Genomic DNA, 57,671 nt, shown 5'->3' with positions numbered 1-57,671 from the left:
CCTGGCCTCCTCGTAGACGAAGCCGAATCCGAACGCCTCGGTGGCCCCGCGCCAGACGGCCGGATCCGCCGTGCCCCTGACGCGGTGCCACTCGGCCTCCGCCCGCGCCAGCCAGGCGCGGCCTTCCGGGCCGATCTCGGCCCGGGGGCCGGAAGGGCTGTTGGCGGCCGCCCAGCGGGCACGCTCGACCAGGTCGTCGGCCAAGGAGCGATCGGCGTCCGCACGCCGGTCGGCGAGGGCCCACAGGCCGGTCGCCGCGACCCGGATGAGCCCGGGGTCGAACGGCTCGATGACGTCCAGGATCGCGGTGACGTGCTCGAGCGCGGCCTCCGGGTCGCCCCGCCACAGCGCCTGTTCGGCCGCGAGGCAGCGGCTCATGTAGCTGACGAGCTCGTCGGACCAGAAGCCGGCGAGCCACCTCAGCCGCTCGGCGGCCGCCGACCGGCCCCTGGCGACCTCGACGAAAAGGGCGAAGGACGACAGGACCGCCTCCGCCCTCGTGCCCACCCGGATGCCGAAGTCGCCCGCCAGCCGTTCGGCCGCGTCCCAGTTCCCGTCGGCGAAGTGCACCAGGTACTGGAGGAACCGCAGATCGGTCCCGTAACTGCTCCAGATGAGGCCGTTCTCGCGGGCCAGCCGCACGCCGCGCGCCGCGGACTCGGCCGCCACGTCGAGCCGGCCCTGCTCGTACTGCACGCGCGCCTCGGTGAAGCGCGCGCGCAGGTCGATCGACAGGTCGCCGGACGTCTGCCGGGTGGCGTCGGCCAGCAGTTCGGCCGCGCGCGCCGCCGTCGCCGTCGTCTCCTCGATGACGGCCAGGGTGACCAGCGCGCTCGTCTCGGCGTCGCGGGCCGAGGTCCCCCGGGCGACCTCCAGCGCCCGGGTCGCGGTGGCGATCGCCTCGTCGACCCGGTAGGCCCGCCACAGGACACGGGCGTAGGTGGCGAGGGCACGGGCCAGCAGCGGGCTCTCCGGCGCCAGCTCCACCGCCTCGCTGGCCGTCTCCGCCAGCTCCGGCATCACGTCGTCGGAGTCGATGCGGTAGTAGGCGATCCGCTCGTCGGTCTCGGCGATGAGGAGCGGATCGTCGGCCAGCCGGCGCAACCGCTGGAGCTGGGAGATCGCCCTCCGGTACTCGCCGCTCGCGGCGGCGGCCGCGGCGCTGTCCAGCGCGAGCCTGGACCTCGTCTCACCGGCGAGGTCCTCCGCGCCGGCCACTTTGTCCCACAGTTCGAGGGCCCGCTCGAAATGCCGGTGCGCCTCGGCGGGAGCGCCCAGCTCGGCCGCCAGGCGGGCCGCCTCGACCGACGACCTGAGGGCGCCGGGAAGGTCGTGGCTCGCCAGGTGGTGGTGGGCCAGCTCGGCAGGCGAGTCCCCTCGCCTGGTCAGCAGCTCGGCGAACGTGGCGTGCAGCCGGGTCCGCTCACCGGGGAGCAGATCGTCGTACACGGCCTCCTGGAGCAGGGCGTGGCGGAACGCGTAGCCGTCCCTGCTGGCCGTCAGCAGCCCGCGGGAGACGATCTCGCGCAACGCCTCCTCGAGCGGCAGGTCGTCCAGGCCCGTGGCGTCGCGGAGCAGGTCGTGGCCGACCCCGCGGCCCGCTACGGCGGCGACCCTGAGCACCTGGCCCGCCGTGTCGGGCAGCGACTCCACGCGGGCCAGCAGGAGATCGGACAGCGTGCCGGGGAGGCTGGTGTGGTCGGCCGAGGCGGCCAGCAGCTCCTCGGCGAAGAAGGGGTTGCCGCCGGCCCGCTCCACCACGCCGCCGATCACGCCGACGTCGGTCTCGTCGAGGGCGAGCAGGTATTCGGCCATGGCGTCGTTCCCGAGCGGGCGCAGCTCGACGGACGTGACCAGCGGCAGGCGCTGGAGCTGGACGAGCACCGGGCGCAGCGGATGACGCCGGTGCAGGTCGTCGCTCCGGTAGGTCCCGACCAGGCAGACGCGTTCGCGCTGCAGCATGCGGGTGAGGAAGACCAGCAGGTCGCGGGTGGAGCGGTCGGCCCAGTGCAGGTCCTCGAACACGAACAGGACCGGCCGCTCGGCGGCGACCTCGCCCAGCAGGTCGAGCACCGAGCCGAACAGGCGTTGCTGGGCCAGGGCGCCCGTCGTCAGGTCGGCGGAGCCGGCGTCGCCGCCCGGCAGGAGGCGCTCGAGGACGGGCCTTGCCCTGATCGCCCGCGCGGCCGGGCCGTCCGGCTCGGCCGCGGCACCGCGGAGCGCGTCCGCCAGCGGCAGGTACGGCAACGCGTCGCCGAGCTCCGCGCACTGGCCGACGAGCGAGACGAAACCACGCTGGCGGGCGCGTTCACACAGCTCGGCGATGAGCCGTGTCTTGCCGATCCCCGCGTCGCCGCCCACGAGCGCGACCCCGGCGAGCCCGTCGGCGGCGGCGTCGAGCACACCCGTCAACTGGTCGAGTTCCGCGGAACGCCCGATCAGAGCCGTTCGCCCCGTTCTCGCCATCACGTCGCGAGTATGTCACGTGGCTCCGACGGAATCCGCCTGCCTGACGTCCTGCAGATCCGCTGCCGGGATAAGGGTGCCGCGATGGCAGACATCAAAAAGATCTTCGAAGTCCGAGTCGGGAACGTCGGAGTTTCTGTTTGAATTTATCAATTCTGTGTAATTGATGCCTTTTGTGCGTTTCTCCGCAAGCAGGCCCGTGGACTACGGCAAACGACAGTCCTGAATTCCGGCAGCGTACGCCAATCGAAGCGGCCATCGAGTCGTGGTCGGCGGTGCTTGGACAAGGATGATGCGGCGCAACGCTACGCCGTGAGCAGGGGGAAACGTGCCGGTATTGGTGACCGGTGGCGCGGGGTTCATCGTGTCGCCGGACGGGAGCACACGTCGTGGAGGCGTGCCTGATCGAGTCGATGCGGATGACCTTGGGCACGGTGGGGGCCTGCGGGCACCGGCCGGCCGAACTGTTCACCGGTGTCGAGCCGACACCGCTGAGCCTCGGGCTCGAGGTCGCCGGCGAGTGGATGCGAAAGATGGCGGCGACGGCGTGATGCCAGTGTGCCCGATCCGAGGAGTGCGGCAGTGACTGGCATCACTTTTCTGGGACACGCGGGAATGGCGCTCGAAGCGGAAGGTCTCAGGGTTCTCGTCGATCCCTGGTTCTCGCCGTCCGGAGCCTTTCTCGGGTCATGGTTCCCGTACCCGAGGAACGATCATCTCGACCTGACGCGGCTGGTCGACGTCGACTACCTGGTGATCTCCCATGAGCACGCGGACCACTTCGATCCGCACGTCATAGAGCGGCTGCCGCGCCGGACCCGCGTGCTGATCCCGAGGTATCCGGCGCCGATCTTCCGCGATCTGCTATCGGGCGTCTGCGCGAACCCCATCACGGAACTGGAGCCGTGGGAGAAGTATCCGCTGGGAGAGAGCGGCGCCTGGGTGATGGCGATTCCTGAGCCGTCACCGCGCTACCACGACGCCGCACTGCTGTTCTCCCTGGCCGGGCGGGCGGTGCTCAACTGCAACGACGCCATGCTCACCGCAGAACAGGCGAGGCGAGCCAAGCATCTTGTGGGCGGGCGCATCGATTTGATGCTGCTCCAGGCGGCGGCTGCGTCCTGGCACCCGATGTGCTACGCCTACCCTCCGGACGAGATCCGCCGGATAGCAATGGAGAAGCGCGTCGCCAAGCTCCGCGGAGTCCAGCGGCTCGTGCGCGCGACGGGCCCGGAGCTCGCGGTTCCGTTCGCCGGGCCGCCGTGTTTTCTCGATCCCGAGGTCTTCCAGCACAACTGGGTGCTTCGGCAAGAGGATGGAGCCTTCATCGACGCCGAGGCGGCGGTCGCATGGCTGAGCGAGCACCTTCCACGGCAGCGGTGGGCGGACTTCAGGCCGGGCGACGTCCTCGACCTGGACACCTGTGCCGTGACGCGCGATCCGATCTCGGCCAAGTTCGATTACTCGACGGGCCGCGAGGACTATCTGGCGCGGTACGCGGAGGAGCGCGCGGAACAGGTCCGCCACTTCAAGGACGAGCACCCGGAGCCGGAGGGCGATCTGTATGAGCGGTTCGCCGCCTATTTCGCCAAACTGGGCATGCTGAGCCCGTATTTCCTGACGCGCATTGACATGACCGTGCGGTTCGAGGTCACCGGCGACGCCGGAGGACTCTGGGACGTGCGCATCACCCCCGAGGGGATCGATGTGGTCCAGGCCGACCCGTCAGCCCGGGTGGAATACCAGATCAAGGTCGCGGGACGATGGGTGGATGCTGTACTGACCGAGCGCGCGGGCTGGGAGGACCTCTTCCTCTCGCTACGGGTTGAGCTCGATCGTGACCCCGACGTCCACAACAGCTATCTGATCACCTTCCTCAAGTTCGCCGACGCCGTGGCACTCGACGCCGTGGAGGCGTACGAAACCGGGCGGGACGCGTCCGAGCGCATCGTCGTGGAGGACGGCGGTCAGAGGTATGAGATCGCGCGCTACTGCCCGCATGCGGGAGCCGACCTGACCATCGGAGGCATCGTCGAGGACGGGAAGGTGCGCTGTCTGGGTCACAACCTCGAGTTCGACCTGGAGACCGGGGCCTGTCTCAACGCCCGCTGCGACCCGCTGCCCACGCGCCGGATGGACTGACCGCGTCCAGGAACTCAAGGGATAAGTGGGCTGTCCCTGGCGTTGTGCGGCCCATATCCCTTCCTGGGTTACGGCCCGGCGCGCATCGACCCGGGCAACCCAGCCGCCAGCTGGAGAACACGCCCGAGGTCGTCGGTACCGGGGTGTACGCCCCTACCCGTGACTACGTGCACTCGATGGAGGTCCGCAACGCGCGGCGGCTGCTGTTCGTCTCCGGGACGATGGGGCTGGACCCCACAGGCGCGGCGGGTGCCACTTGGCCGGTGGAGATCGAAGTGATCGCCGCCGGGTGAGGAGGCGAGTGGATTTGTCGGCGGGTGTGGCTAGTGTGCGGCGCGTGATCGAACGGTGGAGCCGGGACCAGGTGCTCTCTCTGGCCCCCGACGCGGCGTCGCAGAAGGCGGCGGCCGGCGTGAGCGCGCCGGGGAAGTGGTCGGGCAGCGGCGCCCTCCCCGACGTGGTCTGGGGCGAATGCAAGGGCAGCGGCGCCACGCCGTACCGGGCGTGTGTGGACCTGTCCGAACCGGCCTACAAGTGCAGTTGCCCGAGCAGGAAGTTCCCCTGCAAGCACGCGCTGGGGCTCCTGCTGCTGTGGGCGTCAGACGGGGTGCCCGACGGCGGAGAGCCCGCCGGGTGGGTGGCCGAATGGCTCGAGCAACGGCGCAGCCGGGCCGAGAAGCAGGAGAAGCGAGACAGGCAGGAGCCGAGCGAGCGCGCGAAGGCGGCCCGCTCCTCGGGCGGTTCCGCCCAGCGGGAGACCAGGGTGACGGCCGGTCTGTCCGAGCTGGAGCGCTGGCTGACCGACCAGATCGCGCAGGGGATCGCGGGCGCGCGGCAGACCGGCCTCGCCGACTGGGACGAGCTCGGCAGGCGCCTCGTGGACGCGCAGGCGCCAGGAGTCGCCGGTTCGGTGTCCCGGCTGTCCCGCGTGCTGCGTGAGGAGGACTGGCCCGGTCTCCTGCTGGGGGAGTACGCCTTGATCCATCTGCTCGCCGTCGCGCATCGGCGGACGGCCGAGCTTCCCGCGGGCCTCGCCGAGACCGTGCGCTCGCGGGTCGGATTCCCGATCACCAGGGAGGACGTCCTCGCCACGCCCTGGGTCAGGGACGAATGGGACGTGATCGGCGGCAGGGACGAGGAGCAGGACCGGCTGGTCGCGCGCCGGATCTGGCTGCAGGGCAGGGCGACGGGCCGCGTCGCGCTGGTGTTGTCGTTCGCGCCGATCGGCCAGGCACTCGACGCGTCGCTCGTCACCGGCACCGCCGTCGACGCCAGCCTGGCGTACTACCCCGGGGCGTCGCCGCTGCGCGCGGTCGTCGCGGAGCGGCACGGGCCGGCGGCCTCCGGCCGCCCGGCCGGAACGGAGCTCTCCCAGGTGCCCGGCCGGATCGCCGGCGTGCTTACCGGCGACCCCTGGGCCGACTCCTGGCCCGTCGTCCTCGAAGGCGTGATCCCCGCCACCGGGAGTCTCGCCGACGAGGAAGGGAACGGGCTCCCGCTGCATCCGGAGGGCGGAGTGCCCTGGCGGCTGCTTGCCGTGTCCGGCGGGCGCCCGGTGACGGTCGCCGCCGAGTGGACGCCACGCGGGTCGCGCCCGCTGACGGTATGGGACGAGGAGGGCCAGGTGGTCCGGCTGTGAGCACGTCATGGGAGGACCTGGTCTCCACCGCCCTGGTGGGCGCCGACCGCCGTTCCGCGTCGCCCGGCGAGGTGCTGGAGCAGGCGGCCGTGGAGGTGGTGCGCGCACGAGCAGGCCGGCGGACTCACACGAGTCGCCCGCCCGCTCCCGCCATGGAGGAGACGCGTCCACTCGCCTCCCGCGCGGCAGGCGACAGGCTCGCCCGCATGCTGGGAGGCGAGCAGGCGCGGCTGCTGCCCGAGTGGCTGGAAGCCGCCGCGGCGGTCGGCGTGCGGGTCCCCGCCCAGCTGATCCCGGGGCTGCTCGATCTCGGCGCGCGCGACAGGTCGATCCGATCGCACCTGGGCGCCCTCAGCGGGGCACGCGGCCGGTGGCTCGCCGAGCTCAACTCCTCGTGGCAATATCTCCTGGCCGAGGCGGCAGGCGTGCCCTCTGGCGACGTGTGGGAGTTCGGCACCAGCGGCGACCGGAGGGCGTACCTCACCGCGTCGCGCGCGGCAGACCCCGGCCAAGCTCGCGAGCTGCTCGAACAGGGCTGGGACAAGGAGACGCCAGAAGACCGGGCCGCGTTCGTGCTCGTTCTGTCGGACGGGCTGGGCATGGACGACGAGCCGTTCCTGGAGGCGGCACTCGACGACCGCAGGCGCGAGGTGCGCCAGGCCGCCGCCGACCTGCTGACCCGGCTGCCCGAGTCGCGGCTGGCCCGGCGCATGACCGAACGGTCCGCCAGGCTCCTCGTCGTGGACGGCGGCGGTCTGCGCGCGGAGCCGCCGAAGGCGTGCGACAGCACGATGGAGCGTGACGGCGTGCGGCCCCGGCCCCCCGCGGGCACGGCGCAGCGCGGCTGGTGGCTGCAGCAGGTGATCGCCCGCACGCCCCTGGCCTTCTGGACCGTTCATCTGGGGCGGAGCCCGGAAGACGTCGTCCGGTCGAAGATCGGCGACTGGGCCAGGGAGGTCGCGATGGGCTGGACCCGCGCGGCCATCCTCCAGCACGACCCGCGATGGGCCCGCGCCCTGTTCGAGGTCGAGCCGCTGACCGACTTGCTGGCCGTGCTCCCGCCTGAGGAGCAGTCGGCCAGGGCCGCCGAGCTCGTCGCACGGCACCCCGTCGACGGGCAGATGATCATGATGTTGGGCGGTGTGGCCAGGCCCTGGGGTCCACGCCTGGCCAAGGCCGTACTCAAGAAGATCGTGGAGATGTCCGGGACGCAGCCGTGGAACGCCGGCGAGCTGATCCGGCTGGCGGGCGAACGGCTCGACCCGGCCATGCACGGCCACGTCCAGGAGATCCCCGAGCTGGCCGCCACCCTGCGGTTCCGGCACGACATGTCGAAGGAGCTTTCGTGACCACCGTCCTGCGCCCCCACGCGGAAGACCTCTACGCCGAGGAACTGGCCATCCTCGCCAAGGGCGACGACCGGCCGCGGCCGCCAGGCTGGCGGCTCTCCCCGTGGGCGGTGACCACGTACATCCTCGGGGACGGCGACCAGATCACGCCCAAGTACATCGGCCCGCGCCGCATCGTCGAGGTCGCGGTGGCCACCCTGGCCACCGACCGGGCGCTGCTCCTGCTCGGCGTGCCCGGCACCGCGAAGACCTGGCTGTCCGAGCACCTGGCCGCCGCCGTCAGCGGTGACTCGACCCTGCTCGTGCAGGGGACGGCGGGCACGGCCGAGGAGGCCGTCCGCTACGGCTGGAACTACGCGCGCCTCCTGGCGGAGGGCCCCTCCCGCGACGCGTTGACGCCGAGCCCGGTGATGAGGGCGATGGCCGAGGGACGCCTGGCCCGGGTGGAGGAGCTCACCCGGATGCCCTCCGACGTCCAGGACGCGCTGATCACGGTCCTGTCCGAGAAGACGCTGCCGATCCCGGAGCTCAACGAGGAGGTCCAGGCGACCAAGGGGTTCAACGTCATCGCCACCGCCAACGACAGGGACCGGGGCGTCAACGACCTGTCGAGCGCGCTGCGCAGGCGCTTCAACACCGTCGTGCTGCCCGTGCCCGCGAGCGCCGAGGAGGAGGTGGAGATCGTGTCCCGGCGCGTGGCCCAGCTCGGCCGCTCGCTGGAACTGCCGGAGACCCCGGCCGGCATGGAGGAGATCCGCCGCGTGGTCACCGTCTTCCGTGAGCTGCGCTCCGGAGTGACCACGGACGGACGGACCAAGGTCAAGTCGCCGAGCGGCACGCTGAGCACCGCCGAGGCGATCTCGGTGGTGACCAGTGGGATCGCCCTCGCGGCCCACTTCGGCGACGGGGTGCTCCGCCCCGCCGACATCGCGGGCGGGATCGTCGGAGCGGTCATCCAGGACCCGGTGGCCGACCGGGTGGTCTGGCAGGAGTACCTCGAGGCCGTGGTCCGCGACCGCGACGACTGGCGCGACTTCTACCGGGCCTGCCGCGATGCGGGCTGAGGCCGCGCCGTCGATCCTGGGCGTGCGGCACCACGGCCCCGGCTCGGCGAAGGCCGTCCGCGCCGAACTCGAACGGCTGCGGCCCGACGTCGTCCTGATCGAGGGGCCGCCGGAGGCCGACCCCCTCGTGGCGCTGGCGGGGGACCCCGGCATGGAACCCCCCGTCGCGCTCCTGGCGCACGCGCAGGGACGCGCCGCGTTCTGGCCGTTCGCGGTGTTCTCACCCGAATGGCAGGCGATCGCCTACGCGCGGGAGGCGGGTGTCGAGGTGCGCTTCTGCGATCTGCCCGCCGCCCACAGCCTCGCCCTGCCCGAGGAGGAGCCGGCGGGGGAGGAGACCGCACGGCTGGACCCCATCGGGGAGCTCGCGCGGGCCGCGGGATATGACGATCCCGAGCGCTGGTGGGACGACGTCGTCGAGCATCGCGGAGAGGGCGGGACCCTCCGCGCGGTCGGCGAGGCGATGGCCGCCCTCCGCGAGGGGCACGAGCCGTCCGGAACCGAGGCGCTGCGCGAGGCGGCCATGCGCAGGGCGCTGCGCAACGCGCTCAAGGACGGATTCGGCTCCGTGGCCGTCGTCTGCGGCGCGTGGCACGTTCCCGCGCTGACCGGCCTGCCTCCCGCGGCGCGTGACGAGCGGCTGCTGCGCGGCATCCCCAAGGTCAAGGTCGACATGACGTGGGTGCCGTGGACGCACGGGCGGCTCGCCGCCCGCAGCGGATACGGCGCCGGCGTCGCCTCACCGGGCTGGTACGACCACCTGTTCTCGGCCCCCGACCGGCCAGTCGAGCGCTGGCTGGCCGGGGCAGCCGCGGTCCTGCGCGAGGAGGGCCTGCCGGTCTCCTCCGCCCACGTGATCGAGTCCGTACGGCTGGCGCAGAGCCTGGCCGGCCTGCGCGGCCGGCCCCTCCCCGGGCTGTCGGAGGTGATGGAGGCCGCCAGGGCCGTGCTGTGCGAAGGCGACGACCTGCCCGTCGAGCTGATCCAGCGCCGCATGGTCGTGGGTGAGCGGCTCGGCGGCGTGCCGGGCTCGACCCCGATGGTCCCGCTGCAACGGCACCTGCGGGAGGAGCAGCGGCGGCTGCGCCTCAAGCCCGAGGCGCTCGCCCGCGAGCACGACCTCGACCTGCGCAAGCCGCTCGATCTCGGCCGGAGCCGTCTTCTGCACCGGCTGGACATGATCGGCGTGCCGTGGGGCACGACGCGGCAGGCCCGCGGGAAGGGCACCTTCAGGGAGTCGTGGACGCTGGAGTGGCGGCCGGAGTTCGATGTGGCGCTCATCGAGGCGGCCCCCTGGGGGGTCACCGTCGACGACGCGGCGGCCGCCCGGGCGGGGGAGCTCGCGGCGCGGGAGGACGCGTCGCTGGCCGACCTCACCTCGATCGTCGAGCGGTGCCTGCTCGCCGACCTGACCGCCGCCCTGCCCGGCATCCTGCAGGCGATCAAGGACAAGGCCGCGCTCGACGGGCAGGTCTCCCACCTCATGGCGGCCCTTCCCGCCCTGGTCCGGGCACAGCGCTACGGAGACGTGCGCGGGAGCGGCGGTCTGGCGGCGATCACCGACTCGCTGCTCGCGCGGATCTGCGCCGGCCTGGCGCCCGCGCTGGTCGGCCTCGACGACGACTCGGCGCGGCAGATGACCGCCCTGATCGACGGTGTCCACAGCGCGGTAGGGCTGCTCGGGAGCGACCTGTGGCAGTCGACGCTCGCGAACCTGGCCCGGCGCACCGGGCTGCCGGGGATCATCGAGGGCCGGATCGTCCGCATCCTCTTCGACGCCGACGCGACCGTGGACGACGTGTCCGTCCGCATGGCCCGGGCGATGTCGTCCGGCAACCCGCCCGAGCGGGCCGCCGCGTGGATGGAGGGCTTCCTCTCCGGCGGCGGGCTGCTGCTGGTCCACGATCCGAGGCTGCTCGCGATCGTGGACGGTTGGCTCACGGGCCTGCCACCGGAGGCGTTCGTCGACGTGCTGCCGCTGCTCCGGCGCACCTTCGGGGCCTTCGCCCCGCCCGAGCGCCGCATGATCGGCGATCGCGTGCGGTCCGACGCCCCTGCTCCCGCCCGCGAGGCGTCCGACGCCGACGACGAACTGGCCGCGGGAGCCGTACTGACCGTTCTGCAAATCCTGGGGAGGACGTGATGGACGAGCGGGCACGCCGGTGGAGGCTGGTGCTCGGCGGCGCGTCGGAGGGCGCGCTCCAGGGCGCGCTGCAGGGCCCGGACGCCGGCATGGACGCCGCGCTGTCGGCGCTCTACGAGCGTGACGCCGGTCTCGGCGCCTCCGCTCCCCGCGTGGCGAGGTGGCTGGGGGACATCAGGGAGTACTTCCCCTCGACCGTCGTCCACATCATGCAGAAGGACGCGATCGAGCGGCTCAACCTGACCAGGCTGCTCCTGGAGCCGGAGATGCTGGAGGCCGTCGAGCCCGACGTGCATCTCGTCGGGACGCTGCTGTCGCTCAACCGGGTGATGCCGGACAAGGCGCGGGAGTCCGCCAGGGCGGTCGTCAGGAAGGTGGTGAGCGAGCTCGAGGCCAGGCTCGAGCGGAAGACCCGCGCCGCCGTCACCGGCGCGCTCGACCGCTCGGCCAGGACCCACCGGCCGAGACGGGTGGCCGACATCGACTGGAACCGCACCATCGCGGCCAACCTGAAGAACTACCTGCCCGAGCGGAACACGGTGGTGCCGTCCCGGCTCGTGGGCTTCGGCCGCAGGCAGCAGGCCGTCCAGCGGGAGGTCGTCGTGTGCGTCGACCAGAGCGGGTCGATGGCGGCCTCGGTGGTCTACGCGAGCGTCTTCGCCGCCGTGCTCGCCTCGATGCGGTCGCTGCGCACCTCGCTCGTCGTGTTCGACACCGCGGTCGTCGACCTCACCGACCAGCTCCACGATCCGGTCGAGGTGCTGTTCGGCACACAGCTCGGCGGCGGCACCGACATCAACCGCGCCATCGCCTACTGCCAGGGTCTGATCACCAGGCCGGCCGACACTGTCTTCCTGCTGATCAGCGACCTGTACGAAGGCGGTGTGCGTGAGGAGATGTTGCGGCGGGTGGCCGCGATGACCGCCGCGGGCGTCCAGGTCATCGTGCTGCTCGCGCTGTCCGACGAGGGGACGCCGCAGTACGACCACGACAACGCGGCGGCCCTCGCGCAGCTCGGGGTGCCGGCGTTCGCCTGCACGCCCGACGCGTTCCCCGAGCTCATGGCCGCGGCGATCGAGCGGAGGTCCTACGACCAACGTCTGATGGCACCCGCGGACGGGCGTCCGTAAGGTCCATGACATGACCGCGACGTCGACCGAGCCCGCCGTCTTCTCCCCGCGACTGCGCGCGCTGAGCGCCGGGATGGTCGCGCTGAGCACGCTGGTGGCCTTCGAGTACCTGGCGGTGGCGACGGCGATGCCCGTCGTCGGCCGCGAGCTCGACGGCTACCACCTGTACGGCCTGGCCTTCAGCGGCGGCCTGGCCGCGGGAGTGATCGCGACGGTCGCCGGCGGGCGCTGGAGCGACGTGAAGGGCCCCCGCGCGCCCCTGTGGACCGGGATCGCCGCGTTCATGGCCGGGCTCCTCGTCGCCGGGACGGCGCCCACCATGGAGATCTTCCTCGCGGGCCGGTTCGTCCAGGGGCTCGGCGGCGGCCTGTTCAACGTCGCCCTCTACGTGCTGGTCGCCCAGGTGTACCCGGCGCAGTCGCATCCCAGGGTGTTCTCGCTGCTGGCCGCCGCCTGGGTGCTGCCCTCGGTGGTCGGGCCCGCGATCACCGGGGTCGTCGCCGAGCATCTGAGCTGGCGCTGGGTGTTCCTGGGCGTGCCGGTGCTGGCGGCGCCGGCGGTGCTGGTCCTGTGGCGCGGTCTCCCGGCGCGGACCGCGCCGCCCGCGGAAACGCACGCGAACCGGGACTTCGCCCCGGCCCTCGCGTGGGGCGCGGTGGCCGCCGTGGGAGCCGCCCTGCTCCAGTACGGCAGCGGCGCCGCGTGGCCGGTCTCGTCGCTGGCGGTCGTCGGCCTGGCGCTCCTCGCGCTCGCGCTGCCCCGGCTGCTCCCCCCGGGGACCCTGCGGGCGGCACGCGGCCTGCCGACCGTCGTGGCGCTGCGCGGGCTGGCGGCCGGAGCCTTCTTCGCCACCGAGGTGTTCGTCCCGCTCAGCCTGACGACCGAGCGCGGGTTCAGCCCGGCACAGGCGGGCGTCGCGCTCACCGGGGGCGCGCTCGCGTGGTCCCTCGGCTCGTGGATCCAGGGCCGCGGGAGGTTCGGCAGGGCGGTCGTGCTCCGCGTGGGGACGGCGCTGATCGCGGCAGGCATCGCGTTCACCGCTCTGGCCGTCTTCGACGGCGTCCCCGTGGTCGCCGTGTTCATGGGGTGGGTCGTCGCCGGGTTGGGCGTCGGCCTCGTCTACCCGACGTTGTCCGTTCTCGTCCTGGCGCTGTCCGCGCCCGGCGAGGAGGGCCGCAACTCCGCGTCCCTGTCGATCGGCGAGTCCGCGTTCTCGATCGTCGCGGTCGCCTCCACTGGCGCGATCTTCGCGGGCTTCGGCGGCACCGTGGCCGTCTACCTGGTGTGCTTCGGGCTGCTCGCCGCGATGGCCGGAACGGGCGCCGCCATCGCCGGGCGTTTTGACCACACCCGCTGAGCGGGCACCATGGAGATCTGAAACAAGGGGGATTTCCATTGCCGCGCGTTCGGGAGCTCGAGATCTTCAGGATGACCCTGCCGTACGGCAGGCGCCCTGAGAGCGCTCTGGTCAAGTTCACCGACTACGGCGGCATGACCGGCTGGGGCGAGATCGTCCAGCCGTCGAACGACGACCCGCTCGAGAAGGCGCTGCCCGCCCTGATCGGCGTCGACTGGGAGCACCCGTCCGAACTGGGGGAGATCCCCGGAGGCGCGGCCGGCGACATGGCCTGCTGGGACCTGTGGGGGCGGATGAGCGGAGTCCCGCTCTCCCACGCCCTCGGCGGGAGCCGCACCTCCCTGATCGCCACCGTGCGGGTGCCCGCCGACCGTTCGCTGGAGAGCATGGTCGCCCGGGTGAACCGCCACGTCGGCGGGGGCTACGCCCACGTCACGATCGACGTGCACCCGGGCTGGGACGTCGAGCCGGTCCGCGCGGTCCGGGCCGCGTATCCGGGGCTGGCCATCGCGGTGGACGGCCGCGGCGCCTACACCGACATCGCCCAGCTCGAGGCGCTCGACTCCTACGACCTGGCGGCCATCCAGCGGCCGTTCGCCGATCTGCTGACCAGCGCGGAGCTGCAGGACCGGGTGAACGCGCCCGTGGCGGTCGAGGTGCACTCGGTGGCCGAACTGGACGAGGCGGTCGGCGTGCACGCGGGGCGCGCCCTGCTGCTGCGCCCGTCGCGGTTCGGTTCGCTCGGCGCCGTGCGCGCCGCGCACGACCGGGCGGTGGAGGCCGGATGGGACATCGTCTGCATGGGCGGCCTCGGCGCGGGGCTGGCCCGCGCCGCGACCGTGGCCGTGGCCAGCCTGCCGGGATGCACGCTCCCGAGCGCCGTGGCCGAGCCGCCGCAGAGCGCCCAGGTCGTCGTGCCCCCGGTCGGTGCCTCCGGCGGGGTCGTCGCGATCCCGCTCACCCAGCCGGGCCTCGGCCACACCGTCGACGAGGCGCGGGTGCGCCGGCTGGCCAGGGAGTCCTTCCGGGTCTGACGGCCGCGGCGGGCCTCAGACGGTGGCGCAGCCCTCGCCGATGGGCGAGAAGCTCGGCGCGGGCTCGGCGACGAGAGGCTGCGGGGGCGCCGCTTCGGGAGCGGCGGACTCGGCGAGGGCCTGGGCGGTGAGCGATCTGATCCGGGCCCAGTCGGGGGAGACCGTGCTGATGAGCGGCGGCATGAACTGCAGGCTCGTCACTCCGGCCTGCTTGACCTTCCAGGCCAGCGGTACCAGGTGCTCCAGCATGGGCCGGGGCACGTCGGTCCGGATGATCTCCTCGGTCGCCTCGGCCATCTGGGCGTAGTGCCTGAGCACGGCCGCCGGGTCCGCCTGCTGGAGCAGCGCGCCGAACACGCAGCGCTGCCGGCGCATGCGGTCGTAGTCGTCGCTGCCGGTGCGCGATCGGGCGTACCAGAGCGCGTCGGTGCCGTTCAGCCTGCGGGTGCCCGCGGCGACCGTCCCCTCGCCGTACGTGCCGAACGTGATGTCCCTGTCGACGCTGATCACCAGCCCGCCGAGCGCATCGACGATCTTGGCGAAGCCCCAGATGTTGACCATCGCGTACCAGTCGATCCTGAGGCCGAGGATGTGGCCGACCGTCTCCTTCAGCACCTGGGGGCCCATGCCCGTGCGCCCGCCGAACAGTTCCGGGTGGTCGTCGGCGTACTGCCACACCGAGTAGAGCAGGTCCTCGCGCCAGCCGGGCCTGGACTCCGGCAGGAGGAACCCGGACGGGAAGCGCGCCGCCATCGGACTGCCCGGCGCGAACCGCACGTGCTCGAGGTTGCGCGGCAACCCCAGCAGCACGGTCCTGCCCGTGCGGACGTCGACGCTGGCCACGTTGATGCTGTCGGTCCTGATCCCGACCCGGCTGATGTCCCCGTCCCCGCCGAGCAGGAGCACGTTCACGCGGTTCCTGCCGGCCCAGGGGTCCTCCGGCCTGACGGGCTCGCCGGGGACCCCCGGCTCGGTGAAGACCGTGTCGATCGTCCGTTCCGAGATCGCCGCGTACTCGGCGACGACGGTGAATGGCGCGGCGACCAGGACGGCGAGCGTGCCGGTGGCCAGGCCGACGACCACCTGCGCGCCCTGCGGCAGGGTGCCCGGGCGCAGCACGACGAAGGAGTGCACGACAAGGCAGAGCCAGGCGACGGCGCCGGCGAGGGCCGCCACGGTGATCTGCGTCAGCCAGGCCAGCGCCCGGCCCGCCAGGCCGGCGTCGGCGACCGCCGTCACCACGCACAGGCAGGCCACGAGGGTCGCATACCCGCCGAGCAGGGCGAACCCCGTACGCCGCCAGCCGGCCCGGAGGTGGGCGGCGCCCGGCACGAGGGCCGACAGGGCGACCCAGCCGATCAGCGCGGCGGCTTTTCTCGACGACACACCACAGGAACGCATTTTCACATTGAAGCCGTCTGTCCCCGGATGTACCGACGTGCGAATGACGCCTAGCGAGTCGCGACCCGCGGTTTGCCGGACCCCTGAGTGCTTGACCACCTCTTGTCCGTTAACCGACGCCGTTTACGATGTGCGCCGTGCACGACATCCTCGGCCCCGACTACGAGGCCATCACCCTTCCCATGGGCCGCGACGCCGAGGGCGAGGTCGTCGCGACGCTCGTGCGGCGGCCGGTGCCGGGATCCCGCCGGGCCGTCCTCTATCTCCACGGCTTCACCGACTACTTCTTCCAGACGCACCTCGCCGACCACTTCGTCTCCCAGGGGATCGGCTTCTACGCCCTCGACCTGCGCAAGTACGGGCGGTCGCTGCTGCCTCACCAGACCAGGGGCCTCGTCCGCAGCGTCACCGATTACTTCCCCGAGATCGACGAGGCCGTCCGCATCGTCAGGGAGGACTGCGACGAGCTGACGATCATGGCGCACTCGACCGGCGGGCTGATCGCCGTCCTGTGGGCCGACCGGGTGCGCGGCCGCGGGCTGGTCGACGCCCTCGTGCTCAACAGCCCGTTCCTCGACCTCAACGTGCCCGTCCTCCTGAGGGGCACAGCCGACGCGCTCGGCGGCGTCCTGGCCAAGTTGCCGCCGAAGACGGTGCTCCCGCTCGGCGTCGCCACCGCGTACGGCACGAGCCTCCACCGCGACCACCGGGGCGAGTGGGACTACGACCTCGCGTGGAAACCGCTCGAGGGCTTCTCCGTGCACGCCGTATGGCTGGCGGCGATCCGGCGGGCGCACCGGCGCCTCCACGCGGGGCTGCGGGTGGACGTGCCGGTGCTCGTCCTGGCGGCCGAGCAGAGCCTGAGGGTCCGCGACTTCGTCCCGGGGGCGCACGGCGCCGACGTCGTCCTCGACACCGAGCAGATCGCCCGCTGGTCGACCCGGATCGGCCCGCACGTCACCTGCGTCCGCGTGCCCGGCGGCATGCACGACCTCGTGCTGTCGGCGGAGCCGGTACGCACGCGGGTGTTCGCCGAGATCGACCGCTGGACGGCCTACGCCTACCAGGGGAAGGCGTACAACCCGAAGTAGGCGGCGGTCAGCAACAGCAGGCCCGTGCCGCCGAGGACGCCGATCAGGACGTTCTTCTGCCAGCGGCTCGGCTGCCAGCCGTCGCGCAGGCCGCTCAGCACCGCCGCGACCACGGCGACCTCCTGCAGGAGCATCACGACCGCGAGCAGCCGCACGACCAGCCATCCGGCCTGTACGGCCGGCCATGCCCCCGCCTGGTTGACCGAGAACAGCACGATCAGCGTGATGAAAGCGAGGACGGCCGCCAGCTCTCCGAGGCCGGTCCACGCCATCCGGCGCAGCCGGCGCCGGACGGCGGGCCAGATGTCGACCACCGGGGCCTGAAGGCGCGTGTCCCGCCCCCTGATGCGGACGACCATCTCGGTGACCGGCGCCGCGACGTAGCCGACGGCGGCCAGGCAGATGGTCAGCCACAGGATCGTGCCGCCGCCGTACCACGGGGCGGCGGGGACGTCGCTCGCCTCGAACCGCTGCACGGGGGTCGCGCCCGCGATCTGGACCGCCGGCTTGGCCGTGGCGGGAAGGTCCTTGATCCAGTTCGCCAGGGTGGGCAGGTAGTCGGGGACGAACGGGCCGCCGGAGATCCTCATGGCGTGGTCGGCGCCCGGGAGGAAACGGATCGTGTAGTCGGGGTTCCCGGCCTTCTGCAGCGCGCGGGTCAGCGTCTCGGTGCTCTCCACGAAGGGGATGGAGGGGTCGGTCGTGCCGTACAGGGCGAGGATCGGCTGCTTCATGCCCTCGAGCGCGGGCACGCCGTCGTGGCGCAGGAAGTCGAAGCCCACGCCGCCCATCGCGCGGGTCAGCAGGTCACGCACGCCGGTCGGGGCGTGCAGACGGACCAGCTGCTCGTTCAGCGCCCAGGCGACCTGCCGCAGGGGTGAGACGTTCGGCGACGACACCAGGACCACGTACGCCACGTCACTGGAGTCCGCGGCGATCGGGACCACCCAGCCGCCCTCGCTGACGCCCCACAGCCCGGTCCTCGAGGGGTCGACGTCGGGCCGTTGCAGGAGCGTGTGCACCATGCGCAGCGCGTCGTCGGCGAGCAGCGAGAAGTCGCGCTGCCGGAAGTCGTAGCCCACCGTGCGTTTGTCATAGGAGAGGGTCACGACGCCCGCCCGGGCGAGCCACTCCGACTGCGTGGTGAACTCCGACCCGCTGCCCGATCCGGAGCCCTGGACGAACACCATCGCCGGGTGCCTGCCCGGCGACATGGGCGACCTGATCGTGGCGGTCAGCGTCTCGTCCTTGGCGGCCACCTTGACGTGCTCGGTCCTGATCGGCGTCGAGGTGTCGACCGGCCTCGTCTCCGACGCCGGCTGGGCGGGCAGGCTGCTGAATTCCGGGGACGCGGCCAGGAGCGGGGGATCGAACGCGGGAGGGGACAGCACGTAGCCGATCGCCGCCAGCACGACCAACAGCACACCCGCGGCGACACCCAGCGTGCTCCGGCCGACGTTCATGAGGCCGCTCCCCGGTTGATCATCCTGTACCGAATCCAGGCTAAGTCATTACTCGTTCCATGGCCCGGATGGACTTGGGATCAGTGGGGCCGCATTTGTCGGAGGGAACTGTTAGCTTCCTGCGACATGCGTGTCCTCCACACTTCCGACTGGCATCTCGGCCGGTCGTTCCACCGGGAGAGCCTGCTCGGCGCCCAGGCCGCCTTCGTGGAGCATCTCGTCGAGACCGTCAGGGCCGAGCGGGTCGACGTCGTGGTGGTCTCCGGCGACGTCTACGACCGGGCCCTGCCGCCGGTCGACGCGGTCGCGCTGTGCGACGAGGCGCTCGGCCGGCTGAAGGCGGAGGGCGTGCACACGGTTCTGATCAGCGGAAACCACGACTCCTCTGTACGGCTCGGCTTCGGCGCCGGCCTCATGGAGCGCGTGCACCTGCGGACCGACCCGGCCCGGGCGTGGGAGCCGGTCGTCATCGGCGACGTGGCCTTCTACGGCATCCCCTACCTGGAGCCCGAGCTGGTCAGGGGTCCCTGGGAGCTGGCCGAGCGCAGCCACACGGCCGCGATCACCCATGCCATGGAGCGGATCCGCGCCGACCGCCCCGGGCGGCGGAAGGTGGTGCTCGCCCACGCGTTCGTCACCGGCGGACAGGCGAGCGACAGCGAGCGGGACATCAGCGTGGGCGGGGTGTCCCACGTGCCGCTGGCCGCCTTCGCGGGCGCCGACTACGTGGCGCTCGGCCATCTGCACGGGCGTCAGGTGATGAGCGAGACCGTGCGCTACTCGGGCTCGCCGATCGCCTACTCCTTCTCCGAGGCGGGCCAGCGCAAGGGCTCGTGGCTGGTGGATCTCGACGCCGCCCGGGCCGACTTCGTCCTCGCGCCCGTTCCCCGGCCCGTAGGCACGTTGACCGGCCGTCTCGACGACCTGCTGACCGACCCCCGGCACGCGGACCGCGAGGGCCACTGGCTCCAGGTGACCCTCACCGACCCGGTCCGTCCGCGTGAGGCCATGGACCGCCTGCGGCGCAGGTTCCCGCACACGCTGGCGCTCGCCTTCAGACCCGACGGCCCGGCGGCAGCGGCCGCCCGGCCGCTCGCCGCCGCGGGGCGGGCCGAGATCGACGTGGCCGCCGACTTCGTCCGCGAGGTCCGCGGCGAACCGGCCGACGACGAGGAGATCCGCCTGCTCGGGGAGGCCGTCGAGGCCTCCCGGATCAAGGAGAGCCTGTGAGACTGCACCGGTTGCGGCTGGAGGCGTTCGGGTCGTTCCCGGGCAGCGAGGAGGTCGACTTCGACGCGCTCGGCGAGGCGGGGCTGTTCCTGATCCACGGTGCGACGGGCGCAGGAAAGACGACCGTGCTCGACGCGGTCTGCTACGCGCTGTACGGCCGGGTGCCCGGCCGGCGGGACAGCGCCCGCAGTCTGCGCTGCGACCACGCCCCGCCCGGGAGGGGCCCTGCCGTCACGCTGGAGGCGACGATCCGGGGGCGGCGGCTGCGCGTCACCCGGTCGCCCGCCTGGATGCGGTCCAAGCAGAGGGGAGAGGGCCTGGTCGAGGAGAAGGCCAAGGTCGTCGTCGAGGAGTTCACCGGCACGTGGATCGGCCGTACCACCCGCGCCGACGAGGCCGGGCACCTCATCGGCGAGCTCCTCGGGATGAACGCCGAGCAGTTCTGGCAGGTCGCGATGTTGCCGCAGGGAGACTTCGCCAGTTTCCTCCAGGCGGACGGCGACGACCGCCGAAGGCTCCTCGAGAAGCTCTTCTCCGTCAAGATCTACACCGATATGGAGACGTGGCTGGCCGACCTCCGCACGCGCACCGGGCGTGAGCAGGAGGAGCTCCGCCGGCGGGCCGACTCCGTCGTCGACCGCATGCGGGGGGCGGCGGGCGCGGACCTCCCCGTGCCGGACGACGAGCCGGAGACGGTCGTCGGCCTCGCCGCCGCCGCCTTCGAGCGGGAGGCTGCGGCATGGACGGCGAGCGAGACCCGGCTGCGCACCGCAAGGGGCCGGCTCCAGGAGGGCCGGGAGCTGGCCGAGCGCCGGCGCAGGCACGCGGACGCGCTCGCGAGGCGTGAGGCCCTGGACGGCGCCGCCGAGGAACGGGCGGACATCCAGGCGCTCCTCGACGACGCGGCCAGGGCCGCACAGGTGCTGCCGCTGATCCGCCAGGCGGAGCAGCGGTCCGAGGCCGCGGCCAAGGCGCTGCGGCTGGCCGCCGACGCCACGGGCCGCGCGTTGCCGGGAGAGGAGCCCCCCGGCGAAGAGGTCCTGGCCGACATGGAGCGTGAGCGCCTCGACGAGATCGCCCGCGTGCGGCAACTGCTTCCCGAGGAGATCCGCCTGCGGCAGGTGCGCGCCGACCTCGACGCCGGCCGGCGCAGGCTCGCCGCTCTCGAGGAGCGCGGCTCGGCCCTCGCCGGACGGCTCGCGGCATTGCCCGAGGGCCTTCGTGAGGCCGAGCGGCTGCTCGACGAGGCGCGCCTGGCCGCGGCGGGCGTCCCCGGGCTGCTGGCCGCCAGGGACGGCGCGGCGCGGGCCGCCGAGGTGACGCGGCGGTCCGGCGTGCTGGAGGCGGAGCTCACGGCGCTCACGGAAGGCGAGCAGGCGATCCTCGCCGCTTCCCGGGCCCGGCCGGACGAGCTGAGGGCGGCCGCGGCCGGGATCGCCGTGCTGGCGGACGCCGCGCGGCTGGCCCAGGAGCTCGGGACGGCCGAGCGCGTCAGGCACGCCGCCGTCGACGAGGCGCAGGCGGCCCGCGATCGGCTGCAGGAGGTGCGCCGCGCCAGGATCGAGGGCATGGCCGCTGAGCTGGCGGCGTCCCTCGTCGAGGGCGAGCCGTGCGCGGTGTGCGGGTCGGCCGACCATCCCGCGCCGGCCACGCCCACCGGCCGGGCGTTGAGCGGCGACGACGAGCAGGCGGCCCAGGACCTTTTCGAGCGTACCCGCCTGGCCCGCGAGAAGGCGGAGGCGCGCTGCGCCGAGTGGTCGTCGCGGCTCGCCGGCGAGCTCCGCGACCAGGTCGCCCTGGCCGGTCGCCGCGTCGCCGAGACCACGACGGCGCTCGCCGCGTTGCGGGAGGAGGCGGGGCGCCTCGCCGGTGACCCCGCGGACCTCGAGGAGGCGGAGCGGAATCTCCGGCATGCCGAGCAGGCGGCGGCCCGGGTGCCCGATTTGGCCGGCCGGGCGGCCCGGCTGGCCGCCGAGCGTGACGAGCTGGCGGTGCTGGCGCAGGAGGCCGCGATCGATGCGGCGGACACCCGGGCGCGGGACGAGCAGCTGACCGCCGACGAGGGCAGGCTCGCCGCGCTGGTCGATGCCGCCAGAAGCGACGACGCGTCCCTCGCGGCCAGGCTCGACCGGCTCACCGACGAGGCCGCGCTCCTCAGGGAGGCGGGCGAGGCGACCCGCGCCGCCGTCACCGCGGAGGGCGAACGGCGGGCGGCGCTCACGCGGGCCGCCGAGGCCGCGACCGGAGCGGGCTTCGCCGGCATCGAGCACGCCGGGGCGGCGGTCCGCGCGCCGGCGGATCTGGAGGCGATGGCCGAGCGCCTGAGGTTCCTCGACGGTGAGGAGGTGGCGGTCGGGCGGCTGCTCGCCGACCCCGAACTCGTCGCGGCGGCGGCCGAACCCGCGCCGGACCTCGTGACTTTGGACCGCGAGCACGATCAGGCCGACCGGGAGCACGGCGCCCGCACCTCCGCCAGGGATCTCGCGAGGGAGACGGCCACCCGGCTCACGGCCCTGGCGGCGGAGTTGCGCGACGCCCTCGCCCGCCATCGCCCCGCCGCCGAGCGGCACCGGCTCGCCCGGCGGCTCGCCGAGCTCGCGGGCGGCACCTCCGCCGACAACCAGTGGCACATGCGGTTGTCGGCGTTCGTCCTCGGAGAGCGGCTCAGGCAGGTGGTCGAGGCCGCCAACGAGCGGCTCGGGCACATGTCGTCAGGGCGCTACCTGCTCCAGCACGACCTGCGCCGGGCCGCGGGAGACCGGGGCCGGTCGGGCGGCGGGCTGGGCCTGCGCGTCCTCGACGCGTGGACCGGAGTCGACCGGGACCCGGCCACGCTGTCCGGCGGGGAGAGCTTCATCACCTCGCTCGCCCTCGCGCTCGGGCTGGCCGACGTGGTGACGGCGGAGGCGGGAGGCGCCGAGATCGGCACCCTCTTCGTCGACGAGGGCTTCGGCACCCTCGACGAGGAGACGCTCGACGACGTGCTCGACATCCTCGACGGGCTGCGCGAGGGCGGCCGGGCGGTCGGCATCGTCAGCCACGTCGCCGAGTTGCGGGTGCGTGTGCCCGTTCAGCTGCGGATCGTCAAGGGCCGGGCGGGCTCGACCCTCGCGTGAGGGGGAGGCGTCAGGCGCCGGGTATCCACCGGACCGCGAGCAGGTAGGTGCCACTGACCAGGGAGACCGTGGAGACGAGCAGAAACAGCAGCACCCAGAAGGTCCCGGGCACGCGGGTGAGCCGGGCGAGCTGGTCGGCGTCGGAGTCGGGCGCCCGCCCCCTGCGCCGCTTGCTCTGCAACTCGAGGATCGGGCGCATGCCGCCCAGCAGCAGGAACCAGACCGCTCCGTACGCGGACACGGACTGGGCGGTCGGGGGCGCGAACCAGGACAGGCTGAAGACGGCCCCGCCGACGGCGAGCAGCGCCACCGCGCCGTACAGATTCCTGATCTTGAAGAGCATGCACGCGAGCAGAAGGATCACGGCCCACAGGAGCAGGGTGATGTAGCCGTCCGCGACGAGCCAGGCGGCGCCGAACCCGAGCAGCGAGGGCGCGACGTAGCCGGCGGCCGCGGTCGCCACCATCCCCAGACCCCTCGGGTTGCCTCGCGTGAGCGTCACGCCCGAGGTGTCCGAATGCAGCCGGATGCCCTGCAACTTGCGCCGGGTCAGCACGGCCACCAGCGCGTGGCCCCCCTCGTGCGCGATCGTGATCAGCCCGCGGGAGACATGCCACGACGGCCGGTAGGCGATGACCCCGAGCGCGACGCAGCCGGACACGACGATCAGCCAGAGCGGGGGCGCGACCTCGGTCGCGGTCAGTTCGTTCCAGAGGGCGTTCAGGTGGGCCACCTCCGCGGGGAATCGTACGGCCTCCGGGCGCATTGTGGCGCCGAGGCTCTACCGTCTATGTGTGGCTGAGCGTGGATTACGTGGATTGCGTGGCTTGATGCGGATGAAGGCGGAACACGCCCCCGAGCATTCGATGGATCCCCGGTCGGCCGACGACGCGCCGGCCCGGGAGAGCGTGGTCGACAACGCGATTTATCTCGGCGGCAGACGGGTGGACTCGCCGCCGTCGGTCGCCGCCGCGATCACGTCGTTGCGGTCGCGTCCGGGAGCCATGGCGTGGATCGGCCTCTACCGGCCGGAGGACACGGAGCTGGCGAAGGCGTCCGAGGAGTTCGGCCTGCACGAACTCGCGGTCGAGGACGCGATCGTCGCCCATCAGCGTCCGAAGGCCGACCGGTACGGGCAGACACTCTTCGTGGTCCTGCGGGCCGCGCGCTACCTCGACCAGGAGGAGAAGGTCGAGTTCGGCGAACTCCACGTCTTCATCGGGCCGGACTTCGTGCTGACCGTGCGGCACAGTGAGGCGCCGGACCTGTCACGCGTGCGCCGCCGGATGGAGTCGAACCCCGACCTCCTGCGCCAGGGCCCGCAGGCGGTGCTGTACGCGATCCTCGACGCGGTGGTCGACGGCTACGCGCCCGTAGTCGCCGGCCTGCAAAACGACATCGACGAGATCGAGGTCCAGGTCTTCGGGGGGGACCCGGCCGCGCCCCGGCGCATCTACGCGTTGTCGCGCGAGGTCATCGAGTTTCAGCGCGCGACCAGCCCCCTGGTGGGCATGCTCGACGGGTTCATCGCCGCCTCGCCGAAGTACGGCGTGGACGAGGAGCTGCAGAGTTACCTCCGTGACGTCTCCGACCATGCCATCACCGTGACCGAACGGGTGGCGGTGTTCCGGCAGATGCTCCAGGACATCCTGATCGTCAACTCGACCCTGGTCAGCCAGGCCCAGAACGAGGAGATGACCAAGCTCACCGCCGCCAGCATCGCCCAGGGCGACGAGGTCAAGAAGATCTCGGCGTGGGCGGCCATCCTGTTCGCGCCGACGCTGGTCGGCACCATCTACGGCATGAACTTCGACCACATGCCCGAGCTGCACTGGCTCGTCGGCTATCCCTTCGCCGTCGTGCTCATGGGCGTGGTCTGCCTCACGCTCTACCTCGTCTTCAAACGCCGCGACTGGCTCTGATCGCCCAAGGCACCGTAAAAAGTGCCTTGCTCTGTCAACTATCTAGATATATCGTCACGCTATCTCGATAGTTGAGGAGAAGGAGATGTACGAAGACGAGCACCCGCGCTGGATGGCCCCCATGCCGCCCCACCCCGGGCTTCCCCCGCTGCCGCCGATGCCTCCCGCGCCGCCCGTGCCGCCGCACTTCGCACCCCGCGTACGGCGCGGCGACGTAAGGATCGCCCTGCTCCGGCTGCTCACGGAGGAACCGCGCAACGGCTACCAGATGATCGAGGAGATCGCCCGGCGCAGCGGCGGCGTGTGGCGGCCCAGCCCCGGGTCCGTCTACCCCGCCCTGCAGCAGTTGGAGGACGAGGGCCTCGTCCGGGGCGAGGAGTCGGGCGGCAGCCGTACCTATCGGCTGACCGACAGGGGCCGCGAAAGCGCGGACGAGAACGCCGAGCCGTGGAACGACGTGGCCCGGAGCCTCCCCGAGGACCGGCACGAGCTGCGGCTGCTGTGGGGCGCGCTCGGCGAGGCGTTCATACACCTCACGCATGTGGCGGACGACCGCCAGGTCGCCGAGACGAAGAAGCTCCTCCGGAGCACCCGCCAGGCGATGTTCAGGATTCTCTCGGAGGGCGAGTGATGGATGCCGCGGTGGCCGTGAAAGGCCTGAAGAAGACGTACGGAAAGGTCGAGGCGGTCAAGGGGGTGGACTTCGAGGTGGCCCCGGGCGAGGTGTTCGGCTTCCTCGGGCCCAACGGCGCCGGCAAGACCACGACGATCAGCATGCTCTGCACGCTGATCAACCCCACGGGCGGCACCGCGACGGTGGGCGGGTACGACGTCGTGTCCCAGCGCGACCGGGTCCGCCAGAACATCGGCCTGGTCTTCCAGGACCCGACACTGGACGGATACCTCACCGCCGAGCAGAACCTGCGCTTCCACGCAGAGCTGTACGGCGTGCCGCGGTCGGTGGTCGGCGACAGGCTCAGGCAGGTCATGGAGATGGTCGCCCTCTGGGACCGCAAGGACAGCAAGGTCATGACCTTCTCCGGCGGCATGAAACGGCGGCTGGAGATCGCCCGCGGCCTGCTGCACTCGCCGCGCGTGCTGTTCCTCGACGAGCCCACCGTGGGACTCGACCCCCAGACCAGGTCCGCTATCTGGGGATATATCAACAAATTACGTCTGACTGAGGACATCACGATCTTCATGACGACGCACTACATGGAGGAAGCCGAGTTCTGCGACCGGATCGCGATCATCGACCACGGCGAGATCGTGGTGATCGACTCCCCGGAGGCGCTCAAGGCGAGCATCGGCAAGGACCGGGTGCAACTCCAGACCGGTGACGACGACAAGACGATCGCGCTGCTCAAGGACCGCTTCGACATCGAGGCCGCCGTCCACGACGGCCAGGTGACCTTCGCCGTCGTCGACGGCGAGTCGTTCGTGCCGCGGCTGTTCGCCGATCTCGGGCTGCCGATCCGGTCGGTCAGCGTGTCCCGTCCGTCGCTCGACGACGTCTTCATGTCCTACACCGGCTCCACGATCCGCGACGCCGAGTCCGGCGACGACAAGGCGTGGGTCCGGGCCATGGTCCGAGGAAGGTGAACCGATGGCAGCCGAAGTGGCCGGGGCCGGGGTCCGCATCCCCCCGAGAACGGGCTCGCACGACGCCCGGGCGATCAAGGTGGTGCTCCACCGGGAGCTGCTGCGGTTCGTGAACGACCGCACCCGCATGATCACGATGCTGATCCAGCCGATCCTCTGGTTGTTCGTCATGGGCACCGGGCTGGGCACGCTGGTGCGCGGCGTGATCCCGGGCATCGACTACCGCACGTTCATGTACCCCGGCATGATCTCGATGACGGTGATCATGACCGCGATGTTCTCCGCCGGCTCGATCGTCTGGGACCGCGAGTTCGGCTTCCTGCGCGAGATGCTCGTCGCCCCGGTGAGCCGGGGCGCGATCGTGGTCGGCAAGTGCCTGGGCGGCGCCGTCGTCGCCACCGCGCAGGGCGTGATCATCCTCGCGATGGCCGGGCTCGTCGGCGTGCCGTACTCGCCGGTCCTGCTCGTCACCCTGCTGGGCGAGATGTTCCTCGCGGCCTTCTCGATCACGGCCTTCGGCGTGCTGCTCGCCGCCCGGATGCGGAACATGCAGTCGTTCTTCGGGGTCATGCAGATGGCGATCATGCCGATGATGTTCCTGTCGGGAGCCATGTTCCCGCTGGCCAACCTGCCCTCGTGGCTGCATGTCCTGACCACGGTCAACCCCCTGACCTACGCCGTCGACCCGATGCGCCAGGCGGTCTTCGGCAGGCTCGACGTGCCCGCGCAGGTGAACGCGCTGCTCAACCCCGGAGTGACCTGGTTCGGCTGGCGGCTGCCCGTCATCCTGGAGATCGGCCTGGTCGCGGCGATCGGCGTCGTCCTGCTCGGGGTGGCCGTCACCCAGTTCCGGCGCGCTGAGTGAAGAGATCTGAACAGACTCATCACTGTGCGGGACGGAGCGTGCATCCTGCGACATAATCGGGCTTGTGGTGCGGGACGCTGTGGAGATTCATTTCGCCGAGGCCGTCGGTGCTCTGACGCCGGGACCCCCAAGGGATCCGAGCCTGCCGGTGCGATCGGGAACGACCCTCACGGGCACGCGGTGCCGAGAGTTGTTCGAGGTGCAACTGGCCAGCCGGCTCCTCGACGTCTCCGCCCGGCTCCTGCGGGAGCGGGGTGAGGGCTTCTACACGATCGGGTCGGCCGGGCACGAGGGCAACGCGGCCGTGGCCGCCGCGCTCCGCGTGTCCGATCCCGCGCTCCTGCACTACCGATCAGGCGCGTTCTACCTGACCCGGTCCGCCCAGGCCGGACGGCTGGCCGAGGAAGGGCTGCGCGACGTCCTCCTCGGCCTCGCCGCGGCGGCCGAGGAGCCGATAGCGGGCGGCAGGCACAAGGTGTTCGGCCACCACGACCTCGCGGTGATCCCGCAGACGTCCACGGTCGCCAGCCACCTCCCGCGGGCCGTCGGCGTCGGCTTCGCCATCGAGCGCGCCAAGACCCTCGGCGTCCCGTCGGGATGGCCGCAGGACGCCATCGCCGTCTGCAGCTTCGGCGACGCCTCCCTCAACCACGCCTCCGCGCTGAGCGGGTTCAACACCGCCGCCTACAGCCGGGTCCGCGGGCTCCAGCTCCCCATCCTGTTCGTCTGCGAGGACAACGGCCTCGGGATCAGCGTGAAGACGCCCCCTGGCTGGGTCGAGCAGGCCCGCCACCCGCTGCTCGAGTACTTCGACGCCGACGGTTGCGACCTGGCGGACGTCTACGACACGGCCATGCGGGCCGCCGAGCACGTGCGGTCGACCCGTTCGCCCGCGTTCCTGCGCATGCGGACGGTCCGCCTGATGGGGCACGCCGGCTCCGACGTGGAGATCGCCTACCGGACTCGCAAGGAGATCGCCCTCGACCTGGAGCGCGACCCCCTCGTGGCCACCGCGCGGCTGCTCGTCGAGGGCGGCCTCGCCGTACCGGACGAGTTGCTGGCCCGCTACGAGGCCGAGCGGGAGCACATCGTCAAGCTGGCGATGGAGTGCACCCGCCGGCCGCGCCTCACCACCGCGGAGGAGGTGATGGCGCCGCTCGCCCCGCGCGATCCCGAGGCCGTATCCGCCGAGGTCGCGAGGGCGGCGCTCGGCGAGGTGCGGGACCGGACGTTCGGCACGCTTCCCGAGATGGAGGGCAGGCTCACCCTCGCCCAGGCGGTCAACCGCACCCTCGCGGACATGATGGCGCTGGATCCGGGCGTCATGGTGTTCGGCGAGGACGTCGCCAGAAAGGGCGGCGTTTACGGCGTCACCCGCGGTCTGCTGCGCAAGTTCGGCTCCGAGCGGGTCTTCGACACGCTGCTGGACGAGCAGGCGATCCTCGGCCTCGCGCTCGGCGCCGGGGTGGCGGGACTGCTGCCCGTGCCCGAGGTCCAGTACCTGGCCTACCTGCACAACGCGCTCGACCAGATCCGGGGGGAGGCCGCCACGTTGCAGTTCTTCTCGCAGGGGGCGTACCGCAACCCGATGGTCCTCCGCGTGGCCGCGTACGCCTACCAGAAGGGCTTCGGCGGTCACTTCCACAACGACAACTCGATCGCCGCGCTCCGCGACATCCCCGGAGTCGTCATCGCGTCGCCGGCCCGGCCCGACGACGCGGCGGCCATGTTGCGGACCTGCCTCGCCGCCGCCCGCGCCGACGGAAGCGTCTGCGTCTTCCTGGAGCCGATCGCGCTCTACCACACCCGCGACCTGTTCGACGAGGGCGACGGCGGATGGCTCGCGTCGTACGCACCGCCCGCCAGGTGGGGGGAGACCCATGTGCCCGTCGGCCGCGCGCGCTCGTACGGCGACGGCCGCGACCTCACGATCGTGACGTTCGGCAACGGCGTCCGGATGAGCCTGCGCGCGGCCGTGAAGCTCACGGCGGAGGACAAGGGCTGCCGGGTGCTCGACCTGCGCTGGCTGTCGCCGCTGCCCGTCGAGGATCTGATGCAGTCGGCTGAGCTCACCGGCAAGGTCCTGATCGCCGACGAGACGCGGCGCAGCGGCGGGGTCTCAGAGAGCGTGATCGCCGCACTCATCGACAACGGGTTCACCGGGAAGATCGCCCGGGTGACCTCGCGGGACAGCTTCATCCCGCTCGGCGACGCCTCCGGCACCGTGCTGCTCTCGGAGGCCGACATCGAGGACGCGGCCAGGAAACTGCTCGCCTGACGCACGCCCCTTCGCGGCCGGCTTTCGAAGGTCGCGCGGGCCTCAGAGCGGCGCGGGCCTCAGGGCAGCGCGTCGAAGGCGGCGCGTGCCATCTCGTGCAGGAGGGCGGCCATCGCCTCAGGCGCCAGCTCGCCCGCGCTTCTGGGCGTCGAGTTGAGCAGGCCGAAGACGGCGTGGGTGGCTGCGCGCAGCCGCGCCGGTTCGCAGGAGGGGTGCAGCTCGCTGAGGACCGTCACCCACTCCTCGACGTAGAGGCGCTGGAGCCGCCGGATGGCGCGGCGGGCGGGCTCGGGCACGTTGTCGAGCTCCTGCTCGTGGACCCGGATGAGCGCGGGATCGCCGAGCGCGAACGCGATGTGGCCGCCCAGCAGCGCGTCGAGGGCGGCCTCGGCGGTCGGGGGCGCGGTCGCGAGCCGGGCGCCCTGTTCGTGCAGCCGCTCGCTGATGTCGAGCAGCATCTCGCGCAGCAGCGCCTCCTTGCCGCTGAAGTGGCGGTAGAGCGCCGGTCCCGAGATCCCCACGGCCGAGCCGATGTCCTCGATGGACACCCCGTGGTAGCCCCGCGCCGCGAACAGGACGGCCGCCGCGCCCAGGATCTCGGCGCGCCGATTGCGGGTAGGGGTTCGTGCGGTGGTCACGACACCCCATGGTAGACGAAGCCAGTTAATGATGACTAACATCCGAGCATGAGCATGAGTGCCTGGCCGGTGCTGGAGAGCACGTGCGACCCGGGCGCCGAGCCGTACAAGCGGAACGCGGAGGCGAACGAGGGCCTCGTCGCCGATCTGCGCGACCGGCTGGCGGCCGCCGCCCTGGGCGGTCCCGAGCGGTCCCGCGAGCGGCACGTCCAGCGGGGCAAGCTGCTGCCGCGAGATCGGGTCGACACGCTGCTCGACCCGGGGGCGCGGTTCCTGGAACTGTCCCCGCTCGCCGCCACCGGCCTCTACGACGACCAGGCGCCCGCCGCGGGCATCATCACCGGAATCGGGCGGATCTCCGGCCGCGAGTGCGTGATCGTCGTCAACGACGCCACCGTCAAGGGCGGGACGTACTACCCGGTCACCGTCAAGAAGCACCTCCGCGCCCAGGAGCTGGCCCTGCACAACAACCTGCCGTGCGTCTACCTGGTCGACTCGGGCGGTGCGTTCCTGCCCAGGCAGGACGAGGTCTTCCCGGACCGGGAGCACTTCGGGCGGATCTTCTACAACCAGGCGACGATGTCGGCGCGGGGCATCCCCCAGATCGCCGCCGTCCTCGGCTCGTGCACGGCGGGCGGCGCCTACGTTCCCGCGATGAGCGACGAGGCCGTGATCGTCCGCGGCCAGGGCACGATCTTCCTCGGCGGCCCGCCGCTGGTGAAGGCCGCGACCGGCGAGACCGTCACCGCCGAGGAACTGGGCGGCGGCGAGGTCCACGCGCGGGTCAGCGGCGTCACCGACCACCTCGCGGAAGACGACCCCCACGCTCTCAAGATCGTCAGGGACATCGTCGCCACGCTCGGGCCGCGCCCGGCCCCGCCGTGGGAGGTCCTCCCGGGGGAGCCCCCGGCCCATGATCCGCGCGAGCTGTACGGCATCGTCCCCCAGGACACCCGGACGCCCTACGACGTGCGCGACGTCATCGCCCGGATCGCCGACGGCAGTCGCTTCCTCGAGTTCAAGGCCGAGTACGGTCCCACCCTCGTCACCGGCTTCGCCCGGATCCACGGCCACCCGGTGGGGATCATCGCCAACAACGGCATCCTGTTCAGCGAGTCCGCGCTGAAGGGCGCGCACTTCATCGAGTTGTGCGACCGCCGCGGCATCCCGCTGGTCTTCCTGCAGAACATCAGCGGGTTCATGGTCGGCAAGGCCTACGAGGCCGGGGGGATCGCCAAGCACGGCGCGAAGATGGTCACGGCCGTCGCCTGCGCGCGGGTGCCGAAGCTCACCGTGATCATCGGCGGCTCTTTCGGCGCCGGCAACTACGCGATGGCGGGCCGGGCGTACTCGCCGAGGTTCCTGTGGATGTGGCCCAACGCCCGGATCTCCGTCATGGGCGGCGAGCAGGCGGCCACCGTCCTGTCCACCGTGGGCAACGCCGACGCTGACGAGATCCGCGCGCAGTACGAGCACCAAGGCAACCCCTACTACTCGACGGCCAGGATCTGGGACGACGGCGTGATCGACCCCGCCGACACCCGTACGGTCCTCGGCCTTGCACTCGGCGCCGCGGCCAACGCGCCGCTCGAACCCGTCGGCTACGGCGTCTTCCGGATGTGAGCGCATGATGTTCGACAGCGTGCTGATCGCCAATCGGGGCGAGATCGCCGTCCGGATCATCCGGACATTGCGGGCCATGGCCGTCCGCTCGGTCGCCGTGTACGGCGACGCCGACCGCGACGCCCCCCACGTCCGTGCGGCCGACCTCGCCGTACGGCTCCCGCGGGGATACCTGGACGCCGGCGGGATCATCGAGGCCGCACTCGAGGCCGGGGCGCAGGCGGTGCATCCCGGCTACGGGTTCCTCGCCGAGAACGCGGACTTCGCCCGGCGGTGCGCCGAGGCGGGCCTGGTGTTCGTCGGCCCGCCGCCCGGCGCGATCGAGGCGATGGGCGACAAGATCAGAGCCAAGGCGACCGTCGCCCGGGCCGGGGTGCCGGTGGTGCCCGGCGCCGCCGAGCCCGGCGACGACCTCCTCGCATGGGACCGGTTCCCCGCGCTGATCAAGCCCTCCGCCGGCGGCGGGGGCAAGGGCATGCTGCTGGTCAGGACCGCGGCCGAACTGCCGGACGCGGTCGAGTCCGCCCGCCGTACGGCGCTGGCCGCGTTCGGCGACGGCACGCTGCTCGTCGAGAGGTTCGTCGAGACCCCCAGGCACATCGAGATCCAGGTGATGGCCGACGCCCACGGCAACGCCGTCCATCTGGGCGAACGCGAATGCAGCCTGCAGCGCAGGCACCAGAAGATCATCGAGGAGGCGCCGTCCCCGCTGCTCGATCCCGAGACGCGCGAGCGGATGGGCGCAGCGGCGGTCGAGGCGGCCAGGTCGGTCGGCTACGTCGGCGCGGGCACGGTGGAGTTCATCGTCCCCGGAGGTCCCGGGCCGATCGAGTTCTTCTTCATGGAGATGAACACGCGGCTGCAGGTCGAGCACCCGGTGACCGAGATGGTGACCGGCCTCGACCTCGTCGAACTCCAGCTCAGGGTCGCCGCGGGGGAGCCGTTGCCGTTCGGCCAGGACGGCGTCCGCATGGAGGGCCACGCCGTCGAGGCGCGCGTCTACGCCGAGGACCCCTCACGTGACTTCCTGCCGACCGGCGGCCGCGTCCTGGCCCTGCGGGAGCCCGAGGGCGTCAGAGTCGACTCCGGGCTGGCAGAAGGCGTGATCGTCGGCAGCGACTACGACCCGATGTTGTCGAAGATCGTGGCGTGGGCGCCCGACCGGGAGGGCGCCCTGAGAAGGCTGGACCGGGCGCTGGCGTCGACCGCGATCCTCGGCGTGACCACGAACATCGCCTTCCTGCGCGCGCTGCTGACCCACCCCGAGGTCGTGGCGGGACGCCTGGACACGGGCCTCGTCGAGCGGCACCTCGCCGACCTCGCCGGAGGGCCGGTGCCCGACGAGGTCCTGGCCGCGGCCGCGCTCGTCTTCCACGTACGTGCCGCCGGCGACCCCCTGGGCGACCCGTGGGACGTGGCGGACGGCTGGCGACTGGGGGAGCGCGCCTGGACCGATCACCGGTACGCGAAGGTGCGCGGGCCGGCGGGCGACGCGGAGATTGAAGTTAATGGTCGTTCACTTGGCCGTGGCCGCATCGAACTGGAGGCCGGAGAGGCGGCCGTGACGCTGGCCGGAACCACCCGGCGATACCTGGTCGCGGGCGACCGGGACATGGTCTGGCTCGGCCGTGACGGCCGGGCGTGGCAGTTCCCCCGGCACGAGCCCGGAGACCCGGGGGACCGGCCCGGTGGCGCCCGTACGGGGGACGGCGTCGTCCGCAGCCCCATGCCCGGAACGGTGCTGGTGGTGAAGGCCGCCGAGGGCGACAAGGTGACCGCGGGACAGGCCCTGCTCATCGTGGAGGCGATGAAGATGGAACACACCGTGACCGCGCCCCACGACGGCGTGGTCGCCGAGTTGCGCGCGCGGGCGGGGCAGACCGTCGAGCTCGACGCCGTGCTGGCGAGGGTGACGCCATGCGAGTGACGATCTACGAGGTCGGGCCGAGGGACGGGCTCCAGAACGAGGACGTCGTCGTCCCGGTCGAGGTGAAGCGGGAGTTCATCGGCCGGCTGGCCGCCGCGGGCCTGACCACGATCGAGGCGACCAGCTTCGTCCATCCCAAGTGGGTTCCCCAGCTGGCCGACGCGGCCGAACTCCTGGACGGGCTGCCCCGCGTGCCCGGTGTGCGCTACCCGGTGCTGGTGCCCAACGAGCGCGGCCTGGACCGCGCCCTGGAGCACGGGGTGACCGAGATCGCGATCTTCGGCAGCGCGACGGAGACCTTCGCGCGGCGCAACCTCAACAGGTCGCTGGACTCCCAGTTCGAGATGTTCGAGCCGGTCGTCGCACGGGCGCTGGAGCACGGCCTGCGCGTCAGGGCGTACGTGTCCATGTGCTTCGCCGACCCGTGGGAGGGCACGGTCGCGCCCGCCCAGGTGGTCCGGGTGGGGCGGCGGCTGCTCGATCTCGGCTGCTACGAACTGTCGCTGGGCGACACGATCGGCATCGGCACCCCCGCGCATGTCACCGCGCTCCTGGATGAGTTCCAGAGCGAGGGCGTCGGCCCCGAACGGCTCGCCGTCCACTTCCACGACACCTACGGCCAGGCTCTGGCCAACACGCTCACCGCGCTGCGGATGGGGGTGACCACGGTGGACGCCTCGACGGGCGGCATCGGGGGCTGCCCCTACGCCCAGAGCGCCACCGGCAACCTCGCGACCGAGGACCTGGTCTGGATGCTCGACGGACTCGGCATCGAGACCGGGGTCGACGTGCGATCACTGACCGCCACCAGCCTGTGGCTCGCCGGGAGGCTCGGCCGTCCGAGCCCCTCCCGGGTCGTGCAGGCGCTCGCGAAGGAGATCTAGATGTTGGGCGACGAGTACAACGAGTTGCGCAAGACGGTCGAGGCCTTCGCCCGCGAAGTGGTGGCCCCCGTCATCGGCGACTACTACGAGCGGTGCGAGTTCCCCTACGAGATCGTCCGCAAGATGGGCGCCATGGGACTGTTCGGCCTGCCCGTCCCCGAGGAGTACGGCGGGATGGGCGGGGACTACTTCGCCCTGTGCCTGGCACTCGAGGAACTGGCCAGGGTCGACTCCTCGGTCGCCATCACGCTGGAGGCGGCGGTGTCGCTGGGCACGATGCCCATCCTCCGGTTCGGTACGGCCGAGCAGAAGGAACGCTGGCTGCCCAAACTGGCCTCGGGGGAGATGCTCGGCGCCTTCGGCCTGACCGAGCCCGGCGGCGGATCCGACGTACCCGGCGGCATGCGGACCACCGCGGTGCTCGACGGGAACGAATGGGTGATCGACGGGACCAAGGCGTTCATCACCAACTCGGGGACGGACATCACCGGTGTGGTAGCCGTGGCCGCGATCACCGGGAAGAACGGCGCCAAGCCGGAGATCTCGACCATCCTCGTGCCCTCCGGCACGCCGGGCTTCACCGTGTCCAAGAAGTACTCCAAGGTCGGCTGGTCGGCCTCCGACACCCGCGAGCTGTCCTTCTCGGCCTGCCGGGTGCCCGCGGAGAACCTGCTCGGCGAACGCGGGCGCGGATACGCCCAGTTCCTGCAGACCCTGGACGAGGGACGCGTCGCCATCGCGGCGCTGTCCGTCGGACTCGCCCAGGGCTGCGTGGACGAGTCGGTCAGGTACGTCGGGGAGCGTACGGCCTTCGGCCAGGCGATCGGCCGATACCAGGCCATCCAGTTCAAGATCGCCGACATGGAGGCGCGGGTCCACACGGCCAGGCTCGCCTATTACCACGCCGCCGAGCGGATGCTGGCCGGCCTGCCGTTCAAGAAGGAGGCCGCGATCGCCAAGCTCGTCTCGTCGAACGCGGCGATGGACAACGCCCGGGACGCCACCCAGATCTTCGGCGGCTACGGCTTCATGAACGAGTTCCCGGTCGGGCGCTTCTACCGTGACGCCAAGATCCTCGAGATCGGGGAGGGCACCAGCGAGGTCCAGCGCATGCTGATCGCCCGGGAACTCGGCCTGGGCGCCTGAGAGAGGGTTCACCTGCGAATACGTGTCGGAGCAGGGTTGGCCGGCATCCGTTGGCGATGCGCCAGGCGGCCTCAAGATCGGCCCTGTTCCGTCACTGTTCCGTCAGGGCCGGGGGACGGACGGAACAGCCGCTGATCGATGGCCTGTCGGGCACGATCATGTGAGCCAGGCTGCATATGCGCGGTTGGCCATTTGGTTTTTCCCAGGGCAGCGAGCACCTCACCCGCCCTTCACCGGATGGCACATTGAGGGCAGCGCTGCCGCCACGTGATGGGTCGATAGCGGACAGAGATCAGGACATGGTGCGTGCCCCTCAAGGCGTGAGACCGCGGATCCTTCGCAAGGCTCGGATGTGGATGGCGGCCGGCAATTCTCGGAGTCCTACCGTCATCCCTCCGAACTGGAGGACCGCCTGAGTGAGGCGTCCCGGATCGAGGATCCAGCCGTCTGCTACCTTCTCCCGGTCACTCTCGTCTTCTCTCCTAAGGGAGATGATCAGTGCGTGTGGCCGACCATCTCCGAAGGCGCGAGGCTTCAGCGATATTTCCACAGCAGAGATGTCCGCCCAGGGGATCACCTCTGCAGGGATTTTCGACTGTCTACCGAGATATATGCCCGCCGGCCCCACGGCGAAGGCGATCCGCCTGCGGACGACACGCCATAACTGGCCGAAGACGTACGCGAAGAACCCGAGGCCCGCTGCGAAGGCGACGCGCCCTGACGTCACGGCCCCATAGATGACCGGGCCGAAAGATGTCGTAAGCGGCCAGACAAGATCACGGGCGGAGTAGCGCACGAGGAACGAATCTGAGCCGAGTTCGCGCTGGACCTTTTGCCGGTCCGATTCTCGCGACACGCGAGCACGATCGCACGCTGCAGGGACGCCTGCAAGAGTTCTCACGAGAGTCTGACAGAGAGGAGAGGGGACTCTGATCCGGGACATCCGGCCACTCGAAGAGTGATCATCGATTGAACCATGCCGCCGCAGCAGAGCGAGAGAGCCGGACTACCACGATCACTGCAAGGATCAGGTAGAGCAGGCTGATGAGGTTGAAATCGAACATGAGCCCGTAGCCATGGTCGAGAATCACTAAGCCTTCGATCACGAGCGCAGCGACCCGTACCCATTTCTTGCGGGAATGGTAGCCAGCCGCCAGCACGCCGACCACTGCCGTGCTCACGATGGCGATGAGTGTAGCCACGGAGAACCTGAGGCTGGCCGTGTTCACGAGACCCCAGAGCCCAAGCAGCGAGATCGCCAGCTGTGTCCACATGACCCGGCGAGCAGACTTCACTTCTCGCGGCATCAAGTCGGTCGTGGTGGACTCTGACACGGGAGCCTCTCGGGGGGGTGAGCGGATCAATCGAGCCGAGCACAGGTGACCAACCGGCAATGGTCGTTGTCGGGTGAACTCCCGTCCGCGTGCCACGGACGTGCCAGACGTAGCGGTCCACAAGGGGGCATTCACGGAGTCTCACGGATAGTGTCCGCCACGTACTGAGCCGCACCCCAGCAGGTCAGGCGAGGATGGCCCGAAGTATTCCAAACTGCGGTCCACAGGCAGATTCAGGGCGGACCGCACGGCGGCTAGATTGAGCGAGTGTTCGAGCGAGTGGGCGCTGAAGAGTTGGCGCGAATGGAGGTGCTCGCGTCGGCGGTGCGCAACGAGCTTGCCGCCGCAGGCCTGCCGGTGCTCGCGCCTGGCCTGGATTCCGTATTGGCCGCCGGCGCCGAGGTGAATATCGACGACGGAGCCGATGCGGCGGGCGGCGTGTTCGTGGGCTCGCAGGCCAACCCTCGTCTGCGTTGCCGCCTCAGGCGCCCTCTCGTCACCGTTTGTCGGGATGAGGCGAGCGTAGCTCTGATTCCTGCGAACTGCCTCAGGGCTCCGCGCCGTCGACGCATGAGGAACTTCAGCCCAGCCGGCTCAGCGGCCGGCGATAGCGGATCTCCGTAAGAGGAAAGCCGTCTGACTCGTCCCGCTGGACGGCGCCGTCCGGACGCCAGCCGCCGCGCTCGTAGAACCGCCGAGCTCTGGTGTTCGCGTCGACGACCCAGAGCGCGGCCCGCTCGTATCCCGCGGAGGCGAGGACGTCCAGTGCCGCGTTCATGAGGCCTCCGCCGACTCCGGCGCCCCACACCTCGGGCAACAGGTAGATCGTCGTGATCTCCGCCACCGACTCGGGGTCGACGTCATCGTCCCGCCCGGGGCCGAACCCGGCGAATCCCGCTACGGATCCGTCCACGTCCGCCACGAGTGCCCCCGAACGCGGCAAGGACGACTCCCGCAGCAGTCGCTCCCACAGCGGGAGGCGCATGGCGGGTTCCAGGCCGTCGAGATGATCCTGGGGCATGAGGCCCACGTAGGCGGCCTGCCACGATCGGACGTGGACGGTGGCGATCGAATCGGCGTCCGCGGGTTCAGCAGGTCGGATGAACATCCACGCTTTCCTACCTGCCGCCGTCCGTCGGCGTCCAGTCAATTAGGCCCCTGAGGGAGCGGGACGTTCAGGTGCCGGTCCACTCCAGCCGCGCCCGGTAAGGGACGGACACGTCGACGTGCAGTCGTTCGACAGGCAGAGACGCGTCATGGCACAGGATTGAAGGTGTTGACACCGACGTAGCCGGTGCAGGAGGCCGGCTTGCCGCTGGTGATGAAGCAACACGCCTCCACGATGGTGTCGCCGGAGGGAGGGAGGTATACGGGGCTGGTGTGACCGCCTCCGATGATCTTCCTTGCTTCGTCGTAGCAGACGGTCTCCACACGCGGTTGCCTGAGCGGCTCCGGCTTCGGATTGGTCACCCACATGCTGGCCGCCCACCCTCCGCCCAGTTTCACCGTTTCGACCGCGTCGACCGTGACCTCGGGGAACGGCTCCGACGAGGCGGTGCCGTCTTCGACCAGTAGCGCCGCATCAACCGAGGCCGCCTTCTTGTGCACAGGAAGGGCCACTTCCGCACTCACCGGCATCTTCTCTCCGGCGTGAGCGAACTGCTCCATCCGAGAGCCGCTCGCAAGCGTCTTCCCTGTGGCGTCCTTCACGTCGAACCGGACCGTGACCTTCTGCCCGGCGGCGTCGGAGCTGTTGTGCACGATCGCGATCGCGCGCACGCGCGTGCCCTCCTGGCCGAAGCCTGTCTCCAGGATCGCCCCGCCGGAGTCGTCGGCCCCTGTCGCGGTGGGGGGAGAGCCGGTGGCTTGCTCCGCTGTGCCGGCCTCCTCGGTGCACGCGGTCAGCAACACCGAGCACGCAATGAGTGCGGCGGCTCGCAGTTTCATCGATGTATCCGTTCAGAAGGGGGGTGGGTTTGATCAGGATCGGGCGGTGACCGAGTTCAGGAAGTCGAGCAGTAGGCCGTTGACCCGGTCGGGTGCCTCCAACTGCATCCAGTGCCCGGCCCCTTCGACCCGTTCGTAGCGCCACGATCCGGCCACGAAGGCCGCCGATCCGGTCATGCCGGCCTCGATCAGCGCCATGTCCTCGGTGCTCCACACGCCCATGGTGGGCGCTTGGATCATCGGCAGGTCAGGCGGCGGCGAGAGCAGCGATTTCGGAGCCACGTTGGCGCGGTACAGACCTAGGCTCGCGCGCAACGCCCCGGGATCGCGGAGCCTGGTCACCACCTCGTCGTGGTCGGGATGATGCGCCCACTCGCGAAGGTTGCGGAAGTCATCGTGGGAGAGCCAGCGCTCGGCGATCCCGCGGAACTGGAACAGCAGCATGTACCACGACTTCTGCCGCTGCGCCCAGCCCGCGGCGGCGAACGCCCGGGGGTGGCCGACCGACAGGCAGGTGAGGCTGGCCACGCGCTCGGGCATCAGCGCCGCCATCGCCCATGCGACCGCCGCCCCCCAGTCGTGCGCGACGAGGTGAGCCGCGGGCACCTGGAGATGGTCGAGCAGCGCCGCCTGATCGCGGACCAGCCGCATCACCCCGTACGCCGCGACGTCGTCGGGCTTGTCGGAATCGCCCAGTCCGCGCAGGTCGGGGGTGATCGTCCGGTATCCGGCAGCGTTGAGGGCGGCCACCTGGTGGCGCCACAGGTGATGGTCGTCCGGCCAGCCGTGCAGCAGCAGGACCGCCGGGCCCTGCCCGGTGTCGGCCACGTTGATGCCGACGCCATTCAGGTCGATGCGCATGATCACTCCCGTCGCCCTCGTCTCCGGTTACATCGTGCCAGGCGGTGCACGAGATGTGATCATCCGTGTGATGGGTGGTTTCGTCATCATGAGGGGTTCCAGGTGGCTAAGGTCGCTTTGTGGTGATCAATGAGGCGCCCGGCGTCCGGCGGGACGCGGGATCCGGCCGGTGGCGATGGCTGTGGTTCGCCGGACCGGCCGCCTTCGCGGCGACGCTGACGTTGATCGCTTCCGCCCCTCCCGGCGGTCATTTCCTCGGCGTCGTCGCCGCTATCGGGGCCTGGCTCCTCGCCGGTGTGTGGTGGCTGGGCCTGCTGATCGTTCCCGCGACCAGGCGGAACAGGTGGAATGCCTGGCCGCCCGTCATCGCCGTGGTGACCGCCGCTCTCGTGGTCACCGGGCTGCCGACGCGCGCAGCCTTCCTCGTCTCCGAAGCGGCGCTGCTCGACTACGCCGAGTCGCTTCCGGCCGAGGACGGTTACCTTCCGGTGGACCGGTTCGTCGGAGTGTTCCCCATCAGCGATGTCCAGCGGTCCGACGGCGTCCTGATCTTCGCTGTCGACGGTGTCGGCGGAATGCTGGAGCAGTGCGGATTCGCCTACGCGCCGGGCGGAGACGGTCAGGCCCTCCCAGTGACCACCGCCGACCACCTGACGGGCGACTGGTATGCGACCTGCACCGACTTCGACTAGCCCTCGACCAGGGTGAAGCCCGCGCTCGCCCGGACCGCGCCGTTGACGATGATCTCCAGCACGCGCGGGCCGGGAGGCTCCGCCCTGGTCGTGACCGGCCGGAACGAATGCGACTTGGTCACCGTGAACCGCTGCCCGGCACCGGAAGCGGCACGCTCGCCGAGGTGGAAGATCCTCCTCGAACCGTCCCGGCGAACGGCGTACTTGAGCACCACGGGGCCGGGGGCGTCGGCGCGGACCGTGACCGTGAACGGCAGTCGCCCGCCCACCGCCACCTCGGAGCCGTCGAGGGCCAGCGACTCGACCGTCCCGCTGCCGGGGACGGCGCCCATCAGCGACAGGGCCTCGGGATGGCCGGCGCGGATCAGACCGCGCACGGCATGGCGGACCACGCGCTCGACATGCGAGCCGCCCTCGGACCGCCAGCGGTCCAGCAGGCCGACCGCCACCTCGGGGTGATCCTTCGCGAGGTCGTTGACGTGGTTGGCGACCGAACGGCGGACGTATTCGCTCGGGTCGTCGCGGAGCAGGTCGAGGATGGGCAGGGTCGGCCCAGGCGACATCAGCCAGCGGACGCGCGATCCCCACGGCAGCCGGGGGCGTGACCCCTCGGACGCGAGGCGCCGCAGATGCTCGTCCGCCGAGCCGGCCCAGCCGTACATGATCTTCAGGGCGTCGTCGCGGTAGCGGTCGAGGAAGGGGCGGACCGCGAACTCGCCGGTGGCGTACGGGGTGAGGACGGCCAGTGTGGCCATCGCCTCGTCCAGGTGCTCGATCCCGCGCGCGCCGACGTACTCGGTGGCCGGCCAGCCGCTCCACATGTCCAGCGGGACGTGGGCGGCCGCCTCGCGGAGCGCGGCCGCGGCTTCGGGGAACGGCAGCGGAAGAGCGCCGTCCAGTGCCCCCGCGACGTGGCGGACGCGGTCCTTCAGTTCCAGGCCGTCGAGGCCGGTCGTTGCGGCGGAGACGAAGTCGTCACGCCGGAACGGCGCGCACGCCGCCCCCACCCCGTCGGCGAGGAGGCGCACGGACGCCACATTGATCATTTCTTTCAAAGGCTCGGCCACAGCCGACAGGGTGCCAGGCGGTGCCGACATTTTTCGGCGGTGGCTTAGAGTCCTTGTCATGACATCTGGTGATCTCAAGCTACGGCAGGCAGAGAAGACCGATGCCGATCAGATATTCGCGCTGGCTCGTGAGTTCGCGCTGACGTTCCGCCCGGAACGGCAGGCGTTCGACGACGCGTTCCCGCAACTGCTCGACAACGAGGACGCCCTGCTGCTGGTGGCCACCGTCGAGGGGACGGTCCGGGGCTACCTGCTGGGGTTCACCCATCTGACGCTCTTCGCCAACGGAAGGGTCGCCTGGGTCGAGGAGGCCATGATCGAGAGCGCCTACCGGCGGCACGGCATCGGCCGCATGCTGCTGGAGGAGTTCGAGACCTGGGCCCGCTCCCGCGACGCCGGATACGTCGCCCTCGCGACCCGGCGCGCCGCGGAGTTCTACGGCGCGCTCGGGTTCGAGGTGTCGGCGACCTACTACCGGAAGTTGCTGACGGTCACGAAGTGAGCTGGGCGTCCAGGCGATAGCCGTCCACGGTGACGTAGACGGCGTCGCCCGGCCGCGCGTTGAGCCGCATCAGCACCGGCTGGAGCGAGTCGAACATCGGCTGCCTGTCCCGCCAGATCAGGACGACCGCGTTGTCGCCCGGTCCCGTGACCGACAGCAGGGTGCCCGGCCGCATCCCCAGCTGAGTCGCGTACACCTCGGGGACGGCGACGGGCTCGCCGCGGAGGTGGCCGCTCGTGACGTCGATGCGCTGCCAGCGGCGCGGGTCCGAGGCCGGGCCCGGCGTCGCGCGCGGCCCGGGGACGAGGTGGGGCCGCGGCGCCTGGCCCGTCAGCGCGTTGAGCGCCGCCAGGGCGGTCGCCGCGTCGGGCCCGTTGTTCGCCTGCGACGGGATGGGGACGCCGCCCCGCTGGAGCTGGTGGCCGTTCGCACCTGGCGTACGGCGGGGCAGCGGCTGAGAATTTTCCATGGGCGGGAGCGGTGCGAATGAACGCGGGTCGGAGGTCGGGGGAATCGAGTCCAGCCAGGCGCGAGCCGAGTGGGCGCGGATGCCCAGCTGGCCGAGCACCTGGACGACGTCGGCGTCCGGCGGGCTGCCCGCCAGGATCTGCCGCGACTTGTCACGCAGGCCGGCGAGGTCGCCGACCACCAGCCAGCCGTCCTGAAGCCGGCGGTCGGGCATGAGCGTGACGAGGACCCGCCACAGCGGAGTGCCGAGGACGGGCACCTCGATCGGGTGGGAGGGGTCGGCGGCGATCAGCTGTTCCTGGGTGGCGGCCGCGCCCAGCCATTCGGTGAGCCCGAAGAGATGGCCGGTCAGCGCCGTCGAGTCGGGGGACCGCAGCCAGTGCAGCACCCGCTCCTCGGCGGCCCGCTGGGCGTGCGACAACGTCTCGCGGTCGACGTTCAGCTCATGGGCGAGCGTGCGGAGGCCGACCGGCTCGGCGGCGAACAGCCGCTGGGCCGCGACGGCCCTGGCCAGCGGGTCCCACGAGCGGAAGAGACCGTCGACGACGCCCACCATCGGGTGCTCGCTCGCCAGCGCCGGAGGCAAGGGCGGCGGCGGGGCGAGGAGGGAGGGCGTCTCGTCGGCCGGCGCCGCCTGGGCCTGCGGCTGACCCTGTGCGGGAGGCGCCTGCATGGGGGTCTGACCGGCGGGCGCCTGGACCGGCGGCACTCCGGGCGCCTGCACTCCGGGCGCCTGCGGCACGGGCGACTGCTGTATGTGCGGCTGCTGTACGGGCGGCTGTTGTGCCGGAGCCTGCGGCGCGAGTGCCTGCTGGGCCGGTGCCTGCTGCGCGGGCGCCTGCTGGACGGGCACCTGCGGCACCGGGGCGGGCAGGACCGGTGTCTGCGGGGCGCGCGGGCCCGGCACCAGGGGCCCGGCCTGCGCCGCCACCTGAGGCTGCCCGTTTGGCTGCTGAGCGTTTGGCTGCTGCGCCTGGGGCTGCAGGGTCACCTGAGCCGCCGGCTGTCCGGGGGCCTGTGCCGCGGACTGGGGCCCCGGGTGAATGAGCGGATGGGTGAAGATCTCCCGGAACAGCGTCGCCAGCACCGCCTCCGGCGCGGCCGACGCCGACTGGAGGTCGTGCGGGGTCAGCCGGCGCAGGCGGAACCAGCCGCCCGCTCCCTTGACGGCCGCCTGGACCGGCTCCGGCCAGCCCGGCAGCGCCGGGTCCACCGGATGGACCTGGAGCGCCGGAAGCAGATCGGTGAGGGTCAGATGATCCCAGCGGCTCACGGCCAGCCGGGCGAGCCGCTCGCACAGCCAGTCAACGCCGGTCGCATCCAGAGCGCGCTTCAACGCGACGGAGGCCCACCAGCCGCCGGGCAGGCGAGGATCGGCCAGAATTTCGGCCACCTGCTGAGGACGGCTCCAGCGCAGGGCCGGAACCATGTCGCTCAGGCAGATCGTTGACTCGGCGTCCATCTGTTAGACCGCACCCTCCCGCGAGTGACGCGTGTTGCTACTGAGGCAGCTTACGCTGGAAGCGAGCAATTGGTGTCAATCGGGTAAAGTTCCCAGCGCTTGGTCGGCCTCCCACCTCGGAGACCGCCGCCGCACCCGCCGCACAACCTTTTTTGAGTGCCTCCGCGGGAGAGGATCCGGCGAGCAGCGAGACCAGGAATCCGGCCGCGAACGCGTCGCCGGCCCCAGTCGAGTCGACCGGCTCCGCCGGGGCCGCGGGCTCCCTGGCGACCACCCGGCCGTCCACCCCGAGGATCGCCCCGCCGGGCCCCAGCTTCACGGCCGCCGTGCCGTACCGCGCGCTGAGGGTGCGCGCCGCCGCCTCGGGCTCACGCTCCCCGGTGAGCACCAGGGCCTCCTCCAGGTTGGGGATCACGATCCCCGCGGGTGAGGTCTCGCTGAGGAACCGCTCGACGCCGAAGGCGCGCAGCGGTCCCGTCGACGCGGGGTCCACGCTCACGGTGACGCCGCGCGCCGCCGCCTCCCGCATGGCGAGCCCTGCGAGGTCCAGGCCGGGCTCGGCGAACAGCGTGTACCCCGAGATGTGCAGGTGCCGTACACCGTCGAGCAGGCCGGGCGACCAGTCGGCGGCCGAGATGTGCCCGCCCGCGCCCCGGTTGGTGAGCATCGACCGTTCGCCGGTCACGTCCACCATCGCGATCACGATCGCGGTCGGCCGGTCGGGGTCCACCCGCACGTGCGGCCGGACCCCCGCCTTGACCAGTTCGGCCGTGTGCCAGTCGCCGGTGTCGTAGCCGGCCCGGCCCAGGAAACGGGTGTCCGCTCCGAGGCGGGCGGCCCAGGAGGCGGTGTTCGCCCCCGAGCCGCCCGGACGCAGCACGATGTCGGCGGCCGTGTCCGTACCGGTGGCGAGCGGCCGCTCGTGCAGCGCCACGACATCGGTGACGACGTCGCCGATCACGAGCAGGCCGCCCACTAGCCCTCCCGGCTGAAGGCGGCCGCGATCCGCCCCGCGAGCCCGGCGTTGCCGCGGACGGCCGCCAAGTTGGCCTCAAGGGACGCCCCGCCCGTGCCGTTCACGAGGTACTCCAGCAGGAACGGCGTGATCGCCTGGCCGGTCACCCCTTGGGCGTCGGCCGCGGCCAGCGCCTCGGCGAGCACGCGGTCGTGCAGGGCGGGGTCGAGCTGGTCGGCCACGGGAACCGGGTTGGCGACGATCAGCGCGGTCTCCGGGCCGCCGAGGGCGTCCTGGGCCCGCATGATCCCGGCGGCCTCCTCGGGCGTCTCGATGCGCCAGTCGACGGGCTCGCCCGAGGTGTGCAGGTAGAACCCGGGGAACTGGTCGGTGCGATAGCCGACGACGCCGACCTGCCTGGTCTCCAGCCGCTGCAGTGTGGCGGGCACGTCGAGGATCGACTTCACGCCCGCGCAGACGACCGTGATCCGGGTACGGCTGAGCGTGTCGAGGTCCGCGGACTCGTCCTGGACGGTGGTCCAGTCTCGGTGCACGCCGCCAAGACCTCCGGTGGCGAAGACCCGGATGCCCGCGCGGGCGGCCAGGAACGACGTCCCCGACACCGTGGTGGCTCCGCTGAGCCCGAGCGCGGCGGCCGGCGCGAGGTCGCGGAAACCGAGCTTGCGCAGTCCGGGCTCGGTCGCGATCCGCTCCAGGCCCTCCTTGTCGAGGCCGATCCGCGGCACGCCGTCGAGGACCGCGATCGTGGCCGGTACGGCTCCCGCCTCGCGGACGGTCGCCTCCAGTTCGGCGGCGACCTGCAGGTTCCGCGGCTGGGGGAGGCCGTGGGAGATGATGGTGGACTCCAGGGCCACGACAGGCCTGCCCTCGGCGATGGCCTCGGCGACCTCATCGGTAATGCGCATGACTCTCCTGATTGGGGTTGGCGGAATATGTCCGCTTCGGGATATTGTGCCCGCCATGTCGCCTAGCTCGCGCTACGACGTCGTCATCGCCGGCGCAGGGCACAACGGCCTGGTCGCCGCCGCCTACCTGGCCGGAGCCGGCCGGCGGGTGCTCGTGCTCGAACGGCTCGGCCACGTCGGCGGCCTCGCCGTCTCCGCGCGGGCCTTCCCCGGCGTCGACGCGCGGTTGTCGCGGTACTCCTACCTGGTCAGCCTGCTGCCCACGAAGATCGTCAAGGATCTCGGGCTGGGGGTGGAGCTGCGCCACCGGCGCTTCGCGTCCTACACACCAGTCGGCGACACCGGGCTGCTCGTCGACAACGGCGACGCCGGGCGCACGGCCGCCTCGTTCGCCGCGGTCACGGGCGGCACCGGGGACCTCGAAGCCTGGCACCGCTTCTACCGGATGACGGCCCACGTGGCCGCCCGCGTCGCCCCCACCCTCCTGGAGCCCCTCCGGGACCGTGCGGCGCTGCGCGACGTCGTCGGCGACGACGAGGCGTGGCGCGACCTGTTCGAGCGGCCGATCGGCGCGGTCGTCGACGAGCGGTTCGCCGACGACACCGTCCGCGGGGTGGTGCTCACCGACGCCCTCATCGGCACCTTCGCCGACCCCGCCACCGACCTGCTGGCCAACCGCTGCTTCCTCTACCACGTCATCGGCGACGGGACCGGTGACTGGAACGTCCCCGTCGGCGGGATGGGCGCCGTCACCACCTCCCTCGCCGAGATCGCCCTCCGCGCGGGCGCGGAGATCAGAACCGGCGCCGAGGTGCTGGCGATCGACCCGGACACCGGCGACGTCACCTTCAGCGACAGAGCCGACACAGCCGACGCAGCCGACACAGCCGACGGAACGGCCGGATCAGAAGGCACGGAGCACGTGGTCACGGGCGAACGGGTGCTGGCCGCCCTGCCGCCCGCCGTGCTCGCCCGCCTCCTCGGGCAGGAGGCCGGCACGCCGGAGGGCGCCCAGCTCAAGGTCAACATGGTGCTGTCGCGGCTGCCCCGCCTGAAGGATCCCGCCGTGAGCCCGGCGGAGGCGTTCAGCGGCACCTTCCACATCAACGAGAGCCGTGACCAGCTCGCCGCGGCCTACGCGCAGGCGGCCGCGGGAAGCATCCCCGACCTGCCGCCCGTCGAGGTCTACTGCCATTCGCTCACCGACCCGTCGATCCTCGGCGAGCCGTTGCGGGAGTCCGGCGCGCAGACGATGACGCTGTTCGGGCTGCACATGCCCGCCCGGCTCTTCCAGGACCCGCGCGCGCGGGACGAGGCGTTGCGCAGGACCATCGCGTCCGTCGACGCGGTGCTCGCGGAGCCGATCGAGGACTGCCTGCTGCGCACTCCCTCCGGCGAGCCGTGCCTCGAGGTGAAGACGCCCGCCGACCTGGAGAGGGACGCGGGACTGCCCGGAGGCCACATCTTCCACCGCGATCTGTCCTGGCCGTTCGCGGAATCCGGCGACGACGGCCCCTGGGGCGTCGAGACCCCGCACCCGCGCGTCCTGCTGTGCGCCGCCGGAGCCCGCAGGGGCGGCGGCGTCAGCGGAATCCCCGGGCACAACGCCGCGATGGCCGTCCTCGCCTGATCGCCGCGCGTTCTCGCATCCCCTGTCCCGTTTCCCGGTCCGGTTTCCCCGGTTTCCGCGGTTTCCCTTTCCCGCCTGATTGGCACGCCATATCCCCGTAAGGAGTCCTCCTGCCGGCGGCGCCGCCTTCCGCGGCCGCGTGCCGGTCGCCGTGACACTTGCGGCTGGGCCACCCGCAGGCCCATCGGGGAGGAGAACGCGATGACCGGGACGGCACGCTGGGCACGACCCGCCATGTGGGGCGTCCTCGCCCTCGCGGCGGTGCTCTACACCTGGGCGCTCGGCCGCAACGGCTACGCCAACGAGTACTACGCCGCGGCGGTCTACTCCGGGACCCGGAGCTGGAAGGCGTTCTTCTTCGGCGCGCTCGACGCCGGGTCGTTCATCACCGTCGACAAGCCGCCCCTCGCCCTGTGGGTGATGGGCCTGTCGGCGCGGATCTTCGGCTTCGGCACGTGGAGCATGCTCCTGCCGCAGGCCGTCGCCGGGGTGGCGTCGGTCGCCGTCGTCCACTCGGCGGTGCTGCGCTCCCTCAGGGGCACGCAGGCCCGGGTAGCGGCGCTGATCGCGGCCCTGGTGATGACGCTGACGCCGATCACCGTCGCCATCACGCGGGACAACAACCCCGACACGATCCTCGTGCTGCTGCTCGTCACGGCGGCGTGGTTCTGCCTGGAGGCGGTGCGCAGGGACCGCCTGCGGCCCCTCCTGCTGGCGGCGGCCTTCGCCGGCCTGGCGTTCAACGCCAAGATGCTGCAGGCGTATCTCGCCGTCCCCGCGCTCTGCCTGGCGTACCTGTGCGTGGCCGGGGGAGGTCTGGCGCGGCGGGTACGGCACCTGCTCGCGGCGGGGGCCGTCCTGGCGGTCTGCAGCGTCTGGTGGATGGTCGTGGTCGACCTGTGGCCGGCGTCCTCCCGGCCCTACATCGGAGGCAGCACGGACAACAGCGTCCTGGACCTCGTCGTCGGATACAACGGCATCGGCCGGATCGTCGGCCGCGGCGCGGAGGCCGGGAACGTCCCGGGTGCGATCGCCGGCGAAGCGGGCGGGTGGGGCGGCTTCGGCGGTTTCGGCGGCCGGTCCGGCGCCGGGCGGCTCTTCAACGACTCCATGGCCGGGCAGATCTCCTGGCTCCTGCCGTTCGCGGCCCTGGCCCTCGTGGCGGGCCTGATGCTGGCCTCCCGCCGCTCGCCCGCTCAGGCGGCGCTGGTCCTGTGGGGGTCCTGGCTCGTGGTTCACTTCGCCGTCTTCAGCTTCTCCCACGGCACCTTCCATCCCTACTACACGACGGCGATGGCTCCGGCGGTCTCGGCGCTGACCGGGATCGGGGCCGTCCTGCTCTGGCGGGCGCAGCGCGAGTCGCCCGTCTGGAGGTGGGTGCTGCCCACGGGGGTGGCCGTCACCGGCGGGTGGTCGTTCGTTGTGCTCCGCCGTACGCCCGACTTCGTGCCGTGGCTGCCCTGGGCGGTCGCGGCCGCGACGGCGGTCGCGGTGATCGGCCTGGTCGCCGTGAGCCGCCGGATCCTCCTGATACGGCCAGGCAGGCGGCGGCTGCTCGTGGCGACCTCGCTCGCCGGCCTGTTCGCCTGTCTCGCCGGGCCGGCCTCCTACGCCCTGACCCCGCTGACCGTCACGGTGCGCGGGGGCGACCCGACCGCAGGGCCGGCGTCGGAGCGGCGCGCGTTCTGGCCGGGCGCCACACGGTCGCAGGGCGTCCTGGCGCGCGCGCTCAGCCCCTGGACGAGACGGAACGCGAGCGTCGCCGAGGGGATGATCGACTATCTCGAGCGCAACCAGGGCGGGGCCACCTGGCTGCTCGCGGTCGGCCAGGCGCACAGCGCGTCGTCGATCATCCTGTCCACGGGCCGGCCCGTTCTGGCGATGGGCGGGTTCAGCGGCCGCGATCCGGCGATGACCCTCGACAAGCTGAAGGAGTACGCCTCCGAGGGGCTCCTCAAGTACGTCCTGGTCGGCGACAGGCTCACCCCCCGGCTGCCGGGACGGGGCCGGGGCGGCGGGATGAGCGCCGACCTCACCGACTGGGTCACCGGCAGCGGTACGCGCGTGGACCCCGCGGAATACGGCGGCACGGCCGGAGGCACGCTCTACCGGCTCGGATGACCGCGTTCGGTTCCGGATTTCAGGGGTACGGGGAGACCCTGCCGAACGGAAGGATGATCACGACATGGACCAGCAGGCCTTCATCGCCCTTCTCAATGAGGACCTCGAGAGCGAGTACCGCTCGATCGTCCAGTACGTCCAGCACACGGCCACGATCAAGGGGGCCGAGTACCTGTCGATCATCGAGGAGCTCAAGAAGCACCTCGGCCAGGAGCTCACCCACGCGACCACCCTGGCCGAGCAGATCGACTTCCTGGGCGGGGTCCCGAGCGTCACGGTGCCGCGGGTGCCCGTGGAGACCGACGGCGCCGCCGCACTTCGGCTCGACCTGGAACTGGAACAGGAGCAGTTGCGCCGCTACCGCGAGCGGGTCGAGCAGGCCAAGGAACTCGGGCTGCTCGACGTCGGGGAGGCGTTGCGGCCGCTGCTTCAGCAGACCCAGGACCACGTCATGGACCTGCAGACGGCCCTGGGGAAGTGACGGCTAGGCGGGGAGGGCGGCCATGAGGTACGCCAGCCGGGCCGCGGCGTCCGGCACGTCGTCCACGGTCCCCACCCGGTACCCCCACGAGGTGACGAAGGCGCCCTCCTCGGAGCAGGTCACCGTCTCGCGCAGGGTTTCGCTGAAGCGGTTGCGGACCTCGACTCGGGGAGGCGTGCCGGCCATGACCCGGACCGACAGGTCGATGTGCCGGCGAGCGGCGGTGGCGAACTCCTGAATGCCGGACACCGTGTCGACCATCGCCCGTCACCTCCCGTTCAGGTGGACAGGATTGCACGGCCCGACAGCGGCCATCAAGCAATTGCCACGATCAGCCCGGTGATTGTTCCCGCACCCGCTCCGAGTCCCGTGCCAGCCCCTCGTCGACGACGCCGACGATGATCGCCCTGGCCGCCTCGTCGAAGGACGCCGCCTCGCAGAGCTCCTCGAACGCCCGGGCGTAGAACGCGACGTCGTCGGGGTCGCGCAGGAGCAGGTCCTTCGTCCGCGTCGGCACGCCCACAGGGGCGTCGTTGTAGATGTAGAACGAGTTGACGAGCGCGGACGGCAGCGGCGCCTCGAACGGGATGATCCCGAACTCGACGTTGGGCAGGGTCGTGACCGCGAGCAGCCGGTCGAGCTGGCCGCGCATCACGTCGAGCGGCGCCAGGCGGTAACGCAGCACCGACTCCGGCATGACGAAGCGGAACCGGCGCTCGGGGTCGTAGAGGATCTCCTGCCGCTGCATCCTGACCCGGACGGCGGCGTCGATGTCGTCGGTCGAGTCGTAGAGCCTGCGGACCTTGCTGAAGATGTGCCTGGCGTACTCGGCGGTCTGCAGGAGCCCGATCACCAGGCCGGGCTCGAACGCGCGCAACAGCCGGGTGCGCGACTCCAGGTCCCTGACGTCCTCCTGGAGGGCGGCGAGCCCGGTCTTGTGCCGCTGCCGCCAGGTGTCCTGGCGGGCCTGCAGCCCCACGGCCTGCTCGATCAGGTCGTCGAACGTCTCGTGCCCGGCCTGTACGGCCTGCGCCCAGACGACCACGTCGTCCTCCGTGGCGGTCTGCCGGGCGTTCTCGATGCGGGAGACCTTGGACGGCTGCCAGCCCAGGCGCTCGGCCAGGTCCTTTCCCGACAGATGGGCGGCCTCGCGCAATTGCCGCAGCCGGACCCCAAGGTCGATGCGGGCTTGCTGGAAACCGCTCACTCCTACCTCCGGCCGTGGTGGGCTCAAAACTAGACCCGGTCCGGAGGATCAAGCCATAGGGAGGTCCCTATTCGTGATCAGTCGAGGACGCGCCGGGCGATCTCGACCAGGAGCTCGCGCGGGACCTCGACGGCGGTCTCGCCGTCGAGCACGTGGCGGAGGTCGCCCCGGGCGTCGTGGTCGACCAGTTCGAGGCCCTGGACGACGATCGTGCCCCGGTCGGTCTCGTACAGCGAGGGGCACGCGCCGGACTCCGAGGTGGAACCGAGAAACCGCAGTCGCATGGCAGTAACCCCCGCATTGAGCGCCAAGAAGTGCAATTGCGCGCAATAGTAGGACGAATCCCGTTCTCTCTGCTCCGCTATTTCAGGAAATGTCGTTTTTGGGGGCGTCGGAAAACAGGGGAATGGGCATGGAGACGGCTCTCAGTCGTTCACCCAGCGCCTTCGCCTGGGCGTCGAGCAGCGGGCTGGCCGCGACACCCCGCCCCAGCAGGCCCCGCACCACGAAGTTGAGCGCGAGCAGGTTCGGCAGCGCGAACCGCTCGACCGGCAGGCCCGCGGTCTCCGGCAGCAGCTCCCTCAGCCTGTCGGCGGTGAGGAAATCGCTCAGCCACGCGTACTGCTCCGCCGTACGGACCCAGACGCCCAGGTTCGCGTCGCCGCCCTTGTCGCCGGAGCGGGCCCCGGCCACCGTCCCGAGCGGCCGGACCGGGCCGTCCGCGGGCGAGCCCGCCGCGCCGACCGAACCGGGAGCCACGGGCTCGTGCGCGCTCTCGGACGGGGCCACGTGGGGCACCTCGATCCGGGTGCCGCCCACGGTCACCACCGCGCGCACGGCCTCCGCGTCGACCGACGACGCGGTGAAGACGCCGTACGGCGAGGCGTCGCCCGGGGGAGTGAGGCCGTAGAAACCCGGATAGCCCGCCAGACCGGTCTCGACCACGGCAGAGGAGAACGCCCGCCCGGCCTTCGCCTTGTCGGCGTCCATCACGGTGATGCGCAGCAGGGCGGTGCCCGCGCCGCCGGCCGGCGGGAGCATCGGGGTCAGCTCGACGTGGACCTGGTCGAAGGACTCGCGGGGCACGCGGGCCCAGACGGCCTCCTGCGCGACGCGGGCCTTCTCCTCGATGCCGAGCCCGGTGAGCACAAGCGTCATCGTGTTGCGGTAGCCGCCGAGGTGGTTGACCGCGACCTTCAGCGTGGCCGGCGGAGCCTCCCCGCGCACCCCGGACACGAGCACGCGGTCGGGGCCCTCCTGCTCCAGCCGGATCGTGTCGAACCGGGCCGTCGCGTCCGGCCCGAGATATCGCGGCGAGCCGATCTCGTAGAGCAGCTGGGCGGTCACGGTGCCCACCGACACCAGGCCGCCCGTGCCGGGATGCTTGGTGATCACGCTGGACCCGTCGGCCCGCAACTCGGCGATGGGGAAGCCGCAGTGCGCCAGGTCGGGCACCTCGCCGAAGAACGCGTAGTTGCCGCCGGTGGCCTGGCAGCCGCACTCGATGATGTGGCCCGCGACCACCGACCCCGCCAGCGCGTCGAGGTCGCCGGGGCCCCAGCCGTACCACCACATGCCGGGCCCGGTCACCAGGGCGGCGTCGGTCACGCGCCCGGTGACGACGACGTCGGCGCCGTGCTCGAGCGCCACCGCGATGGGGCGCCCGCCGAGGTAGGCGTTGGCCGTGATCGGCGTGGCCGCGAGGATCTCGCCCGTGACCGCGTCGACGACCGGACCGTCCAGCGGCATGAGGTCGTCGCCGGTCACATGGGCGACGGACGCGCTCAGTCCGAGACGGGCGGCGAGCTCGGAGACGGCCTCGGCGCAGGCACGCGGATCGAGGCCGCCCGCGTTCGAGACGATCTTGATGCCCCGGTCGAGGCAGGTGCCGAGGACCTGCTCCATCTGGGTGAGGAAGGTGCGGGCGTAGCCCGGACGTCCCTTCAGCCGGTTGCCCGCGAGGATCATCATGGTCAGCTCGGCCAGCCAGTCGCCGGTGAGCACGTCGATCGGGCCGCCCTCGACCATCTCCCGCGCGGCCGACAGGCGGTCGCCGTAGAAGCCGCTGCAGTTGGCGATGCGCACCCGCCGGGTCGTCATGCCCGGCCGTCCGGCACCCAGGAGGCGGGCCGCTTCTCCATGAAGGCGCGGATGCCCTCCTGGCCCTCCTCGGAGGTGAACCGCTGCGCCGACAGCTCGGCCATCCGGCGGAACCCCTCGTCGACCGGCATCGCCGGGACCTCCCGGACGAGCCGCTTGGTGATGGCGAGCGCCTCGGGCGCGCCGCGCAGCAGCATGTCCGTGTAGTGCGCCACCGTGGCGTCGAGATCCTCCTCAGGCACGGCACGCGTCAGCAGGCCGATCTCGGCCGCGCGCGCGGCGGTGAAGACCTCGCCGGTCATGAAGTACTCGGCGGCGGCACGCGGATCGAGCCTGCGCAGGGTGGTCACCGAGATCATCGCCGGGACCACGCCCAGTCGCACCTCGCTGAACGCGAACGACGCCGTCTCCGGGGCGATGGCGAAGTCGCATGCGGCCACGAGGCCGAGCCCGCCCGCGCGTGCCGTGCCGTTCAGGCGGCAGACGACCGGCTTCGGGCTCTCCCAGATCAGGCTCATGATCTCCGGGAACGACGCCGTGACCGGCGCGCCGCCGCGCTGCTCCTTCAGGTCGGCGCCGGAGCAGAACACGGGCCCTTCCCCGGTCAGGACGGCGACGCGTACGTCCCGCTCGCCGATCGCCCAGGTCAGCGCGTCGTCCAGTTCCGCCAGAAGCCGGGACGAGAGCGCGTTGCGGTTGTGCGGCGAGTCGAGCGTGATCGTGGCCACGCCGCCCGCCTCCTCACGGCGTACGAATGGCTCCATCACTGCTCCCCGGCCGGTTCCGTCATCGGCGTCGCCGCGGGCGCGGCCCCTGGCGGCGCGGCGTTCTGAGGTCCGGCGTTCTGGGGCCCCGGTACCGCGGGCGCCTGGTCCGCCGGGTCCACCGGGTCGGCCGGGGTGCCCGGGTCCACCGGGTCGGCCGGGTCCACCGGGTCGGCCGGGTCCGCGGGTTCCACGGCCTCCTCGATCACGGCGAGTACGGCTCCCGCCTCGACCTGACGGCCGGGCGCGACGTTCAGGGCGGACACCGTTCCAGAGGCTGAGGACATGATCCGATGCTCCATCTTCATGGCCTCGAGCACGATCACCGGCTGCCCGGCCGTCACCGTGTCGCCCAGCGCGACCTCCACCCGCAGCACCGTGCCCGGCATGGGGGCCAGCAGCGAGCCGGGCACCACCCGCTCGACCGGCTCCGGCAGCCGCTCCACCGGCTCGAGCCGTACAGGACCGAGGTGGGAGTCGACGTGCACGAGGCCCGGGTAGGCGGCGATGTCGAACGCGTGCCGGAGCCCGCCCGCCTCGAGAACCACCCGGCCGGGTGCCGCGGACACCAGCGTGACTCCGTCGAAGCCCTCCGCCGCGAGGCCGTCGCGGGTGAACCGGTAGGCGACCTCGACCGTGTCGCCCCGCTCGGTGCGGAAGGCCGCGCGCTGGGACTGGGAGACGACGTTGCGCCAGCCGCTGGGCATGCCGCCCAGCACCCGCGCGGAGCCGCGGTTGCCCGCGGCCTGGGCGAGTGCCGCGGCGAGTCCAGACAGCCGCACGGCCTCCGCGCCCGCGAGCGGAGCGTCCACCGCGTGCCGGTCGAGGAAGCCGGTGTCGAGGGCTCCTGACAGGAAGTCGGGATGCCGGAGCACCGAGACGAGCAGGTCGCGGTTCGTCGTGAGGCCGTGGATCTTCGTCCGGGCGAGCGCGGAGGCGAGCCTGCGCGCGGCCTCCGCGCGGGTCTCGCCGAAGGAGATGATCTTGGCGAGCATGGGGTCGTAATGGACGCCGACCTCGTCTCCGGTCACCACCCCGGAGTCGAGCCGGAGCCGTCCGCCCAGCCGGAACTCGGCGTCGACGTCCGGGACCTCGAACCGGCGCAGCACGCCGCTCTGCGGCAGCCAGCCCCGCGCCGGGTCCTCCGCGTAGAGGCGGACCTCGATCGCGTGACCCACCGGGCTCGGCGGCAGCCCCGCCAGCTGGGCGCCCTCCGCGATCTCCAGCTGGAGCCGGACGAGGTCCACTCCATAGACGCACTCGGTCACCGGGTGCTCCACCTGGAGCCGGGTGTTCATCTCCAGGAAGAAGAAGCCGTTCTCCCCGAGCAGGAACTCCACCGTTCCCGCGCCCACGTAGCCGATCGCCTTCGCGGCCCGGACGGCCGCGTCGCACAACTCCCGGCGCAGTTCGGGGGAGACGGCGGGGGAGGGCGCCTCCTCCACGACCTTCTGGTGGCGGCGCTGGATCGAGCACTCCCGCTCGCCCAGCGCCCAGACGGTGCCGTGGGAGTCTGCGAGGATCTGCACCTCGATGTGCCGGGCGCCCTCGACGAGCGGCTCGGCGAACACCGTGCCGTCCCCGAACGCCGACAGCGCCTCCCGCTGGGCCGACTCGACGGCGGCGGCCAACTCCGCCTGGTCGCGGACGACGCGCATGCCCCGCCCGCCGCCTCCCGCCGAGGCCTTCACGAGCACGGGGAGGTCGAGCGCGGGCAGCGCGTCCGGCGTGACGGCGATGCCGCTGAGCACCGGCACCCCGGCCTCGATCATCATCGCCTTGGCCTCGATCTTGGACCCCATCGCGGCGATGGCCTCGGGGGAGGGCCCGACCCACGTCAGCCCCGCGTCGAGCACTGCCCGGGCGAACGGCGCGTTCTCCGACAGGAAGCCGTAGCCGGGATGGACGGCGTCGGCCCCCGACAGCCGGGCGGCCTCGACGATCCGCTCGGGATCCAGGTACGCCCGGGGGTCGCCCAGCCGTACGGCATGGTCGGCCTCGGCCACGTGCGCCGCGGACGCGTCGGCGTCGGAGTAGACGGCGACCGTCTCCACGCCCAGCTCACGACAGGTCCTGAAGACCCGGCGAGCGATCTCTCCCCGGTTGGCCACCAGCAGTCGCCGGATCATCCCCACCACCCCTTCACATCCGGAAGACGCCGTAGCCGGCGGGTTCGGCGGCCGGCGCGTTGCCGACCGCGGACAGGCAGATCCCGAGCACGGTCCTGGTGTCGCGGGGGTCGATCACGCCGTCGTCGTAGAGCCTGCCGGACAGGAAGAACGGCAGCGACTCGGCTTCGATCTGCGCCTCCACCATCTGCCGCATCGCCGCGTCGGCCTCCTCGTCGTAGACCTGGCCGCGCGCCTCGGCGGCGGCCCGCCCCACGATCGACAGGACGCCGGCCAGCTGCGCCGGCCCCATGACGGCCGACTTGGCGCTCGGCCACGAGAACAGGAACCGGGGATCGTAGGCCCGCCCGCACATCCCGTAGTTGCCCGCGCCGTAGGAGGCTCCCATGACGATCGTGATGTGCGGCACGGTCGAGTTGGACACCGCGTTGATCATCATCGCGCCCTGCTTGATGATGCCGCCCTGCTCGTAGTCCTTGCCGACCATGTAGCCCGTCGTGTTCTGCAGGAACACCAGCGGGGTGCGCGACTGGTTCGCGAGCTGGATGAACTGCGCCGCCTTCTGCGCCTCCTCGCCGAACAGGACGCCGCGCGCGTTGGCGAGGATCCCGACCGGGTGCCCGTGCACCGACGCCCATCCGGTCACCAGGCTCGCGCCGTAGAGCGGCTTGAACTCGTCGAAGTCGCTGCCGTCCACCACCCGGGCGATGACCTCGCGCGGATCGAACGGGATCTTCAGGTCCTCCGGGACGATCCCCAGCAGTTCGTCCTCGTCGAAGAGGGGTGCGGCCGCGGCGCCGGGAGGCCGGCCTGCCTTCTGCCGGCCGAGCCGCCGCACGATCTGGCGGCCCAGGCGAAGGGCGTCGCGCTCGTCGGCCGCGAGGTAGTCGGCCAGGCCGGAGGTGCGCGCGTGCATCTCGGCCCCGCCGAGCGACTCGTCGTCGGACTCCTCGCCGGTCGCCATCTTCACCAGGGGCGGCCCGCCCAGGAAGACCTTGGCCTGCTCCCTGACCATGACGACGTAGTCGCTCATGCCGGGGACGTACGCCCCGCCGGCCGTGGAGTTGCCGAAGACCAGCGCGATGGTGGGGATCCCGGCCGCCGACAGCCTGGTCAGATCACGAAATATCCGGCCGCCGGGGATGAAGATCTCCTTCTGCGTCGGAAGGTCGGCTCCTCCCGACTCCACCAGGTTGACGAACGGCATGCGGTTCTGCAGGGCGATGTCGGCGGCCCGCAGGGTCTTGCGAAGGGTCCACGGGTTGGAGGAGCCGCCCCGGACGGTCGGGTCGTTGGCGGTGATCACACACTCGACGCCCTCGATGACGCCGATGCCGGTCACCACGCTCGCGCCCACGGGGAAGTCGGATCCCCACGCCGCGAGGGGGGACAGCTCCAGGAACGGGGAGTCGGGGTCGACGAGCAACTCGATCCGCTCGCGCGCGAGCAGCTTCCCCCGGTCCCTGTGCCGCTCGACGTACTTCGGCCCGCCGCCGGCCACGGCCTTGGCGTGCT

At 71.7% G+C, this 57,671-nt stretch carries 48 protein-coding genes (2 of these 48 only partly in view); 27 read left to right on the top strand and 21 right to left on the bottom strand.

The features are described from left to right. Positions 1–2,466 carry the 5' portion of a helix-turn-helix transcriptional regulator gene (locus Pka01_RS41320; RefSeq protein ID WP_203884976.1) on the bottom strand. The gene continues 402 nt to the left of window position 1, outside the view, so only the first 2,466 of its 2,868 coding nucleotides appear in the window; it begins with the start codon at positions 2,464–2,466; the stop codon falls past the left edge of the window. Between the two features lie 389 nt (positions 2,467–2,855). Between Pka01_RS41320 and Pka01_RS23220 the strand changes: the two genes are divergently transcribed. The 10 genes from Pka01_RS23220 (at position 2,856) to Pka01_RS23180 (ending at position 14,324) form a co-directional block, all read left to right on the top strand. Then, positions 2,856–3,017 carry a hypothetical protein gene (locus tag Pka01_RS23220; protein ID WP_203884953.1) on the top strand — a complete coding sequence of 54 codons (162 nt, stop codon included), beginning with the start codon at positions 2,856–2,858 and terminating at the stop codon, positions 3,015–3,017. 31 nt (positions 3,018–3,048) lie between these two features. After that, positions 3,049–4,608 (top strand): MBL fold metallo-hydrolase, encoded by a 1,560-nt coding sequence (locus tag Pka01_RS23215; RefSeq protein WP_203884952.1) that lies wholly within the window; start codon positions 3,049–3,051, stop codon positions 4,606–4,608. A gap of 167 nt (positions 4,609–4,775) precedes the next feature. Then, positions 4,776–4,901 (top strand): hypothetical protein, encoded by a 126-nt coding sequence (locus tag Pka01_RS41315; RefSeq protein ID WP_275414495.1) that lies wholly within the window; start codon positions 4,776–4,778, stop codon positions 4,899–4,901. Between the two features lie 44 nt (positions 4,902–4,945). Further along, entirely contained in the window at positions 4,946–6,247 is a 1,302-nt protein-coding gene (locus Pka01_RS23210) for an SWIM zinc finger family protein (protein WP_203884951.1), read from the top strand. Next, complete coding sequence (locus tag Pka01_RS23205) at positions 6,244–7,596, top strand: DUF5691 domain-containing protein (protein ID WP_239115225.1); 1,353 nt, start codon at positions 6,244–6,246, stop codon at positions 7,594–7,596. The genes Pka01_RS23210 and Pka01_RS23205 overlap by 4 nt, the downstream gene beginning before the upstream one ends. After that, positions 7,593–8,660, top strand: a complete 1,068-nt coding sequence (locus Pka01_RS23200; protein ID WP_203884949.1) for an ATP-binding protein — start codon at positions 7,593–7,595, stop codon at positions 8,658–8,660. The genes Pka01_RS23205 and Pka01_RS23200 overlap by 4 nt, the downstream gene beginning before the upstream one ends. After that, a complete protein-coding gene (locus Pka01_RS23195) occupies positions 8,650–10,803 on the top strand; it encodes a DUF5682 family protein (protein WP_203884948.1) in 2,154 nt (717 codons plus the stop codon). The genes Pka01_RS23200 and Pka01_RS23195 overlap by 11 nt, the downstream gene beginning before the upstream one ends. Then, a complete protein-coding gene (locus Pka01_RS23190; protein WP_203884947.1) occupies positions 10,803–11,933 on the top strand; it encodes a VWA domain-containing protein in 1,131 nt (376 codons plus the stop codon). The genes Pka01_RS23195 and Pka01_RS23190 overlap by 1 nt, the downstream gene beginning before the upstream one ends. A gap of 10 nt (positions 11,934–11,943) precedes the next feature. Further along, positions 11,944–13,290, top strand: a complete 1,347-nt coding sequence (locus tag Pka01_RS23185) for an MFS transporter (protein ID WP_203884946.1) — start codon at positions 11,944–11,946, stop codon at positions 13,288–13,290. Between the two features lie 38 nt (positions 13,291–13,328). After that, positions 13,329–14,324: an enolase C-terminal domain-like protein gene (locus Pka01_RS23180; protein WP_203884945.1), complete on the top strand. Its 996-nt coding sequence runs from the start codon at positions 13,329–13,331 to the stop codon at positions 14,322–14,324. Positions 14,325–14,339: 15 nt separating this feature from the next. Here Pka01_RS23180 and Pka01_RS23175 read toward each other — a convergent pair whose 3' ends face one another. Continuing rightward, positions 14,340–15,710, bottom strand: coding sequence for an LCP family protein (locus Pka01_RS23175; protein ID WP_239115224.1), 1,371 nt, complete (start codon positions 15,708–15,710; stop codon positions 14,340–14,342). A 152-nt stretch (positions 15,711–15,862) separates the two neighbouring features. On the opposite strand from Pka01_RS23175, the gene Pka01_RS23170 reads away from it, so the two are divergent. Next, the gene (locus tag Pka01_RS23170; RefSeq protein ID WP_203884943.1) at positions 15,863–16,816 is read left to right on the top strand and encodes an alpha/beta hydrolase; all 954 of its coding nucleotides are present in this window, start codon (positions 15,863–15,865) and stop codon (positions 16,814–16,816) included. On the opposite strand, the gene Pka01_RS23165 is transcribed toward Pka01_RS23170, so the two are convergent. Next, on the bottom strand, positions 16,786–18,279 hold the full coding sequence (locus Pka01_RS23165) for an alpha/beta hydrolase family protein (protein WP_203884942.1): 1,494 nt from the start codon (positions 18,277–18,279) through the stop codon (positions 16,786–16,788). The genes Pka01_RS23170 and Pka01_RS23165 overlap by 31 nt on opposite strands. A gap of 126 nt (positions 18,280–18,405) precedes the next feature. Here Pka01_RS23165 and Pka01_RS23160 point away from each other — a divergent pair, with 126 nt between their 5' ends. Both Pka01_RS23160 and Pka01_RS23155 read left to right on the top strand, forming a co-directional pair. After that, on the top strand, positions 18,406–19,509 hold the full coding sequence (locus Pka01_RS23160; protein ID WP_203884941.1) for an exonuclease SbcCD subunit D: 1,104 nt from the start codon (positions 18,406–18,408) through the stop codon (positions 19,507–19,509). After that, on the top strand, positions 19,506–22,625 hold the full coding sequence (locus Pka01_RS23155; RefSeq protein WP_203884940.1) for an AAA family ATPase: 3,120 nt from the start codon (positions 19,506–19,508) through the stop codon (positions 22,623–22,625). Before Pka01_RS23160 ends, Pka01_RS23155 begins: the two co-directional genes overlap by 4 nt. 10 nt (positions 22,626–22,635) lie before the next feature. Here Pka01_RS23155 and Pka01_RS23150 read toward each other — a convergent pair whose 3' ends face one another. Continuing rightward, positions 22,636–23,349, bottom strand: a complete 714-nt coding sequence (locus tag Pka01_RS23150; RefSeq protein ID WP_239115229.1) for a M50 family metallopeptidase — start codon at positions 23,347–23,349, stop codon at positions 22,636–22,638. A 112-nt stretch (positions 23,350–23,461) separates the two neighbouring features. Between Pka01_RS23150 and Pka01_RS23145 the strand changes: the two genes are divergently transcribed. The 5 genes from Pka01_RS23145 to Pka01_RS23125 all read left to right on the top strand — a co-directional run bounded on the left by Pka01_RS23145 (position 23,462) and on the right by Pka01_RS23125 (position 29,292). Beyond that, positions 23,462–24,547, top strand: a complete 1,086-nt coding sequence (locus tag Pka01_RS23145; RefSeq protein ID WP_239115223.1) for a magnesium and cobalt transport protein CorA — start codon at positions 23,462–23,464, stop codon at positions 24,545–24,547. An 85-nt stretch (positions 24,548–24,632) separates the two neighbouring features. Next, positions 24,633–25,178 carry a PadR family transcriptional regulator gene (locus tag Pka01_RS23140; protein ID WP_203884937.1) on the top strand — a complete coding sequence of 182 codons (546 nt, stop codon included), beginning with the start codon at positions 24,633–24,635 and terminating at the stop codon, positions 25,176–25,178. A gap of 11 nt (positions 25,179–25,189) precedes the next feature. Further along, positions 25,190–26,149 (top strand): ATP-binding cassette domain-containing protein, encoded by a 960-nt coding sequence (locus Pka01_RS23135; RefSeq protein ID WP_239115222.1) that lies wholly within the window; start codon positions 25,190–25,192, stop codon positions 26,147–26,149. Positions 26,150–26,153: 4 nt separating this feature from the next. Continuing rightward, complete coding sequence (locus Pka01_RS23130) at positions 26,154–27,014, top strand: ABC transporter permease (protein WP_203884935.1); 861 nt, start codon at positions 26,154–26,156, stop codon at positions 27,012–27,014. A gap of 148 nt (positions 27,015–27,162) precedes the next feature. Next, entirely contained in the window at positions 27,163–29,292 is a 2,130-nt protein-coding gene (locus tag Pka01_RS23125; RefSeq protein WP_239115221.1) for a thiamine pyrophosphate-dependent enzyme, read from the top strand. 59 nt (positions 29,293–29,351) lie between these two features. Here the strand turns inward: Pka01_RS23125 and Pka01_RS23120 are convergent, their stop codons facing one another. Next, positions 29,352–29,930, bottom strand: coding sequence for a TetR/AcrR family transcriptional regulator (locus tag Pka01_RS23120; RefSeq protein ID WP_239115220.1), 579 nt, complete (start codon positions 29,928–29,930; stop codon positions 29,352–29,354). A 54-nt stretch (positions 29,931–29,984) separates the two neighbouring features. Between Pka01_RS23120 and Pka01_RS23115 the strand changes: the two genes are divergently transcribed. The 4 genes from Pka01_RS23115 to Pka01_RS23100 are packed head-to-tail and all read left to right on the top strand — an operon-like array spanning position 29,985 to position 35,510. Further along, positions 29,985–31,553 carry a carboxyl transferase domain-containing protein gene (locus Pka01_RS23115; RefSeq protein WP_203884975.1) on the top strand — a complete coding sequence of 523 codons (1,569 nt, stop codon included), beginning with the start codon at positions 29,985–29,987 and terminating at the stop codon, positions 31,551–31,553. A 7-nt stretch (positions 31,554–31,560) separates the two neighbouring features. Further along, complete coding sequence (locus Pka01_RS23110) at positions 31,561–33,480, top strand: acetyl/propionyl/methylcrotonyl-CoA carboxylase subunit alpha (protein ID WP_203884974.1); 1,920 nt, start codon at positions 31,561–31,563, stop codon at positions 33,478–33,480. Continuing rightward, positions 33,471–34,364: a hydroxymethylglutaryl-CoA lyase gene (locus Pka01_RS23105; RefSeq protein ID WP_203884932.1), complete on the top strand. Its 894-nt coding sequence runs from the start codon at positions 33,471–33,473 to the stop codon at positions 34,362–34,364. Before Pka01_RS23110 ends, Pka01_RS23105 begins: the two co-directional genes overlap by 10 nt. Further along, complete coding sequence (locus tag Pka01_RS23100) at positions 34,365–35,510, top strand: acyl-CoA dehydrogenase family protein (RefSeq protein ID WP_203884931.1); 1,146 nt, start codon at positions 34,365–34,367, stop codon at positions 35,508–35,510. Between the two features lie 313 nt (positions 35,511–35,823). Here the strand turns inward: Pka01_RS23100 and Pka01_RS23095 are convergent, their stop codons facing one another. The 5 genes from Pka01_RS23095 to Pka01_RS23075 all read right to left on the bottom strand — a co-directional run bounded on the left by Pka01_RS23095 (position 35,824) and on the right by Pka01_RS23075 (position 39,652). After that, on the bottom strand, positions 35,824–36,366 hold the full coding sequence (locus tag Pka01_RS23095; RefSeq protein ID WP_203884930.1) for a hypothetical protein: 543 nt from the start codon (positions 36,364–36,366) through the stop codon (positions 35,824–35,826). 106 nt (positions 36,367–36,472) lie between these two features. Next, positions 36,473–36,844, bottom strand: coding sequence for a hypothetical protein (locus tag Pka01_RS23090; RefSeq protein ID WP_203884929.1), 372 nt, complete (start codon positions 36,842–36,844; stop codon positions 36,473–36,475). Between the two features lie 580 nt (positions 36,845–37,424). Then, complete coding sequence (locus Pka01_RS23085) at positions 37,425–37,952, bottom strand: GNAT family N-acetyltransferase (RefSeq protein WP_203884928.1); 528 nt, start codon at positions 37,950–37,952, stop codon at positions 37,425–37,427. A 146-nt stretch (positions 37,953–38,098) separates the two neighbouring features. Beyond that, positions 38,099–38,791 (bottom strand): hypothetical protein, encoded by a 693-nt coding sequence (locus Pka01_RS23080; RefSeq protein ID WP_203884927.1) that lies wholly within the window; start codon positions 38,789–38,791, stop codon positions 38,099–38,101. 33 nt (positions 38,792–38,824) lie between these two features. After that, positions 38,825–39,652 (bottom strand): alpha/beta fold hydrolase, encoded by an 828-nt coding sequence (locus Pka01_RS23075; RefSeq protein WP_203884926.1) that lies wholly within the window; start codon positions 39,650–39,652, stop codon positions 38,825–38,827. Between the two features lie 119 nt (positions 39,653–39,771). On the opposite strand from Pka01_RS23075, the gene Pka01_RS23070 reads away from it, so the two are divergent. Beyond that, positions 39,772–40,344, top strand: a complete 573-nt coding sequence (locus Pka01_RS23070; protein ID WP_203884925.1) for a hypothetical protein — start codon at positions 39,772–39,774, stop codon at positions 40,342–40,344. Here Pka01_RS23070 and Pka01_RS23065 read toward each other — a convergent pair. Then, complete coding sequence (locus tag Pka01_RS23065; protein WP_203884924.1) at positions 40,341–41,411, bottom strand: YhaZ family DNA alkylation repair protein; 1,071 nt, start codon at positions 41,409–41,411, stop codon at positions 40,341–40,343. The two genes, Pka01_RS23070 and Pka01_RS23065, sit on opposite strands and share 4 nt — an antisense overlap. 58 nt (positions 41,412–41,469) lie before the next feature. Here Pka01_RS23065 and Pka01_RS23060 point away from each other — a divergent pair, with 58 nt between their 5' ends. Then, positions 41,470–41,913, top strand: coding sequence for a GNAT family N-acetyltransferase (locus Pka01_RS23060; protein ID WP_203884923.1), 444 nt, complete (start codon positions 41,470–41,472; stop codon positions 41,911–41,913). On the opposite strand, the gene Pka01_RS23055 is transcribed toward Pka01_RS23060, so the two are convergent. From Pka01_RS23055 to Pka01_RS23045, 3 genes are read right to left on the bottom strand one after another with little or no spacing between them, the layout of a single operon-like run. Then, entirely contained in the window at positions 41,903–43,843 is a 1,941-nt protein-coding gene (locus Pka01_RS23055; RefSeq protein WP_203884922.1) for a hypothetical protein, read from the bottom strand. The genes Pka01_RS23060 and Pka01_RS23055 overlap by 11 nt on opposite strands. Before the next feature lie 37 nt (positions 43,844–43,880). Then, complete coding sequence (locus tag Pka01_RS23050; protein ID WP_203884921.1) at positions 43,881–44,819, bottom strand: carbohydrate kinase family protein; 939 nt, start codon at positions 44,817–44,819, stop codon at positions 43,881–43,883. After that, positions 44,819–45,724, bottom strand: a complete 906-nt coding sequence (locus Pka01_RS23045) for a pseudouridine-5'-phosphate glycosidase (RefSeq protein ID WP_239115219.1) — start codon at positions 45,722–45,724, stop codon at positions 44,819–44,821. Before Pka01_RS23045 ends, Pka01_RS23050 begins: the two co-directional genes overlap by 1 nt. A gap of 55 nt (positions 45,725–45,779) precedes the next feature. On the opposite strand from Pka01_RS23045, the gene Pka01_RS23040 reads away from it, so the two are divergent. The 3 genes from Pka01_RS23040 (at position 45,780) to Pka01_RS23030 (ending at position 49,956) form a co-directional block, all read left to right on the top strand. Then, positions 45,780–47,354: a phytoene desaturase family protein gene (locus tag Pka01_RS23040; protein ID WP_203884919.1), complete on the top strand. Its 1,575-nt coding sequence runs from the start codon at positions 45,780–45,782 to the stop codon at positions 47,352–47,354. 201 nt (positions 47,355–47,555) lie between these two features. Further along, positions 47,556–49,475, top strand: coding sequence for a glycosyltransferase family 39 protein (locus tag Pka01_RS23035; protein WP_203884918.1), 1,920 nt, complete (start codon positions 47,556–47,558; stop codon positions 49,473–49,475). A gap of 64 nt (positions 49,476–49,539) precedes the next feature. Continuing rightward, positions 49,540–49,956: a ferritin-like domain-containing protein gene (locus tag Pka01_RS23030; protein WP_203884917.1), complete on the top strand. Its 417-nt coding sequence runs from the start codon at positions 49,540–49,542 to the stop codon at positions 49,954–49,956. Positions 49,957–49,959: 3 nt separating this feature from the next. Here the strand turns inward: Pka01_RS23030 and Pka01_RS23025 are convergent, their stop codons facing one another. The 7 genes from Pka01_RS23025 to Pka01_RS22995 form a co-directional block, all read right to left on the bottom strand. Then, a complete protein-coding gene (locus tag Pka01_RS23025; protein ID WP_203884916.1) occupies positions 49,960–50,217 on the bottom strand; it encodes a hypothetical protein in 258 nt (85 codons plus the stop codon). A gap of 70 nt (positions 50,218–50,287) precedes the next feature. Further along, a complete protein-coding gene (locus tag Pka01_RS23020; protein WP_203884915.1) occupies positions 50,288–51,163 on the bottom strand; it encodes a helix-turn-helix domain-containing protein in 876 nt (291 codons plus the stop codon). Positions 51,164–51,240: 77 nt separating this feature from the next. After that, entirely contained in the window at positions 51,241–51,447 is a 207-nt protein-coding gene (locus tag Pka01_RS23015; protein WP_203884914.1) for a hypothetical protein, read from the bottom strand. 82 nt (positions 51,448–51,529) lie between these two features. Next, positions 51,530–53,263: an acyclic terpene utilization AtuA family protein gene (locus Pka01_RS23010; protein ID WP_203884913.1), complete on the bottom strand. Its 1,734-nt coding sequence runs from the start codon at positions 53,261–53,263 to the stop codon at positions 51,530–51,532. Further along, positions 53,260–54,027 carry an enoyl-CoA hydratase-related protein gene (locus Pka01_RS23005; RefSeq protein ID WP_203884912.1) on the bottom strand — a complete coding sequence of 256 codons (768 nt, stop codon included), beginning with the start codon at positions 54,025–54,027 and terminating at the stop codon, positions 53,260–53,262. Before Pka01_RS23005 ends, Pka01_RS23010 begins: the two co-directional genes overlap by 4 nt. After that, a complete protein-coding gene (locus Pka01_RS23000) occupies positions 54,027–56,156 on the bottom strand; it encodes an ATP-binding protein (protein ID WP_203884911.1) in 2,130 nt (709 codons plus the stop codon). The genes Pka01_RS23005 and Pka01_RS23000 overlap by 1 nt, the downstream gene beginning before the upstream one ends. A gap of 13 nt (positions 56,157–56,169) precedes the next feature. Further along, positions 56,170–57,671: the 3' portion of an acyl-CoA carboxylase subunit beta gene (locus Pka01_RS22995; protein WP_203884910.1), read on the bottom strand. 94 nt of this gene lie beyond the right edge of the window; only the last 1,502 of its 1,596 coding nucleotides appear in the window; its start codon lies off the right edge, out of view; it ends in the stop codon at positions 56,170–56,172.

Source organism: Planotetraspora kaengkrachanensis (assembly GCF_016862895.1).
Classification (GTDB): Bacteria; Actinomycetota; Actinomycetes; order Streptosporangiales; family Streptosporangiaceae; genus Planotetraspora; species Planotetraspora kaengkrachanensis.
The sequence above is the reverse complement of the archived record's forward strand: the minus strand, read 5'-3'. Positions and strand labels throughout refer to the sequence as shown.

Bases quoted from the DNA above. Each gene is read 5' to 3' on its own strand.
- Pka01_RS23195 (WP_203884948.1), top strand. From the start codon at position 8,650: ATGCGGGCTGAGGCCGCGCCGTCGATCCTGGGCGTGCGGCACCACGGC.
- Pka01_RS23190 (WP_203884947.1), top strand. From the start codon at position 10,803: ATGGACGAGCGGGCACGCCGGTGGAGGCTGGTGCTCGGCGGCGCGTCG.
- Pka01_RS23185 (WP_203884946.1), top strand. From the start codon at position 11,944: ATGACCGCGACGTCGACCGAGCCCGCCGTCTTCTCCCCGCGACTGCGC.
- Pka01_RS23165 (WP_203884942.1), bottom strand. From the start codon at position 18,279: ATGAACGTCGGCCGGAGCACGCTGGGTGTCGCCGCGGGTGTGCTGTTG.
- Pka01_RS23160 (WP_203884941.1), top strand. From the start codon at position 18,406: ATGCGTGTCCTCCACACTTCCGACTGGCATCTCGGCCGGTCGTTCCAC.
- Pka01_RS23145 (WP_239115223.1), top strand. From the start codon at position 23,462: ATGAAGGCGGAACACGCCCCCGAGCATTCGATGGATCCCCGGTCGGCC.
- Pka01_RS23140 (WP_203884937.1), top strand. From the start codon at position 24,633: ATGTACGAAGACGAGCACCCGCGCTGGATGGCCCCCATGCCGCCCCAC.
- Pka01_RS23130 (WP_203884935.1), top strand. From the start codon at position 26,154: ATGGCAGCCGAAGTGGCCGGGGCCGGGGTCCGCATCCCCCCGAGAACG.
- Pka01_RS23115 (WP_203884975.1), top strand. From the start codon at position 29,985: ATGAGTGCCTGGCCGGTGCTGGAGAGCACGTGCGACCCGGGCGCCGAG.
- Pka01_RS23110 (WP_203884974.1), top strand. From the start codon at position 31,561: ATGTTCGACAGCGTGCTGATCGCCAATCGGGGCGAGATCGCCGTCCGG.
- Pka01_RS23105 (WP_203884932.1), top strand. From the start codon at position 33,471: ATGCGAGTGACGATCTACGAGGTCGGGCCGAGGGACGGGCTCCAGAAC.
- Pka01_RS23100 (WP_203884931.1), top strand. From the start codon at position 34,365: ATGTTGGGCGACGAGTACAACGAGTTGCGCAAGACGGTCGAGGCCTTC.
- Pka01_RS23085 (WP_203884928.1), bottom strand. From the start codon at position 37,952: ATGTTCATCCGACCTGCTGAACCCGCGGACGCCGATTCGATCGCCACC.
- Pka01_RS23080 (WP_203884927.1), bottom strand. From the start codon at position 38,791: ATGAAACTGCGAGCCGCCGCACTCATTGCGTGCTCGGTGTTGCTGACC.
- Pka01_RS23075 (WP_203884926.1), bottom strand. From the start codon at position 39,652: ATGCGCATCGACCTGAATGGCGTCGGCATCAACGTGGCCGACACCGGG.
- Pka01_RS23060 (WP_203884923.1), top strand. From the start codon at position 41,470: ATGACATCTGGTGATCTCAAGCTACGGCAGGCAGAGAAGACCGATGCC.
- Pka01_RS23055 (WP_203884922.1), bottom strand. From the start codon at position 43,843: ATGGACGCCGAGTCAACGATCTGCCTGAGCGACATGGTTCCGGCCCTG.
- Pka01_RS23045 (WP_239115219.1), bottom strand. From the start codon at position 45,724: ATGCGCATTACCGATGAGGTCGCCGAGGCCATCGCCGAGGGCAGGCCT.
- Pka01_RS23040 (WP_203884919.1), top strand. From the start codon at position 45,780: ATGTCGCCTAGCTCGCGCTACGACGTCGTCATCGCCGGCGCAGGGCAC.
- Pka01_RS23035 (WP_203884918.1), top strand. From the start codon at position 47,556: ATGACCGGGACGGCACGCTGGGCACGACCCGCCATGTGGGGCGTCCTC.
- Pka01_RS23030 (WP_203884917.1), top strand. From the start codon at position 49,540: ATGGACCAGCAGGCCTTCATCGCCCTTCTCAATGAGGACCTCGAGAGC.
- Pka01_RS23025 (WP_203884916.1), bottom strand. From the start codon at position 50,217: ATGGTCGACACGGTGTCCGGCATTCAGGAGTTCGCCACCGCCGCTCGC.
- Pka01_RS23015 (WP_203884914.1), bottom strand. From the start codon at position 51,447: ATGCGACTGCGGTTTCTCGGTTCCACCTCGGAGTCCGGCGCGTGCCCC.
- Pka01_RS23010 (WP_203884913.1), bottom strand. From the start codon at position 53,263: ATGACGACCCGGCGGGTGCGCATCGCCAACTGCAGCGGCTTCTACGGC.
- Pka01_RS23005 (WP_203884912.1), bottom strand. From the start codon at position 54,027: ATGGAGCCATTCGTACGCCGTGAGGAGGCGGGCGGCGTGGCCACGATC.
- Pka01_RS23000 (WP_203884911.1), bottom strand. From the start codon at position 56,156: ATGATCCGGCGACTGCTGGTGGCCAACCGGGGAGAGATCGCTCGCCGG.